General features: G+C 64.5%; 59 protein-coding genes (2 of these 59 only partly in view). 22 read left to right on the top strand and 37 right to left on the bottom strand.

What is annotated here, in order from left to right; translation table 11 throughout:
- Positions 1-368, top strand: the final stretch of a protein-coding gene (locus tag EN861_RS10275) for a LuxR C-terminal-related transcriptional regulator (RefSeq protein WP_127280016.1). Its footprint begins 445 nt before the window's first position; the window shows 368 of its 813 coding nt (coding positions 446-813); the start codon falls outside the window, past its left edge; its stop codon occupies positions 366-368.
- Positions 369-382: 14 nt separating this feature from the next.
- Here EN861_RS10275 and EN861_RS10280 read toward each other — a convergent pair whose 3' ends face one another.
- From EN861_RS10280 to EN861_RS10300, 5 genes are all read right to left on the bottom strand, one after another.
- Entirely contained in the window at positions 383-2,455 is a 2,073-nt protein-coding gene (locus EN861_RS10280; RefSeq protein ID WP_135863382.1) for a 3-hydroxyacyl-CoA dehydrogenase NAD-binding domain-containing protein, read from the bottom strand.
- A gap of 128 nt (positions 2,456-2,583) precedes the next feature.
- Positions 2,584-3,531, bottom strand: coding sequence for an ABC transporter permease (locus tag EN861_RS10285; RefSeq protein WP_135863386.1), 948 nt, complete (start codon positions 3,529-3,531; stop codon positions 2,584-2,586).
- A gap of 3 nt (positions 3,532-3,534) precedes the next feature.
- On the bottom strand, positions 3,535-4,515 hold the full coding sequence (locus EN861_RS10290; RefSeq protein ID WP_127872856.1) for an ABC transporter permease: 981 nt from the start codon (positions 4,513-4,515) through the stop codon (positions 3,535-3,537).
- A gap of 1 nt (position 4,516) precedes the next feature.
- Entirely contained in the window at positions 4,517-6,037 is a 1,521-nt protein-coding gene (locus EN861_RS10295; protein WP_245512015.1) for a sugar ABC transporter ATP-binding protein, read from the bottom strand.
- A gap of 49 nt (positions 6,038-6,086) precedes the next feature.
- The gene (locus EN861_RS10300) at positions 6,087-7,100 is read right to left on the bottom strand and encodes an ABC transporter substrate-binding protein (RefSeq protein ID WP_127280402.1); all 1,014 of its coding nucleotides are present in this window, start codon (positions 7,098-7,100) and stop codon (positions 6,087-6,089) included.
- Between the two features lie 210 nt (positions 7,101-7,310).
- Between EN861_RS10300 and EN861_RS10305 the strand changes: the two genes are divergently transcribed.
- The 8 genes from EN861_RS10305 (at position 7,311) to EN861_RS10340 (ending at position 16,514) form a co-directional block, all read left to right on the top strand.
- Positions 7,311-9,731 carry a glucan 1,4-alpha-glucosidase gene (locus tag EN861_RS10305; protein ID WP_135863388.1) on the top strand — a complete coding sequence of 807 codons (2,421 nt, stop codon included), beginning with the start codon at positions 7,311-7,313 and terminating at the stop codon, positions 9,729-9,731.
- A gap of 49 nt (positions 9,732-9,780) precedes the next feature.
- Positions 9,781-10,797, top strand: coding sequence for a phosphogluconate dehydrogenase (NAD(+)-dependent, decarboxylating) (gene gnd / locus EN861_RS10310; protein WP_127277935.1), 1,017 nt, complete (start codon positions 9,781-9,783; stop codon positions 10,795-10,797).
- Between the two features lie 22 nt (positions 10,798-10,819).
- Positions 10,820-12,196 carry a glucose-6-phosphate dehydrogenase gene (gene zwf / locus EN861_RS10315; protein ID WP_127872854.1) on the top strand — a complete coding sequence of 459 codons (1,377 nt, stop codon included), beginning with the start codon at positions 10,820-10,822 and terminating at the stop codon, positions 12,194-12,196.
- 14 nt (positions 12,197-12,210) lie between these two features.
- Entirely contained in the window at positions 12,211-12,915 is a 705-nt protein-coding gene (locus EN861_RS10320) for an ROK family protein (RefSeq protein ID WP_135863539.1), read from the top strand.
- A gap of 206 nt (positions 12,916-13,121) precedes the next feature.
- On the top strand, positions 13,122-13,586 hold the full coding sequence (locus tag EN861_RS10325) for a MucR family transcriptional regulator (RefSeq protein ID WP_127277932.1): 465 nt from the start codon (positions 13,122-13,124) through the stop codon (positions 13,584-13,586).
- A 126-nt stretch (positions 13,587-13,712) separates the two neighbouring features.
- Positions 13,713-14,813: an aminotransferase class I/II-fold pyridoxal phosphate-dependent enzyme gene (locus tag EN861_RS10330; RefSeq protein WP_127277931.1), complete on the top strand. Its 1,101-nt coding sequence runs from the start codon at positions 13,713-13,715 to the stop codon at positions 14,811-14,813.
- Between the two features lie 159 nt (positions 14,814-14,972).
- The gene (locus EN861_RS10335) at positions 14,973-16,211 is read left to right on the top strand and encodes an MFS transporter (RefSeq protein WP_127277930.1); all 1,239 of its coding nucleotides are present in this window, start codon (positions 14,973-14,975) and stop codon (positions 16,209-16,211) included.
- 72 nt (positions 16,212-16,283) lie between these two features.
- Complete coding sequence (locus EN861_RS10340) at positions 16,284-16,514, top strand: hypothetical protein (RefSeq protein ID WP_127277929.1); 231 nt, start codon at positions 16,284-16,286, stop codon at positions 16,512-16,514.
- A 53-nt stretch (positions 16,515-16,567) separates the two neighbouring features.
- Here the strand turns inward: EN861_RS10340 and EN861_RS10345 are convergent, their stop codons facing one another.
- The 6 genes from EN861_RS10345 to hemC form a co-directional block, all read right to left on the bottom strand.
- Complete coding sequence (locus EN861_RS10345) at positions 16,568-17,284, bottom strand: glutamine amidotransferase (RefSeq protein WP_127277928.1); 717 nt, start codon at positions 17,282-17,284, stop codon at positions 16,568-16,570.
- Positions 17,285-17,302: 18 nt separating this feature from the next.
- The gene (locus EN861_RS10350; RefSeq protein WP_127277927.1) at positions 17,303-17,782 is read right to left on the bottom strand and encodes a TerB family tellurite resistance protein; all 480 of its coding nucleotides are present in this window, start codon (positions 17,780-17,782) and stop codon (positions 17,303-17,305) included.
- 53 nt (positions 17,783-17,835) lie between these two features.
- Positions 17,836-19,431, bottom strand: a complete 1,596-nt coding sequence (locus EN861_RS10355) for a heme biosynthesis protein HemY (protein WP_127277926.1) — start codon at positions 19,429-19,431, stop codon at positions 17,836-17,838.
- Positions 19,432-19,441: 10 nt separating this feature from the next.
- A complete protein-coding gene (locus EN861_RS10360; protein ID WP_135863390.1) occupies positions 19,442-20,920 on the bottom strand; it encodes a COG4223 family protein in 1,479 nt (492 codons plus the stop codon).
- 111 nt (positions 20,921-21,031) lie between these two features.
- Entirely contained in the window at positions 21,032-21,748 is a 717-nt protein-coding gene (locus EN861_RS10365) for a uroporphyrinogen-III synthase (protein WP_127280871.1), read from the bottom strand.
- 2 nt (positions 21,749-21,750) lie between these two features.
- The gene (hemC, locus tag EN861_RS10370; RefSeq protein ID WP_127280870.1) at positions 21,751-22,689 is read right to left on the bottom strand and encodes a hydroxymethylbilane synthase; all 939 of its coding nucleotides are present in this window, start codon (positions 22,687-22,689) and stop codon (positions 21,751-21,753) included.
- A 103-nt stretch (positions 22,690-22,792) separates the two neighbouring features.
- Between hemC and tsaD the strand changes: the two genes are divergently transcribed.
- From tsaD to EN861_RS10405, 7 genes are read left to right on the top strand one after another with little or no spacing between them, the layout of a single operon-like run.
- The gene (gene tsaD, locus EN861_RS10375) at positions 22,793-23,878 is read left to right on the top strand and encodes a tRNA (adenosine(37)-N6)-threonylcarbamoyltransferase complex transferase subunit TsaD (protein ID WP_189343598.1); all 1,086 of its coding nucleotides are present in this window, start codon (positions 22,793-22,795) and stop codon (positions 23,876-23,878) included.
- The gene (locus EN861_RS10380; RefSeq protein ID WP_127278252.1) at positions 23,875-24,897 is read left to right on the top strand and encodes an NAD(P)H-dependent glycerol-3-phosphate dehydrogenase; all 1,023 of its coding nucleotides are present in this window, start codon (positions 23,875-23,877) and stop codon (positions 24,895-24,897) included. The genes tsaD and EN861_RS10380 overlap by 4 nt, the downstream gene beginning before the upstream one ends.
- Positions 24,898-24,916: 19 nt before the next feature.
- Positions 24,917-25,213 (top strand): YciI-like protein, encoded by a 297-nt coding sequence (locus tag EN861_RS10385; protein WP_127278253.1) that lies wholly within the window; start codon positions 24,917-24,919, stop codon positions 25,211-25,213.
- 17 nt (positions 25,214-25,230) lie between these two features.
- Positions 25,231-25,656: an EVE domain-containing protein gene (locus tag EN861_RS10390; protein WP_127278254.1), complete on the top strand. Its 426-nt coding sequence runs from the start codon at positions 25,231-25,233 to the stop codon at positions 25,654-25,656.
- A complete protein-coding gene (locus EN861_RS10395) occupies positions 25,653-26,336 on the top strand; it encodes a methyltransferase (RefSeq protein WP_127278255.1) in 684 nt (227 codons plus the stop codon). Before EN861_RS10390 ends, EN861_RS10395 begins: the two co-directional genes overlap by 4 nt.
- A gap of 23 nt (positions 26,337-26,359) precedes the next feature.
- A complete protein-coding gene (locus tag EN861_RS10400) occupies positions 26,360-26,776 on the top strand; it encodes a DUF1761 domain-containing protein (protein ID WP_135863392.1) in 417 nt (138 codons plus the stop codon).
- Between the two features lie 17 nt (positions 26,777-26,793).
- The gene (locus tag EN861_RS10405) at positions 26,794-27,537 is read left to right on the top strand and encodes a glycosyltransferase family 25 protein (protein WP_127278257.1); all 744 of its coding nucleotides are present in this window, start codon (positions 26,794-26,796) and stop codon (positions 27,535-27,537) included.
- A 25-nt stretch (positions 27,538-27,562) separates the two neighbouring features.
- On the opposite strand, the gene gcvA is transcribed toward EN861_RS10405, so the two are convergent.
- A complete protein-coding gene (gene gcvA, locus EN861_RS10410) occupies positions 27,563-28,495 on the bottom strand; it encodes a transcriptional regulator GcvA (protein ID WP_135863394.1) in 933 nt (310 codons plus the stop codon).
- A 165-nt stretch (positions 28,496-28,660) separates the two neighbouring features.
- On the opposite strand from gcvA, the gene EN861_RS10415 reads away from it, so the two are divergent.
- Positions 28,661-28,903, top strand: coding sequence for a hypothetical protein (locus EN861_RS10415; RefSeq protein ID WP_127278259.1), 243 nt, complete (start codon positions 28,661-28,663; stop codon positions 28,901-28,903).
- A gap of 131 nt (positions 28,904-29,034) precedes the next feature.
- Here the strand turns inward: EN861_RS10415 and EN861_RS10420 are convergent, their stop codons facing one another.
- A complete protein-coding gene (locus tag EN861_RS10420) occupies positions 29,035-29,571 on the bottom strand; it encodes a L,D-transpeptidase (protein WP_167531445.1) in 537 nt (178 codons plus the stop codon).
- A gap of 144 nt (positions 29,572-29,715) precedes the next feature.
- Here EN861_RS10420 and EN861_RS10425 point away from each other — a divergent pair, with 144 nt between their 5' ends.
- Both EN861_RS10425 and EN861_RS10430 read left to right on the top strand, forming a co-directional pair.
- Complete coding sequence (locus tag EN861_RS10425) at positions 29,716-30,399, top strand: response regulator transcription factor (protein WP_027145512.1); 684 nt, start codon at positions 29,716-29,718, stop codon at positions 30,397-30,399.
- A gap of 122 nt (positions 30,400-30,521) precedes the next feature.
- Positions 30,522-30,977: a cyclic nucleotide-binding domain-containing protein gene (locus EN861_RS10430; RefSeq protein WP_135863396.1), complete on the top strand. Its 456-nt coding sequence runs from the start codon at positions 30,522-30,524 to the stop codon at positions 30,975-30,977.
- Positions 30,978-31,026: 49 nt separating this feature from the next.
- On the opposite strand, the gene EN861_RS10435 is transcribed toward EN861_RS10430, so the two are convergent.
- The 7 genes from EN861_RS10435 to tesB all read right to left on the bottom strand — a co-directional run bounded on the left by EN861_RS10435 (position 31,027) and on the right by tesB (position 39,206).
- On the bottom strand, positions 31,027-31,833 hold the full coding sequence (locus EN861_RS10435; RefSeq protein WP_127278262.1) for an exodeoxyribonuclease III: 807 nt from the start codon (positions 31,831-31,833) through the stop codon (positions 31,027-31,029).
- Between the two features lie 73 nt (positions 31,834-31,906).
- Positions 31,907-32,587 (bottom strand): outer membrane lipoprotein carrier protein LolA, encoded by a 681-nt coding sequence (locus tag EN861_RS10440; protein WP_127278263.1) that lies wholly within the window; start codon positions 32,585-32,587, stop codon positions 31,907-31,909.
- A 134-nt stretch (positions 32,588-32,721) separates the two neighbouring features.
- Positions 32,722-35,379, bottom strand: a complete 2,658-nt coding sequence (locus EN861_RS10445; RefSeq protein ID WP_127872839.1) for a DNA translocase FtsK — start codon at positions 35,377-35,379, stop codon at positions 32,722-32,724.
- 205 nt (positions 35,380-35,584) lie between these two features.
- On the bottom strand, positions 35,585-35,863 hold the full coding sequence (locus EN861_RS10450) for a hypothetical protein (RefSeq protein WP_135863399.1): 279 nt from the start codon (positions 35,861-35,863) through the stop codon (positions 35,585-35,587).
- A 454-nt stretch (positions 35,864-36,317) separates the two neighbouring features.
- Positions 36,318-37,673, bottom strand: coding sequence for an ammonium transporter (locus tag EN861_RS10455; RefSeq protein WP_127280024.1), 1,356 nt, complete (start codon positions 37,671-37,673; stop codon positions 36,318-36,320).
- Between the two features lie 31 nt (positions 37,674-37,704).
- Positions 37,705-38,043, bottom strand: a complete 339-nt coding sequence (locus tag EN861_RS10460) for a P-II family nitrogen regulator (protein ID WP_127280023.1) — start codon at positions 38,041-38,043, stop codon at positions 37,705-37,707.
- A 302-nt stretch (positions 38,044-38,345) separates the two neighbouring features.
- Positions 38,346-39,206, bottom strand: a complete 861-nt coding sequence (gene tesB, locus EN861_RS10465) for an acyl-CoA thioesterase II (protein WP_023771879.1) — start codon at positions 39,204-39,206, stop codon at positions 38,346-38,348.
- Between the two features lie 116 nt (positions 39,207-39,322).
- On the opposite strand from tesB, the gene EN861_RS10470 reads away from it, so the two are divergent.
- The gene (locus tag EN861_RS10470) at positions 39,323-40,582 is read left to right on the top strand and encodes a ubiquinone biosynthesis hydroxylase (protein WP_127872838.1); all 1,260 of its coding nucleotides are present in this window, start codon (positions 39,323-39,325) and stop codon (positions 40,580-40,582) included.
- Between the two features lie 60 nt (positions 40,583-40,642).
- On the opposite strand, the gene EN861_RS10475 is transcribed toward EN861_RS10470, so the two are convergent.
- From EN861_RS10475 to EN861_RS10485, 3 genes are all read right to left on the bottom strand, one after another.
- The gene (locus EN861_RS10475; protein WP_135863401.1) at positions 40,643-41,173 is read right to left on the bottom strand and encodes a hypothetical protein; all 531 of its coding nucleotides are present in this window, start codon (positions 41,171-41,173) and stop codon (positions 40,643-40,645) included.
- Between the two features lie 153 nt (positions 41,174-41,326).
- On the bottom strand, positions 41,327-41,683 hold the full coding sequence (locus EN861_RS10480) for a YciI family protein (RefSeq protein ID WP_127276761.1): 357 nt from the start codon (positions 41,681-41,683) through the stop codon (positions 41,327-41,329).
- A complete protein-coding gene (locus tag EN861_RS10485; protein ID WP_127872836.1) occupies positions 41,680-41,907 on the bottom strand; it encodes a hypothetical protein in 228 nt (75 codons plus the stop codon). The genes EN861_RS10480 and EN861_RS10485 overlap by 4 nt, the downstream gene beginning before the upstream one ends.
- Positions 41,908-42,123: 216 nt before the next feature.
- On the opposite strand from EN861_RS10485, the gene EN861_RS10490 reads away from it, so the two are divergent.
- Positions 42,124-42,549, top strand: coding sequence for an OsmC family protein (locus EN861_RS10490; protein ID WP_135863403.1), 426 nt, complete (start codon positions 42,124-42,126; stop codon positions 42,547-42,549).
- A gap of 67 nt (positions 42,550-42,616) precedes the next feature.
- Here EN861_RS10490 and EN861_RS10495 read toward each other — a convergent pair whose 3' ends face one another.
- The 7 genes from EN861_RS10495 to EN861_RS10530 form a co-directional block, all read right to left on the bottom strand.
- Entirely contained in the window at positions 42,617-43,243 is a 627-nt protein-coding gene (locus tag EN861_RS10495) for a DUF480 domain-containing protein (RefSeq protein ID WP_127276769.1), read from the bottom strand.
- Positions 43,244-43,471: 228 nt separating this feature from the next.
- Positions 43,472-44,251 carry a succinate dehydrogenase iron-sulfur subunit gene (locus EN861_RS10505; protein ID WP_127276771.1) on the bottom strand — a complete coding sequence of 260 codons (780 nt, stop codon included), beginning with the start codon at positions 44,249-44,251 and terminating at the stop codon, positions 43,472-43,474.
- On the bottom strand, positions 44,251-44,685 hold the full coding sequence (locus EN861_RS10510; protein ID WP_135863405.1) for a DUF3052 domain-containing protein: 435 nt from the start codon (positions 44,683-44,685) through the stop codon (positions 44,251-44,253). The genes EN861_RS10505 and EN861_RS10510 overlap by 1 nt, the downstream gene beginning before the upstream one ends.
- Positions 44,686-44,687: 2 nt before the next feature.
- Positions 44,688-46,523, bottom strand: coding sequence for a succinate dehydrogenase flavoprotein subunit (gene sdhA, locus EN861_RS10515; RefSeq protein ID WP_135863409.1), 1,836 nt, complete (start codon positions 46,521-46,523; stop codon positions 44,688-44,690).
- Between the two features lie 4 nt (positions 46,524-46,527).
- Positions 46,528-46,923, bottom strand: a complete 396-nt coding sequence (gene sdhD / locus EN861_RS10520) for a succinate dehydrogenase, hydrophobic membrane anchor protein (protein WP_135863411.1) — start codon at positions 46,921-46,923, stop codon at positions 46,528-46,530.
- 2 nt (positions 46,924-46,925) lie between these two features.
- Entirely contained in the window at positions 46,926-47,339 is a 414-nt protein-coding gene (gene sdhC, locus EN861_RS10525; RefSeq protein WP_127276780.1) for a succinate dehydrogenase, cytochrome b556 subunit, read from the bottom strand.
- A gap of 256 nt (positions 47,340-47,595) precedes the next feature.
- Positions 47,596-48,021 carry a hypothetical protein gene (locus EN861_RS10530; RefSeq protein ID WP_135863414.1) on the bottom strand — a complete coding sequence of 142 codons (426 nt, stop codon included), beginning with the start codon at positions 48,019-48,021 and terminating at the stop codon, positions 47,596-47,598.
- Between the two features lie 271 nt (positions 48,022-48,292).
- Here EN861_RS10530 and EN861_RS10535 point away from each other — a divergent pair, with 271 nt between their 5' ends.
- Positions 48,293-48,655 (top strand): hypothetical protein, encoded by a 363-nt coding sequence (locus EN861_RS10535; protein ID WP_127872906.1) that lies wholly within the window; start codon positions 48,293-48,295, stop codon positions 48,653-48,655.
- Here the strand turns inward: EN861_RS10535 and EN861_RS10540 are convergent.
- The 7 genes from EN861_RS10540 to EN861_RS10570 form a co-directional block, all read right to left on the bottom strand.
- Entirely contained in the window at positions 48,639-49,856 is a 1,218-nt protein-coding gene (locus EN861_RS10540) for a GGDEF domain-containing protein (RefSeq protein WP_135863416.1), read from the bottom strand. The genes EN861_RS10535 and EN861_RS10540 overlap by 17 nt on opposite strands.
- Positions 49,857-49,931: 75 nt before the next feature.
- Positions 49,932-51,128, bottom strand: a complete 1,197-nt coding sequence (locus EN861_RS10545; RefSeq protein WP_127276786.1) for a GGDEF domain-containing protein — start codon at positions 51,126-51,128, stop codon at positions 49,932-49,934.
- A 157-nt stretch (positions 51,129-51,285) separates the two neighbouring features.
- Complete coding sequence (gene leuC / locus EN861_RS10550; protein ID WP_135863418.1) at positions 51,286-52,695, bottom strand: 3-isopropylmalate dehydratase large subunit; 1,410 nt, start codon at positions 52,693-52,695, stop codon at positions 51,286-51,288.
- 69 nt (positions 52,696-52,764) lie between these two features.
- Complete coding sequence (locus tag EN861_RS35385) at positions 52,765-53,037, bottom strand: hypothetical protein (RefSeq protein ID WP_189343600.1); 273 nt, start codon at positions 53,035-53,037, stop codon at positions 52,765-52,767.
- 59 nt (positions 53,038-53,096) lie between these two features.
- The gene (locus tag EN861_RS10560) at positions 53,097-53,732 is read right to left on the bottom strand and encodes a class I SAM-dependent methyltransferase (RefSeq protein WP_135863420.1); all 636 of its coding nucleotides are present in this window, start codon (positions 53,730-53,732) and stop codon (positions 53,097-53,099) included.
- Positions 53,733-53,787: 55 nt separating this feature from the next.
- Complete coding sequence (locus EN861_RS10565) at positions 53,788-54,597, bottom strand: amino acid ABC transporter permease (protein WP_135863422.1); 810 nt, start codon at positions 54,595-54,597, stop codon at positions 53,788-53,790.
- Between the two features lie 75 nt (positions 54,598-54,672).
- A protein-coding gene (locus EN861_RS10570; RefSeq protein ID WP_135863424.1) for a transporter substrate-binding domain-containing protein crosses the window boundary here: on the bottom strand, positions 54,673-55,186 show its 3' portion. Its footprint extends 284 nt past the window's final position; only the last 514 of its 798 coding nucleotides appear in the window; its start codon lies beyond the right edge, outside the window; it ends in the stop codon at positions 54,673-54,675.

Below are 55,186 nucleotides of genomic sequence, written 5' to 3' on the forward strand. Positions count from 1 at the left end.
CGTTCGGCACCGCCGATGCCAGGCTGCTGCGCGACATGGCGCCCGCGGTGATCAGCTTCATCAGATCGCGCTGGCCTGCCCTCCCCGCCGACGAACCGGCCGTGACGAAGCAGGACGAGGAAATAGCCGCGGTCAACGAATTCGACCGCGCCCATATCTGGAAAAGCCTGTCACTGACGCCGCGCGAAAAGCACGTCGTCGACCTGGTGCTGCAGGGGCATTCGACGGAATCGATCGCCAGGGCCATGCGCATCGTGCCGGGAACCGTGAAGGTCCATCGCCGCAACATCTACCGCAAGCTCAAGATCAAGTCGCAGGCCGGCCTTTTCGCCCGCTTCGTCGAGATCATCGACGCGCGGATCCGATGATTCCGCTACCCGGATCAGGCTGTTGAGCCGGCTTCCCAAGAGCCGCTCTCAGCCATCCGCTTGAGCAAGGACGCCGGCTTGAAAACATCCTTGCCGGTCAGCTCCAGCCAATATTCGAGCCGCTCGATGATCTTGCCCGCGCCTACGAGACCGGCCCAGAACATCGGGCCGCCCTTGCCGATGGGAAAGCCGTAGCCATTGACCCAGACGACATCGATGTCGGAGGCGCGGGCTGCAATCCCTTCCTCCAGAATTTTCGCGCCCTCGTTGATCAGGGGATAGAGCGTGCGTTCGATGATCTCGTCTGCGGCTATCGTGCGCGGCGCGATGCCCTTTTCGGCGGCCTTGTCGCGGATCAGCGCCTCGACCTCGGGATCGGGTATCGGCGTGCGCGAACCGTTCTCGTAGAGATAGAAGCCACGGCCGGTTTTCTGGCCGAAACGGCCCTGCTCGCACAGCGTGTCGGCGATGACGGCCGTCAGCCCACGCGCCTTGCGGTTGCGCCAGCCGATGTCGAGGCCGGCCAGGTCGCCCATCTGGAACGGCCCCATCGGCCAGCCGAAATCGGTGAACGCCTTGTCGATCTGGCTGGGTGTCGCGCCCTCCAGCAGCAGCGCTTCCGATTCCGAGCCACGCGCGGCCAGCATGCGGTTGCCGACGAAGCCGTGGCAGACGCCGACGACGACTGCCACCTTGCCGATCCTGCGTGCCAGGTCGACGACGGTCGCCAGCGCATCCGGTGCCGTCTTTTCGGCGCGCACGATCTCCAGCAGCTTCATGACGTTGGCCGGCGAGAAGAAATGCAGGCCGAGCACGTCCTGTGGTCGCGAGATCGAGGCGGCGATCTCGTCGATGTCGAGATAGGACGTGTTGGTGGCAAGGATGGCGCCTGGTTTCGCCACCGCGTCGAGCTTGCCGAAGATTTCCTTCTTGACCGCCATGTCCTCGAACGCCGCCTCGATGATCAGATCGCAATCGCCGAGATCGGCATGGTCGATCGAGCCTTTGAATTGACCGAGCCGCTGCTGCCTGGCGTCTTCGCTCAAGGAGCCGCGTGTGACCGAGACGGCATAATTCTTCTCGATCGTCGCCAGCCCTCGCTGCAGCGCTTCCTGACTGGTTTCCAGCAAGGTGACGGGATGGCCGCCATTGGCGAAAGCCATGGCGATGCCGCCGCCCATCGTGCCGGCGCCGATGACGCCGACGCGGCTGATCCTGCGCTTGACGACATCCTTGCCGGGGAGCTTGGCCGCCTCGCGCTCGGCGAAGAACAGATGCCGTTGCGCGCGCGACTGGTCGCTGGCGACGAGTTTCACGAACAGCGCCCGCTCGACCGCCAGCGCCTCGTCGAAGGGCAGCGTGACGGCATTGCGCACCGCCTGCGCACAGGCAACAGGCGCCTCGAGCCCGCGCGCCTTCCTGGCAAGATCCGCCGCCTCGGCATCGAAGGCGGCAAGGTCGGTTTCCCCCAGACTTTCATCGCGTTCGCGCACCGGCGTGAACGGACCACCCTTGCGGGCGATCTCGCGGGCGAAATTCACGGCATGCGTGGTCAGATCACCCTCGAAAACGGCATCGACCAGACCGGTGCCATGCGCCTCTTGCGCGCCAATCGGGGTGCCGGAAACGATCATCCTCATCGCCTTTAAAGCGCCCACGAGACGCGGTAGCCGCACCGTGCCGCCGCCGCCGGGCAACAAGCCGAGCTTCACCTCGGGAAGGCCGAGCTTCGCGCCTTGATCGGCAACACGGAAATGACAGCCGAGCGCCAGTTCCAGCCCGCCGCCGAGCGCGGTGCCGTGAATGGCGGCGACCGTCGGCTTGGCGATGGCTTCAAGTGTCGCCACGATGGCGCGCAGGTCTGGCTGCTGCACCGGCTTGCCGAATTCGGTGATGTCGGCGCCGGCGACGAAGGTCCGGCCGGCGCAAGCAATGACGATTGCCGCGACCGATGCGTCATCGCGCAGGGCGACCAGGGCCTGCATCAGCGGCTCGCGGACGTGAAAACTCAGTGCGTTGACCGGCGGATTGTCGATGGTGACGATGGCCACGCCACCCTCGTTCGCGACGCTGACAGAATTGGACAAGCGGAGGCCTCCCGGGACCGACTGAGATCGCGGACCGGTTTACTAGGCCACGCCGCGAATGGGAACCGGATGTTGAACTGGTCCAATGATTGGCCCGACAGGCCGCGGTCGCGCCGTCGACGTTGCAGTCAGCGCACCGCCTTCTCGCCACCCGCCGCCGTGATCACCCCTACGATGATCAGCCCGGTAAGCAGAAGCCGCACGCCGGCGCTGACGCCGAATGTGTTGAGCATGGTGAGCAGCAGCACCAGGAACAGCGCCGCGCCCCAGACGCCGGGCACATTGGCTTTGCCGCCGGCCACCGACGTGCCGCCGATGACGACGACCGCGATCGAAGCCAGCAGATATTCATTGCCGATATCGACATTGGCGCCGCGGAAATAGCCGGCGAGCAGCGCGCCGTCGATGCCGCCGAGCGCCCCCGACAGCGTGTAGGTGAGGAAGCGGATGCGGCCGACATTGACGCCGGCGAGCCAGGCGGCGCGGATGTTCTGGCCGATCGCCAGCACCGAGCGGCCATAGATCATGCGCTGCAAGGCGATGGCCGCGCCGATGGTGAACAGCACGGTGAGCATCGCCAGCACCGGAATGCCCAGCACCTGCCAGTTGGTGAAATCGGCGAAGCCCGGCGGCGGCTTGATCTGCAGCCCGCGCCCGTAGCTGATGTCGACCGACTGGATGATGAAGCTCGCCGACAACGTGGCGATGATCGGCGGAATGCGCAGCGCCCAGATCAGCAGGTAGTTGATGGCGCCGATGGCGGCACCACAGGCGAGCGCCGCCAGCAATCCAACCACGATCATGGCATCGCTGCCGCCCATCACCTTCATGGCAACCGCGCTTGCCAGGCCGATATTGGCCGGCAGCGACAGGTCGACATTGCCGGGCCCGAGCGTGATGACGAACATCTGGCCGACGCCGACGATGACCGTGAACACGGCAAGCGAGAGCGCCGCCGTGACCATGCCGCCGGCGCCATAGCCGCCGGTGAAGGCGATCGTCGCCAGCCACACCAGCAGCGCACCGGCAAACGACCAGATCCAGGGTTTTGTGAGCAGCGTTTTCAGCGAAGCCATCGCTCACCTTTCCCTGCGGCTGATCAGCACCCGCGCCGCCAGCACGATGATCAGGATGGCGCCGTTGGCGGCCACCTGCCAGTCGGGCGGAATGTGCATGAAGGTGAGCAGCGGCGAGGCGGCCAGCGCCAGCGTCAGCGCGCCGATGACGGCGCCGATCGGCGAGACCCGGCCGCCGACGAACTCGCCGCCGCCGAGGATGACGCCGGCGATGGCCAGCAGCGTGTAGCCATTGCCGATATTGGCATCCGCCGAGGTGGTGATGCCGATCAGCGCCATGCCCGACAGCACGCCGAACAGGCCGGCCAGCGCAAACAGCACGATCTTGGTCTTGAGCAGCGACCAGCCGGCGCGCCGCAGTGCTGCCGGATTGCCGCCGGAGCCGCGCAGGATCACGCCGTAGGAGGTGCGCATCAGGCCGAAATGCACCACCGCCGCGATCAGCAGCGCGGCGATGATCGGGAACGGAATGAAGAGCGGCTTGAACGACATGATCGCCAGCAGCCAGTCCGGCGCCTTACCGCCGGGCTTTGGCAGGACGAGGATGGCCAGGCCCTGCCAGACGAAACTCATGCCCAGCGTCACCACGATGGAAGGCAGGTTGCGCAGATGGATCAGCGCGCCGAGCAGCGCATAGATGCCGATCGACCCGGCGAGGATGAGGACGCCGATGAGCGGCGCGTCCTTCAGCCATGTCGCCGTGACGCAGCCGACAAAACCGACAAAGGTGCCGATCGACAGATCAAGCTCGTTGCCGGCTATGACGAACATCTGCGCGATCGTCGCCAGCGCGATCGGGATAGCCAGGTTCAGCATCAGGCTGAAGCCGAAATAGCTGATGGCGCGCGGGTTGAGCCAGGCGATTGCGGCCAGCACCAAGGCCAGCGACAGCGCTGGCAGCAGGGCGCGCAACAGCCGCGCCCGCGCCGCCGCATTGCGCGCCGCCGATCCCTTGAAGCCATTGTCGATTGGCGTCGCCGTCATCTCAGGCCGCGTCGCCGAAGGAGGACTGGATGATCTTCTCCTCGGTCAGCTCGTCGCGCGTCAAATTGGCGACGATGCGGCCGTTCTTGAAGACATAGATGTGATCGCAATTGTCGAGCTCTTCGGTTTCGGTCGTGTACCAGAGGAAGGTGCGTCCGCGGCCAGCCTCCTCGCGCACGAGGTCGTAGACCTCCAGCTTGGTGCCGATGTCGACGCCGCGCATCGGATCGTCCATCAGCACGATTTCGGCATCGGAGCCCAGTGCGCGGGCAAACAGGGCCTTCTGCTGGTTGCCGCCCGACAGTGAAAAGATGTTGTTGTCCATGTCGGGCGTGCGGATGCCGATCTTCTTCTTCCAGGCATCGGCGAGTTCCGCCTCGCGTCGCGGCGAGATCAGCAAGCCGTTGCGCAGACGCGCCAGCGAGCGGATGCCGATATTCTGCGCAATCGACCATTGCGGGAAAATGCCGTCCGACTGGCGGTCGCCCGCCACCAGCGCCACCGGCGCCGTGACCTCGATGCCGGCTTTGGCGCGTGCGGTGGCACCAAAGATCCGCAGCAGCAAGTCGGTCTGTCCGTGACCGGCCAGCCCGGCAAGGCCGATGATCTCGCCGGCACGGGCGACAAGCTCCTTGCCGTCAGTCTGCCCGGCGGGCCGCGCCCGGACGCGCAGCGGGCTGGCGCCTGGCTTTGCGGCAGCGGCCTGCGCGGCGGTCTTCTGGCGCGCCTCAGCCCCGCCCATCACCGTCACCAGCCGGTCGCGGTCGAAGGCGCCAGCCGCGTCCGACGCCACCATCTTGCCGTCGCGCATCACCACGATCCGGTCGGCGTTGCGCAACACCTCGCCCAGCACGTGCGAGATCAGGATGCAGCTTTTCCCGCCAGCGACGAAGCGGCGCACGAAAGCCAGCAGCTGGCCTGCCGTGTGCGCGTCGAGCGAGGAGGTCGGCTCGTCGAGGATGACCAGGTCGAGCCGGTCCTGCGTCACCGTGAAGGCGCGCGCCACCTCGACCATCTGCCGCCGGCCGATCGACAGATCGCCGACAATGTCCCAGGCCGAGATGCCATGGTCCGGGAATATCTCGTCTAGCTTGGCGGCGATCAGCTCGGCCGCCTTGCGCCGCCAGCCGAAGCCGGACAGCGAGGCATGGTTGATGCGGGTGTTTTCGGCGACGCTGAGATTGGGACACAGCGACAGCTCCTGGAACACGCAGCGTATGCCGAGCTGCTGCGCCCGCGAAACCGAGTAGTTCTCCTCGATGACGCCATGCACGCCGATGGTGCCGCTGTCGGGCGTCAAGGTGCCGGCCACCATATGCATCAGCGTCGATTTGCCGGCGCCATTATGGCCGACGAGGCCGACGCATTCGCCGGGTCCGACATGGAAATCCACCCCGCCCAGCGCTCTGACGGCGCCGAAATGCTTTTCGGCACCGTCAAGTCTGACGACGTCAAGAGTGGCGGCGCCGAACTGTTTTTCGGCGCCGCCCAGCCTGATGATGCCCGTGTTGCCTGCAGCCATGCTCAACGATATCCGTTCAGTGATGCGCTAGGCAACGCGGATGCGGCTTTCACTTGATGTTGGCTTTGATGGCCGCGATGGCATCTTCCTGGGTGTATTCGTGAGTGGCGACGCCACCCTCCTTGATCTTAGGCAGGGCCGCCTCGAAATCGTCCTGGGTGAAGGCGAGATACGGCACCAGCAAATCGTGCGGAATGTCCTTGCGGCCATCGAGCACCTGCTGCGCCACCCAGAAGGCGAGCGTCGACACGCCGGGCGCGATCGACGCCGACCAGGTCTTGTAGCCGTCCTTCTCCTTCTGTTCCTTCCACCACTTCAGCTCGTCCTGCCGGTTGCCCATGATGATGGTCGGGCGCGGCTTGTTGGCGGCGGCGAAGGCTTGCGCGGCGCCATAACCGTCGCCGCCCTGGTCGACGATGCCGACGATGTCGGGCAGCGACGGCAGGATGGTCGCGACCGCCTTCTGCGCCGTGGTCTGGTCCCAGTCGCCGGTCACCGAACCGACGATCTTGAATTCGGGATGGGCAGCGACCCCTTCCAGGATACCGGCATGGATGGCGTCGTCGATCGAGGTGCCGGCCAGCCCGCGGATTTCAAGCAGATTGCCGCCCTTGGGCTGGAACTTCGCCATCTGCTCGACTTCCTGCTTGCCCATGTCCTTGAAGTCGACGACGACGCGGTAGGCACATGGCTCGGTCACCGTGCCGTCGAAGGAAACGACGGTGATGCCGGCGTCGCAGGCCTGCTTGATGGCGCCGTTGAGCGCGTCCGGCGAAGCGGCGTTGATGACGATGGCGTCATAGCCCTGCAGGATCAGGTTCTGCACCTGGGCGGCCTGCGTCGGCACCTCCTTGTCGGCGGTGGTGAAGACATCGGCCGCGCCGACGATCTTGTCGTCGACCGCCTTCTTCGTGACGATGCCATAGCTGTCGAGCATGGCCTGGCGCCACGAATTGCCGGCGTAATTGTTGGAGAACGCGATCTTCTTGCCGCTGGTGTCGGCGAAAGCCGTACCGGCTGCGAGCACCGCCGCAAGCGTGCCGAGAACCAATAATTTCTTCATAGGATACTCCTCCCGAGAGTTGTTGATCAGTTGGCTGTCGATGAATTTTCGCGATTGCGATCCTGTTTTTTATCTATTGTCAGACAAAAGTGCAGAAGGCCGCCGAGCTGTCAACTGCAATCCGATGCGCGCCGGCGATCAACTTGCAGTGCGCTGATTGAAATGGTTTCGGTTGATGGCTAGGCATGCGGGCCAGGAGACCGAACAAGCATGGCAGTGACGCCGATTGTGCCGACGGGCGCACCGGGAATTCCCGCGCGCTGGACCTCTAGCGCCAAGAGCGGCGTCGGCGTGGCGCTTTCGCCGTCCAGTCGCGTCTGGTTCACCATCAGCCACGGCATCCTGAACGAAGTGTATTATCCGCGCGTCGACAGCGCCTGCACGCGCGACCTCGGCCTGATCGTCACCGGCAAGGATGGATATTTCTCCGAGGAGAAGCGCGATGCCGCGCACGGCATCGAGCCGTTCGGAGATGGCGTGCCCGCCTACAGGCTGGTCAACACGGCTGATGACGGCGCCTACCGGATCGAGAAGCGCATCGTGGCCGATCCGGCTCGTCCGACGTTGCTGCAGGAGATCACCTTCAGCCCGCTCAAGGGCTCCGCGGCCGACTACCGCGTCTACGCGCTTCTGGCGCCGCATCTGGTCAATGCCGGCATGGGCAACACCGCCTGGGTCGGCGAGCACCGGGGAAAGCCTGTCCTGTTTGCCTCGGGGCGCGGCACCTGCCTGGCGCTGGCCTCGTCGCTGCCCTGGCGGGACTGTTCGACCGGCTATGTCGGCTTCTCCGACGGCTGGCAGCAATTGAACCACACCGGCAAGCTTGATCCGGCTTGCCGGCGCGCCGAGGACGGCAATGTCGCGCTGACCGGCGAGATCGGCTTCACCGCCACGAAGACAAAAGCCGTGCTGGCGCTGGGTTTTGGCGCGACACCGGACGAGGCCGCCGAAAACGCCTTCGCCAGCCTGAAGCGTGGTTTTGAGCCGGCAGCGAGATCCTATGTCGAAAGATGGCACGAATGGCAGGCGGGGCTGCTGCCGCTGGACCGGACGCCCGGAGTGCCCGGGGTGAACAGCTACCGCGTCTCCACCGCGGTGCTGGCAACCCACCGGTCATTGGCCAAGCCGGGCGCGGCGGTGGCCAGCCTATCGATCCCGTGGGGATTCAACAAAGGCGATGATGATCTCGGCGGCTACCATCTGGTCTGGCCGCGCGACCTGGTCGAAACGGCGGGCGGCTTCCTCGCCGCCGGCGATGCCGCCTCGGCCCTTCGGATCCTGGAATACCTCCGCTCCATCCAGCAGCCTGACGGCCATTGGCCGCAGAATGCCTGGCTCGACGGATCGGCCTATTGGCCGGGCATCCAGATGGACGAATGCGCCTTTCCCTTGCTGCTGGCAGACGCCCTGCATCGCGCCGGCCATTTGCCGCAGGCGCGACTGAAGGCCTTCCTGCCCATGATCGAGCGCGGCGCTTCCTATGTCGTGCGCAACGGCCCTGTCACCGGCGAGGACCGCTGGGAAGAAGACGCCGGCTATAGCCCGTTCACCCTGGCCGTCGAGATCGCTGCACTGCTCGCCGGCGCGGACCTGCTCGACGCCTGCGGCCGGACGGCGGAGGCGGCCTATCTGCGCGAGACCGCGGACTGCTGGAACGATCAGGTCGAGCGCTGGACCTATGTCACCGGTACCGCCACCTGCAAGGTGGCCGGCGTCGCCGGCTACTACGTCCGCATCGCGCCGCCCGACAGCGCCGATGCCGGCTCGCCGAAGGACGGCTATGTGCCCATCAAGAACCGCCCGCCCGGCGACACGGAACGACCGGCCGAAGAAATCGTCAGCCCCGACGCCCTGGCGCTGGTGCGCTTTGGCCTGAGAGCCGCCGACGATCCGCGCATCGTCGATACAGTGAAGGTGATCGATGCGCAGTTGCGCTGCGAGCTGCCGCAAGGGCCGCTCTGGTACCGCTATAACAGTGACGGCTATGGCGAACACGAGGATGGCGCGCCCTTCGACGGCACCGGCCAGGGCCGGCCGTGGCCGTTGCTCGCCGGCGAACGGGCGCATTATGAGCTGGCGGCCGGCCGCAAGGACGAGGCGGCCAGCCTGCTCGATGCGCTGGAACGGTCGGCCGGACCCGGCGGCCTGCTGCCCGAACAGGTCTGGGATGGCGCCGATATTCCGGAGCGCGAGCTGCTGCATGGCAAACCATCGGGCAGCGCCATGCCGCTGGTCTGGGCGCACTCCGAGCATATCAAGCTGCTGCGTTCGCTGCGCGACGGCGCCGTCTTCGACATGCCGCCGCAAGGCGTGAAGCGCTACATCGAGAACAAGACCATATCGCCGTTCAGGCCATGGCGCTTCAACAACAAGATCCGCACGCTGCCGGCCGGCAAGGCGCTGCGTATTGAATTGATGGCAGCAGCCACTGTCCACTGGAGCACCGACGATTGGGCAACCGCGCATGACAGCCAGACGGTGGAAAACGCGTTCGGCATCCACCTTGTCGATCTGCCCACGGCCGGCCTCCCCGAGGGAAACACGCTCGTCTTCACTTTTTTCTGGCCCGGCACCGGCGATTGGGAGAATGTCGACTTCTCTGTCATATCTGGCGGGCAGGATAGCCAGTAGACCCTTCTCCAGGGATACCCGAGACTCTTCAGCAAACAGGGACGAAACCATGCAGATCGGAATGATGGGACTGGGCCGGATGGGCGCCAACATGGTGCGGCGTCTGATGCGCGACGACCACGAATGCGTCGTCTACGACATCAACCCGGCCAGCGTCGCGGCGCTGGTGAGCGACGGCGCGTCTGGAGCGGCCTCGATGGCGGAATTCGTCGGCAAGCTCACCAAGCCGCGCTGCGTGTGGCTGATGCTGCCGGCGGCGATCACCGGCAAGATCATCGACCAGGTCTCGGCGCTGATGGAGCCTGGCGACATCGTCATCGACGGCGGCAATTCCTATTATCACGACGCCGTCGACCAGGCCGCGAAACTCGCCACCAAGGGCATCCACCTTGTCGATGTCGGCACCAGCGGCGGTGTCTGGGGGCTGGAGCGTGGCTACTGCCTGATGATCGGCGGCCCCGACGTGGCGGTGCAGCATCTCGATTCGGTCTTTGCCACGCTGGCGCCTGGCGCCGATGCCGGCGCACCCACCCCGGACAAGACCGTCGGCACCGCACCCTTCGGTTACTTGCATTGCGGACCGAGTGGCGCCGGCCACTTCGTCAAGATGGTGCACAACGGCATCGAATATGGCGTCATGGCCGCCTATGCCGAAGGCATGAACATCCTGAAGTCGGCCAATGCGGGCAAGCGGCAACGAACGGCGGACGCCGAGACCAGCCCGTTGGAAAACCCGCAATACTACCAGTTCGACATCGATCTTCCGCAGGTGGCCGAGGTGTGGCGGCATGGCAGCGTCATCGGCTCCTGGCTGCTCGATCTCACCGCCGGCGCGTTGAAGAGCGATCCGGGCCTGGCGCAATTCGGCGGCCGGGTTTCGGATTCCGGCGAGGGCCGCTGGACGCTGAAGGCGGCGATCGACACCGGCGTGCCGGCGCCGGTCCTGTCCTCGGCCCTGTTCGACCGCTTCTCCTCGCAAGGCGAATCCGAATTCGCCGACAAGCTGTTGTCCGCCATGCGCTACGCCTTCGGCGGCCACATCGAAAAGCCGAAGGGCGGCAAGTGACGGCGACAGGGGAGACGCAGGCATGAGCCAGGAACGGTCCGACACGCTGGTGCTCTTCGGAGCGACCGGCGACCTCGCCCACAAGAAGATATTTCCAGCCCTCTACCAGATGGTCGCCAAGGGCACGCTCACCGAACCGGTGATCGGCGTCGCCTTCGACGCCTGGGATTTGAAGCAATTGCAGGACCGTGCCCGCGACGGCATCGTCAACGCGCTCGGCACGATCGACGAGAAGGTGTTCGCCAAGCTGGCGTCGCTGCTGCGCTATGTCAGCGGCGACTACCGCGATCCGGCCACTTTCGAGAAGCTGAAGACCGCACTCGGCAGCGCCCAGCGGCCGCTGCACTACATGGCGGTGCCGCCGACCATGTTCGAGACTGTCGTGCAAGGCCTGGAGCAATCCGGCACCGCGCACGGCGCCCGGCTGATGGTCGAAAAGCCCTTCGGCCACGATCTGCAGTCGGCCCGCTGGCTGAACCGTGTGCTGCATTTGGTGTTCGACGAACAGTCGATCTTCCGCATCGACCACTATCTCGGCAAGGAAGCGATCCAGAACCTGCTCTATTTCCGCTTCGCCAACGCTTTGCTCGAGCCGATCTGGAACCGCAATTACGTCGAGAGCGTCCAGATCACCATGGCCGAGGATTTCGGCGTCGAAGGGCGGGGGCGGTTCTACGACGATGTCGGCGCTATCCGCGACGTCATCGAGAACCATCTGCTCAACATCCTGCTGCTCTTGGCCATGGAGCCGCCGGTCGGCCGCTCGGCGGATGACTTGATCGACGAGAAGGTGCAGGTGCTGCGCGCCATCCGCACCCTGACCAAGAGCGATGTCGTGCGCGGCCAGTTCACCGGCTATCTCGCCGAGCCCGGCGTCGCGCCGAACTCGCCGGTCGAGACCTTCGCGGCGGTGCGTTTTTTCGTCGACACCTGGCGCTGGCAGGACGTGCCGTTCTTCATCCGCGCCGGCAAGAACATGCCCGTGCATGTCACCGAGGTGGTGGTGCGGCTGAAGCGGCCGCCGCTCGACGTCTTCGACCCGATCAAGCCCGCCGACCAGAATTATGTCCGTTTCCGCATCGACCCGCAGGTGATGATCGCCATCGGCGCCCAGCGCAAGGCGCCCGGCGACGACATGATCGGCGAGCAGGTGGAACTGACCGCGCTCGACGACTCGAAGGGCGACATGCCGCCCTATGAACGGCTGATCGGCGACGCCATGAACGGCAATGGCCAGCTCTTCACCCGTCAGGACGCGGCGGAACTGGCCTGGCGCATCGTCGGCCCGGTGCTCGGCGACACCACGCCGCCACATCTTTACGAGCCGAAGACATGGGGACCGGAGGACGCCATGGCCGGCTTCGGGCCGCCCAATGGCTGGATCGATCCGGTGGCATGAACGGAGGGGACAAGATGGCCAAGGCGGTGAAGCAGGTTGCGTCGGACACCGGGCAGGTTGTCCTTTCGGTCGACATTGGCGGCTCGCGCGTCAAGATCCTGACCAGCGACGGCGGCACCGAGCGCCGGACGGATTCCGGACCGGACCTGACGCCGCGGCAAATGATCGACAAGGTGAAAAAGCTCGCCGAGGGCCTGTCCTATGACGTTATCTCCATGGGCTATCCAGGCCCGGTGCGCCACAACAAGCCGATGCTTGACCCCATGAATCTCGGCAAGGGCTGGGCCGGCTTCGATTTCGCCGCGGAGTTCGGCAAGCCAGTCAAGGTCGTCAATGATGCGCTGATGCAGGCCATCGGCAGCTATGAGGGCGGGCGCATGCTGTTCCTCGGTCTCGGAACCGGCCTCGGCGCGGCGATGGTCTTCGACAATGTCGGTCAGCCGATGGAACTCGCCCATCTTCCCTACCGAAAAGGCCGGAGTTTCGAGGATTATGTCGGCGAACGCGGCCTGGAAAAACGCGGCAAGAAGAAGTGGCGCGGCTATGTCTTCGACGTCGTCAACCGGCTACGAGCCGCCCTGCAGCCAGACTATGTCGTCATCGGCGGCGGCAATGTCGACAAGCTCTACGAATTGCCCGCCCACTCCAGACGCGGTGACAACACACGCGCCTTCGAAGGCGGATTTCGTCTATGGCGCGACAAGGCGCTGATCGTCTGAGAGTATTACAGTTTAGTATAGTCGTTCAAAATGACGTGTGATGCCGCGCCGATAGATTGCATTGTGCAGATTTGCCGACTAGGAAGTCAGCCCCACTACATCGCGTCGCGCGCGACGCACAATGACGACGCACTTTAATTTTGCGCATCATCCTTTTTGAAAACGGCCCCATTTTCGAGGTCATGCGCCATGGATGGAGAAATAGATTGACCGACGAAGACAGCCACGCCAGCAAGACCCTCGACCTTCTCGAACTGACCGCCCATATCGTATCGGCTTATGTCGAGAAGAATCGCCTGCCTGCGTCCGGCCTTCCCGAGCTGATCGCCAGCGTCAGCGCCTCGATCAGCGGGCTCGGTCAGCCGGTCGCTCCGGTGGCGGCACCGCTGGTCCCGGCCGTCAACCCGAAGAAGTCGGTGACGCCGGATTTCATCATCTGCCTCGAGGACGGCAAGAAATTCAAATCGCTGAAGCGTCACCTCGGCGTGCATTTCGGCCTGACGCCGGATGCCTACCGCGCCAAATGGGGCTTGCCGTCTGACTATCCGATGGTTGCTCCCAACTATGCGGCTTCGCGCTCCGAACTGGCGAAGTCGATCGGCCTCGGCCGCAAGGCCGTCGCCCCGGCGCCCGTCAAGGGCAAAGGCCGGAAGGCCAAGGTTTCGGCCTGAGCAATTCAGTCCTGAGCCAATATTTAGGACGACTGGAACGGAAGCCTGCCGGCGAAAATCGCCTTGGCAGGCTTCATGTTTTTGTGGCTTGGATGAACCGGACAGGTGCTTTGAGGGGGAACTGCCATGAACTACACCAGGATGGTGATCGAGAAAGAAGCACCGGAGGAATACGGCTACGATCGTATCCGCTACAATCTTTCCGAAAGTTCGATCGCCGACCAGAAGCTCTCCGACATCGGCCTGTCGCTGCCCGACCTGACGCTTTTCTATGGCGAGCATCGTGGCGACAAGGACTTGCGCGCCCTGGTCGCGGCGCAGGATGCCGGCATCTCGCCCGATGATGTGCTGGTCACCGCCGGCGCCGCCGGCGCGCTGTTCATCATCTCGACATCGCTTCTGTCGGCCAGCGATCATCTCGTCGTCATCAGGCCCAACTACGCCACCAACATCGAAACGCCGCGGGCGATCGGCTGCGCCATCAGCTTCGTCGACCTCGCCTTCGACGAAGGCTTCGCCATTGATGTCGAGCGCGTCAGGGCGGCGATGCGGCCGAACACCAGGCTGATCAGCGTCACTTGCCCGCACAACCCGACCGGCACCATGATGAGCCGTGCCGAATTGGACGCACTGGTCGCGCTCGCCGAAGCCAGCGTCTGCCATCTGCTGGTCGATGAGACCTATCGCGACCTCTCCTATGGACGGCGCCTGCCCTCGGCGGCCTCGCTGAGCAACAAGGCGATCAGCGTCTCGTCACTGTCGAAAGCCTTCGGCATTCCCGGCATCCGCATCGGCTGGCTGGTCACCAGGGATGCTGCCCTCCAGGAAAAATTCCTCGCCGCCAAGGAGCAGATCGGCATCTGCGGCAGCGTCATCGACGAAGGCATCGCGCGCGGCATGCTGGCGCGCCGGGACGCGTTTCTGGGAAAGCTGCTGCCCGAAATGGCCAGGCGCCGCGATATCGTCCAGGCATGGATCGACCGCGAACCTTTAGTCGACTGGGTGCGCCCCGAGGGCGGAGTGGTCGGCTTCCCGCGCCTCAATGTCGAGCCCGGCTTCGACCTCGACCGGTTCTATGTCAGGCTGCTGGAAGACCACGGCACCTATGTCGGACCCGGCCATTGGTTCGAGATGGAAAAGCGCTTCTTCCGCGTCGGCTTCGGCTGGCCGACGGAGGCCGAGTTGAAAGGCGGATTGGACGCGATTTCGGCCGCGCTGCGGCAGTAACTTCCGCGTGGGCTGGACGGTGCGGACCGAAAGTCCCTTGATCCAGGTCTGAATTTGAAGCATATCCGCCCCGAACTTTTATCCAGTTCCATTGGTCGAACAGCGCCCATCCGGGAAGTGCCCCGCGAGCCGATGCCCACCGCAACGGGGCCTCTTTCCATGATACCAGAACAAACTTTGCCGGAGCAGCGTTACGCCGCGTTCCGGCACAAAGCCTTCCTCAGCTATTGGACGGCGCGCTTTCTCACCACCTTCGCGACCATGATCGTTTCCGTCGCCGTCGGCTGGCAGGTCTATGACCTGACGCGCGATCCGTTCGACCTCGGCATTGTCGGCATCGTCCAGTTCCTGCCATCGCTGCTTCTGGTGCTGGTGACAGGTGTCGTCGCCGACCGCTTCGGCCGCCGGCTGATCATGACCCTGGCGACATTGGTCGAAGGCGCCTGCGCGCTGGCTCTGCTGTTTCTGACCCTGCGCGGCCTTACGACCCCGCTGCCGATCTTCGCCGTACTGGTCATGTTCGGCATTGCCCGAGCCTTCTATGGGCCGGCTTCGTCCTCGCTGTTCGCCAATCTTGTGCCGCAGCGGGATTTCGCCAACGCCATCGCCTGGAACTCCTCCGCCTGGCAGACGGCGACGATTGTCGGCCCTGTCGCAGGCGGCTTGCTCTATGGCGTGTCGGCGGAGGTGACCTATGCCACGGCGGCAGTCCTGATGCTCGCTGCCGCGTTGCTCATCTTCACCATCCCCAAGCCCGCGCAACAGACGGCCACGGACAAGCCGACAATGGAGACGCTGTTTGCCGGCTTCCGCTACATCTGGAGCGAGAAGATCGTGCTCGGCGCCATCTCGCTCGACCTCTTTGCCGTGCTTCTGTCCGGCGCCTCGGCACTGCTGCCGGTCTATGCCCGCGATATTCTGCAACTCGGCCCCTGGGGCCTCGGCCTGCTGCGCTCGGCGCCGGGCATCGGTGCCATTTGCGTCGCCATCTGGCTTGCCGGCCATCCGATCCGCGATCATGCCGGCAAGATCATGCTGAGCTTCGTCGCGGCGTTCGGCGCCTGCACAGTGCTGTTCGGCCTGTCGACCCTTACCTGGCTGTCGATAGCGGCACTTGCCCTGCTCGGCGCCACCGACATGTTCAGCGTTTACATCAGGGAAACGCTGATCCAGCTGTGGACGCCCGACGCGGTGCGCGGCCGCGTCAACGCCGTCAACCAGGTCTTCGTCGGCGCCTCCAACGAGGTCGGCGAATTCCGCGCCGGCACCATGGCGGCACTGATCGGCACGGTTCCGGCGGTGGTCATCGGCGGCGTCGGCGCCGTCGCGGTTGCCGGCCTGTGGGCCTATCTGTTCCCCGCGCTGCGCAAGGTCAGGCACCTCAAGGGACGAAACTGAAGGCTTCATCGGTATCGGCGGGGCCGCGAATCTGTGCTAAGCCGCCGCCCAATCAACGAAAGGACGACACCTGTGAGCGAACCGACCGTGGCCGAGGCGACCGAAAATATCTATGCGTCGCTCCGGGCGGACAATGCCGACATCGACGCGCATATCGCGACGCTTAAGGCGGCGCTGACACGCGAGGGGATAAAACAGGCGGTCTTCGATCCTGCCAAATTGGCGCAGAACAACCGCTCGGGCCGCAAGTTGATGCAGGCTTACTTTCGGCAGCGCGGCGTGAGCGTGAGGTTTTCGGAGTAGTTTCCACACTCCGAAAAGCGATGGTCGGCCACATTGGCGGCCACTGGTCTGCCCTAACGCGCGGCCGGCCCGCCAAAAATCATCCGCAAGAACTCGTCGAGCCAGCGCTTTAGGTGCATGTCCCAGATCAGCCGGCCGCCGAGATGGTCGCGGCCGGGCTGGGCGCCGGGTAGCTCGAAACGATGGGCGCCGCGCACCACCCAGCGCTGCATCATCACCCTGGTGAGTTCGCCATGGAACTGGATGCCCCAGGCATTGTCGCGATAGCGGAAGGCCTGGTTGGGATAGGTCTCGTTCGTGGCCAGCAGCGTCGCGTCGCTCGGCAGCGAAAAGCCCTCGCGGTGGAACTGGTAGACCATTTCGGGCCAGTGCATCAGCTTCCTGCCGGCCTCGGTCCCCTTCAGCGGATACCAGCCGATCTCCACCAGCCCTTCGCCGTGGCCCTCGACCTTGCCGCCGAGATGATTGGCCAGCATCTGCGCGCCCAGGCAGATGCCGAGCAACGGCCGGTTTTCCCTGAGCGGGACTTCCAGCCAGTTGGTTTCGCGGCGGACGAACTCGTCCTCGTCATTGGCGCTCATTGGCCCGCCGAACACCACCGCGCCGGCATGGCCATCCAGCGTTTCCGGCAAGGCGTCACCGAGCGGCGGGCGGCGAATGTCGAGATCGAAGCCTTCTTCCAGGAGCATGTGGCCGACGCGTCCGGGGCTCGAATTCTCCTGATGCAGCACGATCAGGATCTTTGGCTTCGGGCTCGTTGCGCGCTGCATCGTTGGGCGAAATCCCGTCTATTCGTCGCTTGACGTCCCGCGCGCGCCTGGCGCATGCGCCGCGGCCTGGCGGCGCGCCTCGACCCGGTCGTGGCGCTCGACGCCGATCAGCTCGGCAACGCGCCACACCGTATTGTCCTCGAGCTCATGCAGCTCGCCATCGGCATAGACGATCTCCCACATCAGGCCGATGAAGGCCTTGCGCCCCTCCGCGTCGAGATGGCGCTTGAGCACGCTGGTGAAGGCATAGAGGTCGATCGCTTCATTGTCGGCGCGCTCGCCGGCGGCGACGAGCGCTTCGAGTTCGGCACCACTGATCGAATAGCTCTGCGCCAGCACCGCCTTGAAGCGCTCCCACTCGACATCCTGGCGCACGCCATCGGCATTCATCACATGGTAGAGCAGCGCCGAAGCCGCGACGCGCGGATCGTCCGCGCTGGTGTGGCTGGCCGAGCCGGCCGGTAAATCCCTGAGAAACGACAGAACGCGCTCGAACATCAATTCATTCCCAAACGGCCCGATGGCCAGGTCAAATCACCCGATGGCCAAAATCAAAACAGCCGGAACCGGCGTGGCGACTTTTCCGCCTCGTCGTCCGGATCGACGCCTGGATCGTCCGGCAGGCGCGCCAGTTCTTCCGCCGGCTCGACGGCCTCGGCATCGGCCGGCACCGCGGCAAAGGCGGCGGCCGTGACCGGGGTGACATGATCCTCGCGGCTTTCGGCGTCCTTGCCCGTTGCCTCGTTGCCCGGGGCGGCATGATCGATCACCTCGACCGGCTTTTCAGGCCTGCCCGTCGCCTCGATGGCTACCACCGGGGCATCCGGTTCAACATCGCGACTGTCGATCAGTTGGCCAAGGCGTTCCATCGGCGCGCGCCATTCGAAGGCGTCGAGCCGCCCGGTGACCGGCGAGACCGGCGCCCAGCGCTCGGAGACGATGCCGTCGGCGACCCAGGCCGGATCGCGCGGCGCCCGAACCGCCTTGGAGAGCAGCTGCCGTACTTTGCCCTGGTCGCCGGTCTCGGCCTCCTCAATGTCGGCCAGGAGCAGATAGGCGCCCTCGCGGCGGTCCATGCGGATCGCGGCTTCGGCCTCGCGGCGGGCGGTCGACAAATCCTGCGCGTCGAGCGCCGCACGCGCCACCGTCATCGACGATTCGGTGTGGTTCTTCTTCATCTCCTGCAGCTTCTTTGCCCGGTTGAGCCGATCAAGCACGGCGTCGCCAGGCCTAGCATGGGTGTAAAGCTCGGCAATTTCGGGATGCGGCTCGGCCTTCCATGCGGTCTCGAGGATCTTCGAGCCCTTGCGCACGTCGTTCTGTTTGAACAGCGCGGCGGCGGCGGCAACGGCGGCAGGCGCGAAGTCGGGGGCGAGTCTGTTGGCCTCGATCGCCGCTGTCCTGGCAGCCGCGGGATCGCTGTCGGCGAGCGATTGCGCCTTGGCGGTCAACAGCACGGCGCGGCGGCGGTTGGCAGCGTCGCGCTCGATCTGCCGCGTCGACTTCTGCGCCTCGACCAGTTTCAGCGCACCGTCCCAATCGCCGCGCGCGGTCAGCTCCTCCAGCGTCGATTCGGCCGCCCATGCCAGTTGCGGCGCCACCGCGGCGGCGCGGCCGGCATAGTGCCGGGCGGCGTTGCGGTCGCCCAGGCGCTCGGCTTCCAGATAAAGCCCGCGCAGGCCAAGCAGCCGCATTTCCGGATCGTCGAGCATGCTCTCGAATTTTTGCCGCGCACCTTCATGGTCGCCTTCGAGCAGCGATGCCTGCGCTTCGAGCAGATGGATCAACGGCTCCTGGTCGGAGCGGATCAGCTTGGCGGCTTCCTTGGTCTTCTTGCGGGCCAGCGCCCCATCGCCGGCGCCGGCGGCGATCATGCCGGTCGACAGCGCCTGATAGCCACGGTCGCGGCGGCGCACGCGAAAATAGCGCGAAATTGTGTAGGGGCTGTTCCACAGCGACTTGATCAGCCACCAGACGATCATCACCGCCGCGACGACGGCGACGACGGCCACCGCCGCCACCATCAGGCTGACCTGGTACTGATAGCCGTTGAAGGTGACGACCATGTCGCCCGGCCGGTCGGCCAGCCAGGCAAAGCCCAGCCCGAGCGCGAAGACGACGATGAGGAAAGCGAGCAGGCGGATCATCGTGTTGCCCTCATGCCTTCATCGCGCCGGAGATCAGCGCGTCGACCTGGGTTTCGACCTCGATGCGCGCCTTCAGTTTGCCGGCAAAGTCGGCGCCCGCGGCCTTCGCGGCTTCCGGCAGCGTGTCATATTCGCTGAGCGCCTTGGCGTAGTCACCCTGAGTGACCGCAACCTCCATGCGCGCCACGGTTTCCGGCGCACCTTTACCTTCGACGGCCCCGATCGGCCGGATCTTGACCAGTGACTCGGCGCTCGACATCAAATTCTGCAGGAAGCCGGCATTCTGGTCGACCGGCGTGGCGGCGGCGACCATGGCATTGGCGGCGACGTCCATCTGCGAGGCGATCTCGGTGCGGGTCGGAACGCCCTTTTCGGCATAGGCACGCAAGGTCGCAAGCTGCGGCGCATCAGGCGAGATCGCGGCCAGCGTATCGAGTTCGGCCGAAAACGGCGCGCCACGGTCGAGCGCGGCCTTGAGCGCGGAAGCCGCGATGGCGATCGCGATCTTCGGCTGCGACGCCTGTGCGTCGACCTTCCCGGAAAGCTGCGACACCGATTGCTCGAGCGCGGCAAGCCGGCCTTCCTGCGCCTTCGCCGCCTCGCCCGTCGACTTCACCAGCGCATCGAGACCGGCCATTTTTTCGTTGAGTGGGCCGAGATCGACGGGCGCCGCGCTGCCGGCCTTGCCGAGAGCGGCGACGGCCGTTTCGATCTGCTTGACCTTGTCGCCAAGTGCGGCGAGCCCGGCATTGTCGCCGGCGCCGCCCTTTTCGACCGCCGATTTCAGCGCCGCGACATCGCTCTTGACCTGGTCGAGCGCCGACGACAGGCCGTCGACCTTGGCCGATGCACCATTGTTGTTGCCGGCTTCCCTCATGTCTGCGATTTCGCTCTTCAACGAGGCGATCTCGCCATTGACGCCGTCGAGCGAGGCACCGGGAGCGGAACCCGGCGCGCCGAGCAGGCCGGCAAATTGCAGGCCACCGGCGCCGACCAGCGCGATGACACCGCCGATGATGCCGGCGGCGATGCCGTTGAGGCCGCCCCGCTTCGGCCGCGCTGCCATCGGCTCGCTCCTTGAGTCGGTTTTTCCGGCAGCCGCTTTGGCCTCGCCGGTCTTTGTGCTTGCGTCCTCGAAGCTGTAGTCGAACGCCCTGGACTGGTTGGGAGGTGTATCCGAACCGGGATAAGGCATTTCCGGCTCGGCGGCTTCGGCCTCGGCATGCGGCGGCGCCTCTGTGCCGGACCGCCCGGCGGCGTCGTCGCCATGCTCCCAGGGTTCGAGATCCGCCTGATCGGCATGCACCGGCTCTTCCGGGAGCTCTGGTCGCGAGGCGTTCGCGGATTCCTCGGCCCTCGCCTCGTCGGTCTGGACGGTAACCTTGGCGGCATCCTCGTCGACGATGCGTGAGACAGCGCCCGGATCGAGGTCGATGGTCACCGGCTCGCGGCGGCTTTTCGAGTGTCGCATCTTCGGCGTCTTGACCATGCATGGGCTCCGCAAAATTCGCTTCGTCTCAACGCGCGGCGGCGCGTGATGGTTCTAAAAAGGGTCTAGCACATCACCAAGCGGTGAAAAGGGGCGGTGTGATGACGCGGGTCAGGGCCGTGCCCGCAAAAGTGCCAGCAGCGCCTCCTCGTCGGGCCGTGCGGCGACACGGATTGCTTTGCCGGCGCTGTCGCCGAAGGCGGCGGCGATGCGCGCGGAAAGGACAAAAAAACGCGTCTTTTCAAAGGCTTTTTGCAGGGCGGGTCGTCTGGCCAGGACCTGCATCGCGGCAGCGGCGTTGGCCGAATAGAGCAGCACCACATCGACCGCTTGGCCTGATAGCAGCGGCAGGGTCGCTTCGTCCGAATAGCTCACCGCAAGCGTGTCATAAGTCTCTACGGCATGGACCTGGACATACGCTGCTTCCAGCTTCTGTTCGAAGGCAGCAAACCGCACGCGCCCACAGAGATAGACGATCGTTTTGCCGGAAAAGGCGGTCGCCATGCCGTCGGCCAGCGCCTCGGCATCGCCAGGCCCCTCGCTGACCGACAGAAAACCGGCTTTGCGCGCGGCCTCGGCGGTCCTCTTGCCGACAGCATGACAAGGCAGCCTGGAAAGCGCCGCTACCAGATCTCCAGGGGCATGGCGCACGGCATTGGCGCTGGTGATGGCGACGGCTGCGACATCGTCCGGAACCGCCTTGGCATCGACCGGCAGTGCCGTCGTCTCCGTCAATGGCAGGAGAAGAGGCTCAAAACCCATTTCTTTCAGCTTTCGCGCCGTGAGCGATGCACCGGGCTCCGGTCTGGTGACCAGGATGCGAGGCATTTTCAGAGCCAGCCGTCGAAGAACTTTTCGCCGGCCCTGGCGCGAACCGCCCGCGCGGCGTCAGCCCCTATTTCAGCCGCGTCCGTGGCCTCGCCTTCCAACCGGACGTCATGCCACTCCGTGCCGTCGGGCGAGATGATCAGCCCGGCAAAGGACAGTTTCCCCCCCGACACCGTCGCATGGCCGGCGATCGGTGTGCGGCACGAGCCGTCGAGCGCGGCGAGAAACGCGCGTTCGCAGGCCAAGGCCTGGCCCGTCGGCACGTGATGGATCGCCGCAAGCATTGTCTCGATATCACGGTCGCCGACGCGCGTTTCGATGCCGATCGCGCCTTGTCCCGGCGCCGGCGGAAAATCCTCCAGCGGCATCAGGTCGGTAATCACGCCTTCGAGCCCGAGCCGCTTCAGCCCGGCATAGGCGAGAATGGTGCCCTCGGCGATGCCTTCATCCAGCTTGCGCAGCCTCGTCTGCACATTGCCGCGGAACATCACCACCTCGAAATCCGGCCGCATCCGGCGGATCAGCGCCTGGCGACGGAGCGATGACGATCCGACCTTGGCGCCATGCGGCAGATCGGCGATCCGCCTGACCGCCTTGCCTATGAAAGCGTCGCGCGCGTCCTCGCGCGGCAGGAAAGTGGAAAGCTCCAATCCGCCCGGAAGCACCGTCGGCATGTCCTTCGACGAATGCACGGCGATGTCGATACGCCCGTCGAGCAGCGCTTCCTCGATTTCCTTGGTGAACAGGCCTTTGCCGCCGGCCTCCGACAGTGGCCGGTCCTGAATACGGTCGCCGCTGGTCGAGATGGGCACCACTTCAAACGCCTGCTCGGGAAGGCCATGCGCTTTCATCAGCCGCACACGCGTCTCATGCGCCTGGGCAAGCGCCAGCGGGCTGCCGCGCGTTCCGATTTTGCAGGTTCCGATTTTCAAAGTTTGCATGGCGCGCGGTCCGTGATAACCCCCGAGCGAAATCGAGGTCTTGCCGGCCTTTTCCTAATGGGGAATAGCCTCATAAACAATCTCTTGGGATAGCGACGAATTGATCCGCGTTCTGGGTATTGAGACGAGTTGCGACGAGACCGCCGCCAGCGTCGTGGCGCTGGAGGGCGATGCCGCGCCGAAAATCCTGTCCAATGTCGTGCTCTCCCAGATCGAGGAACATGCCGCCTTCGGCGGTGTCGTGCCCGAGATCGCCGCGCGCGCGCATGTCGAGGCGCTGGACGGCATCGTCGAGGCGGCGCTCGCCGATTCGGGCGTGGCGCTGGCCGATATCGACGCGATCGCCGCAACCGCCGGTCCAGGCCTCGTCGGCGGGCTGATCGTCGGCCTGATGACGGCCAAGGCGATCGCCGCCGCGGCGAACAAGCCGCTGATCGCCGTCAACCACCTCGAAGGCCACGCCTTGACGGCGCGGCTGACCGACGGGCTCGAATTCCCCTACCTGCTGCTGCTGGTCTCCGGCGGCCACACGCAGATCCTCGCCGTGCGCGGCGTCGGCGAGTATCAGCGCTGGGCCACCACCATCGACGACGCGCTCGGCGAAGCCTTCGACAAGACCGCCAAGATGCTCGGCCTGCCCTATCCCGGCGGTCCGAATGTCGAGAAGGCGGCGCTATCGGGCAACCCGTCGCGCTTTGCCTTCCCGCGGCCGATGAAGGGCTCGGCGCAGCCCGATTTTTCCTTTTCCGGCTTAAAGACCGCCGTGCGCCAGGCGGCAACCGCGATCGAGCCCCTGAGCGACCAGGATGTCGCCGACATCTGCGCGTCGTTCCAGGCGGCGGTCGCCGATGCATTGGCCGACCGCGTTTCTCGCGCCCTGGCACGCTTTCGCGAGACATTCCCTGGCACGAAAAGCCCGTCGCTGGTCGTCGCCGGCGGCGTCGCCGCCAACCGCGCCATCAAGGCGACGCTGGAACGGCTCTGCGCCGAGGCCGGCTTCACCTTCGTCGCGCCGCCGCTGAAATTGTGCACCGACAATGCCGCGATGATTGCCTGGGCCGGCATCGAGCGGCTGCGCGCAGGCATGGCGCAGGAGAACGGCTTCGATTTCGTGCCGCGCTCGCGCTGGCCCCTGGACAGCGTCTCGACGCCAATGGTCGGCTCCGGTCGGCGCGGAGCCAAGGCATGACAGATCGGGCCACGAAGAGCGCGGGCCGGGGCAAAAGTGGCTGGCGTGTCGCCGTGCTCGGCGGCGGCGCCTGGGGCACGGCGCTGGCGCTGGCCATGCTGCGCGCCGGCCATGCCGTGCGGCTGTTCGCGCGTGACCCTGAAACCGTGGCCTCGATCGGTCGAGGCGAGAACCCACGCTACCTGCCCGGCATCGCCATCGCGCCAGGCATCGAGGCAACGAGTGACATCGAGGCGGCGCTCACTGGCGCCGATTGCGTGCTGGCGGTGACGCCGGCGCAGGCGTTGCGCGCGACTCTGGCGGCCGCGAAGGATCATATGCCGGCCGGCATTCCGCTCGTGCTCTGCGCCAAGGGCATCGAGCGCGACACCGGCGCCTTGCTGTCGGCAATCGCCCTGGAAATCCTGCCGCGAAACCCGGTCGCCGCCTTGTCCGGGCCGAGCTTCGCCAGCGATGTCGCCCGCGGCCTGCCGACGGCGGTCGTGGTGGCCGCCGGCGACGAGGCGCTCGCCGCCGACCTTGCCGCCCGTTTCTCGGCTGAAAACCTGCGCTGCTATTCGAGCGACGACCTGATCGGCGTCGAGATCGGCGGCGCCTTGAAGAACGTCTTCGCCATCGCCGCCGGCGCCGTCACCGGGGCCGGGCTCGGCGCCAGCGCCCAGGCCGCCATGGTCACGCGCGGCTTCGTCGAGCTGCGCCGCATCGGTGCCGCCTTCGGCGCCAGGCCCGAGACCCTGATGGGGCTTTCCGGCCTCGGCGACCTGCTGCTCACCTGCTCGTCCACCCAATCGCGCAATTTCGCTTATGGGCTGGCGCTCGGGCAAGGCAAGGCGCTTTCCGGGCTGCCGCTGGCCGAGGGCGTGCCGACGGCGGCCATCGCCGCCCGCATCGCCGCCGAGCGCAACATCGATGCGCCGATCATCGCCGCCGTGGCCGCCATACTGGACGGCACCATCACCGTCCGGCAGGCCGTGACGGCCTTGATGACCCGGCCGCTGAAGACCGAGACCAACGATTGACGACCATCAGGAGAAAGACATGCTGTTTGCACTGATTTGCAAGGACAAGCCCGGAAGCCTGCAGGTGCGCGTTGATACGCGGCCCGCGCATGTCGCCTTTCTCGAGGCGCTGAATGGCGAGAAGAAGCTGGCCTTCGCCGGCCCGTTCCTCGATGCTGATGGCAAGCCGAACGGCACGCTCGCCGTGATCGAAGCGCCCGATATGGCCGGAGCGCAGGCGCTGTCGGCCGCCGACCCCTATGCCAAGGCGGGGCTGTTCGAGAGCGTCGAAATCCGCCCGTGGAACTGGGTCTTCAACAAGCCGGCGGCCGGCTAACCGGCAGGAGAACGAAAATGAACTACTGGCTGTTCAAATCCGAACCCTCGGTTTTCTCCTTCGAGGCGTTGAAGGCCAAGGGCAAGGCCGGCACCCAATGGGACGGCGTGCGCAACTACGCCGCCCGCAACAACATGAAGGCCATGCAGATCGGCGATCTCGGCTTCTTCTACCATTCCAACGAGGGGCTGAACGTGGTCGGCATCGCCGAGGTCTGCGCGCTGGCCCATCCCGACACCACATCGGATGATCCGCGCTGGGAGTGTGTCGACATCCGCGCCGTCAGGGACGTGCCGAACCCGCCGACGCTGGAAGACGTCAAGGCCAATCCAAAACTGGCCGAGATGGCGCTGGTGCGGCTCGGACGGCTTTCCGTGCAGCCGGTGACCCCGGCCGAATGGAAGGAAGTCTGCCGCATGGGCGGCCTGACGCCTGCGCCGTGACGGCGCTCACCTCCGACAGCGCCAGGCAGTTCATTCTCGACAACACGGCGCTGATGGCGCCGCCGCATGTACCGGAGATTCTTCTCCACCTCGCCGACGAAGCGCACGATCTTTGGCAGCGGACCGAGGACGAACTGGTCGAGATCGGCCTGCCGCCGCCCTTCTGGGCTTTTGCCTGGGCCGGCGGCCAGGGCCTCGCCCGCTATGTCATCGACCATCCCGCCATGGTGCGAGGCAAGCGCGTGCTCGACTTCGCCTCGGGTTCCGGCCTCGTCGCCATCGCCGCCGCGAAGGCCGGTGCGGCGGCCGTGACCGCCGCCGACATCGACCCGTTCTGCGCCACCGCGGTTCGTCTCAACAGCGAGGCCAATGGTGTTCCGATCGAATTCCTCGGCGCGGACTGTATCGGCACCGATGCGGGCTGGGACGTGGTCCTGGCTGGCGACGTCTTCTACGACAAACCCTTCGCCGATCGGCTGATGCCGTGGTTTTCGGCGCTCAAACGGCGTGGCGCCGACATCCTGGTCGGCGATCCCGGCCGGTCCTATCTGCCGCGGTCGGGGCTGGCGCCGCTTGGCGTCTATCAGGTGCCGGTGACACGGGCGCTCGAGGATGCCGAGGTCAAACGTACGACCGTGTGGCGACTGCTTGACGCCATCGCCGAACAGGCGTTTCCATAAACCGCATCTGGAGGGGGAAGCTCATGGATTTTTCAGCAGTGAACTGGATGGCGGTGGTCGCCGCCGCCGTCGTCGCATGGCTGTTCGGCGCCGCCTGGTACATGGCGTTGAGCAAGCCCTGGCTGAAGGCCGCCAAGCTCGATCCGGCGACGATGAAGAAATCGCCGCTGCCCTTCGTCATCTCCTTCATCGCGGAACTGATTATGGCGCTGGTCATGGCCCTGGTCGTCGGCGCGATTACGGGTGGTGAGCCGACCTGGCTGGCGGGGCTGATCTTCGGCTTCGTGCTTTGGCTGGGTTTCGTCGCCACGACGCTGTCGGTCAACCATCGCTACGAGAATTTCGGCTGGGACCTGACCCTCATCGATGGTGGCCATTGGCTCGGCGTGCTGCTGATCATCGGTGTGGTGATCGGCTGGTTCGGCGCCGTCGCGGCCTGAATGGAGCGCTAGTTTTGATGGCGGACGAAACCGGCTTTCCGCGCGACCTGGTGTTCAGCCGGATCTGTCATGTCAAGAATGGCTATGACGACCGGCGCCGGCATATCGTGCGCGAGTTCGAGCGGCGCGGCGTGCCGGTCACCTTCTACACCGACTGGGACCAGCCTGACATCACGCCCGATATCCGGGCCGAACTGGTCGCTCCAGACTTTACACACCCGGCGGCTGTCTCGCTGGCGCTGAAGCATGTCGGCATCTGGCGTGATTTCCTCGAAACCGACCAGCCCTATTGCCTGGTGTTCGAGGATGACGTCTTCCTCGCTCGCGACTTTGTCGCCAAGTTCCGGCAGGGGCTCGCCGAACTCGGCGATCCCAACCGCAAGGCCGTCATCTATCTCGGCAATGGAAGCAACTACTACACGCCGAGCTGGAAATTGCGCAAAGGCCAGAAGCTTTACCCGGCGCTCCATGCCCGCTGCGCCGATTCCTACCTGATCACCCGGCCGGTCGCCGAAGCCCGTTGCAACTGGATTGCGCAAAACAAGATATACACGGCCATCGACCACCAGATCGAACAGATGGACGAGAAGCTCGGTGTTGAAATGCTGTGGTTCGAGCGGCCGATCGTCGAGCAGGGCAGCGAGAACGGCGCTTTCCAAACGTCCGTCGCCGGCAAGAGACAGCCGCTTCTCTACAAGAAGCTGAAATGGAACGTGAAAAAGTACCGGCGCATGATCTTCGGCCACAACGCCCGGTCCTAAGGAAGGCCGAACCTCGCGAAGCCGCCTACAGCTTGTCCGCGCTGCGCGTCCTCGCCACCTCCTCCAGAATCCATTCGCGGAAGGCGACGATACGGGGATCCTCGGCTGTCGCCTGCGGATAGACAAGGAAATAGGCGAATTCCGGCGCAACCCTGATGCTGAGCTCGAAGGGCCGCACCAGCCGGCCCTCGGACAGGTCGTTTGCCACCATGGCGAAATCGGCGAGCGCGACGGCATTGCCGTCGAGCGCCGCCTGGACAGCATCCGTGGACGTGCCGAAGACGACGGTGCGGCTGTCGTCGAAATCGTTGATGCCGGCCGCCGCCATCCACATGCGCCAGTTCGGCCATGTCACGCCCTGGCGTGCCCATTCGATATGGGCAAGCGTGTGGTTGAACAGGTCGCGCGGCTCGCGCAGGGGCGGCCCGGACGCCAGGAGGCCCGGACTGCACACGGGAATGATGATGTTGTCGAACAGGCGATGCGCGCAGAGCCCCGGATATTTGCCGGCGCCGAAGCGGATGCCGACATCGACGTCGTCGAGATCAAAATCGCGCAAGCCATAGGCGATGTCGAACCTGAGTTCGATGCCCGGCCGCAGTTTGCGGAAATTTTCGACGCGCCGCATCAGCCATTTCGCCGCGAACTGGGCATCCAGCGTCACTTTCAGGAATTCGGTGCCGCGCGCCATCTTGCGCGCCCGCATCACCGCCCGGCCAAGCAGGTCGAGCGTGTCGGTCGCTGCCTCGTACAGCACCGCGCCCGCTTCCGTCAGTCGGATGGTGCGGCTGGTGCGGGTGAACAGCACGATGCCGAGCTGATCCTCGATTTCCTTGATCTGGTGGCTGACGGCGGCGGGCGTCAGGCCGAGCTCGTCGGCGGCGCGGGTGAAATTGAGGTGCCGGGCCGCCGCCTCCAGCGTTCTCAGCGCCCGCGTTCCCGGCAACAGGGCCGCCATCAGCGCCCGGCCCGATCGAAGCGATCCATGAAGCCTCAATCCTCAAATAAAACTTGATGATGAGAAAAGAACTACTCGTTTCTCGTTTGTTTTTCAATCCGGCATGATTGCAGCATCAAAACACCATCAAACCGGATTTGATGTCTGGAGTATAGGAATCCCATCATGTCTCACATCGTTCTTCACCCTGCATACATCGCCCGGCCAAGCTGGCTGTCGGCTGCCCGTGATTGGCTGCGGCAGGCCAGGGTCGCGATCAATCTTGCCCACCAGGACGTCGAGGACCTGTCCGACCGCCAGTTGCGCGATATCGGCGCCGCCCGCAAGGACATCGCGAAGGCCATGGACCGTGAGACCGGCCGGCTGGGCCTTCTCGACATCGGCTGGCAGCGGAATAGGAAGAGGTAGGGAGTAGGGAGTAGGGAGTTGGGAGTAGGGAGTAGGGAGTAGGGAGTAGGGCAGATGATGCGGCCTGGGCGTGCCTGCTCCTACTGAAGACTTTCCCTATTCCCTATTCCCTATTCCCTATTCCCTATTCCTCACCTCACCACCCTCACCACCGTCCGGTCCGACAGCAGCGGCAAAAGCCGCGCCATCGTGCGCGCGGTCACCGCCACGCAACCTTCCGTCGGCGTAAAGCCGGGGCGTGCCAGGTGGAAGAAGATGGCGCTGCCGCGCCCGCGGCGGCGCGGCGCGATATTCCAGTCGAGCACCAGGCAGGCGTCATAGAGCCGGTCGTCGCGCCGCATGCGTTCGTGGCTGGCGCCATAGGGAATCCTGACCGGCCTGTTATAGTTGCGGTCGTCTGGTACCTCGCACCAGCCGAGATCCGGCCCGATCGGCGCCATAGCCAGCCGCGTCTTGCGGCCGGCGGCAAACTGATCCCCCCGAAAATAGCCCGCCAGGATGCGCATCGAAGCGAGCGGCGTGGCGCCGTCGCCTTCCCGCTTGCCGGACGAGATGCCGCCGCGCCCGAGCGCGCACGCAAACACCGTTTTGCCGGCCTGCAGCAGGCCTTGGCTTGGGTGGCCGGGCCTCGCCCGCACGGTCAGTACGGGCAGCCCTTTTGCCAAAATTGCGCCGGCTGCATTGCGATCGCGTTTTTTCTTGTATGATCGTGCCACGGAACAAATCACTGTGATCGGCTATTGTGCCGGCCAGCTTCCGCATAAATACGCAGCGGTCAACTGAATTCACTTTTCAAAACAACGGATTGATCCATGACCTCACGTACCATCCTGATCGTCGACGACGATGACGACCTGCGCGGCACATTGGTCGAGCAACTGTCCCTCTACGAGGAATTCGACGTGCTGCAGGAATCCACTGCGGCAAAAGGCGTCACCGCTGCGCGCGGCGGGCTCATCGATCTGCTCATCATGGATGTCGGCTTGCCCGACATGGATGGCAGGGAAGCGGTGAAGATCCTGCGCAAGGGCGGCTACAAGGCGCCCATCATCATGCTGACCGGCCACGACACCGATTCGGACACGATTCTGGGCCTCGAGGCCGGCGCCAACGACTATGTGACCAAGCCGTTCCGCTTCGCGGTGCTGCTTGCCCGTATCCGGGCGCAGTTGCGCCAGCACGAGCAGAGCGAGGACGCGACCTTCTCGGTCGGCCCCTACACCTTCAAGCCCAGCCAGAAACTGCTCATTGACCCGCGCGGCGGCAAGGTGCGGCTGACGGAAAAGGAGGCCTCGATCATCAAATATCTCTATCGCGCCGACCAGAAGGTGGTAACGCGTGACGTGCTGCTGGAGGAAGTGTGGGGATACAATTCCGGCGTCACCACGCACACGCTGGAAACCCATGTCTACCGTCTGCGCCAGAAGATCGAGCGTGATCCTTCCAATGCCGAAATTCTTGTGACAGAAAGCGGCGGCTACAAGCTGGTTCCTTAAACATTTCACTATCCAATGAGCGGTCTGGACGGGGCCGTTTTCGGGTACGATCCTGTTGGAGGGGGATTCAGGAAGCGTACCGCAGAGGAGGGATTGGACTGACCGTTCGGGGACACAGCTAGATGGCGCTGGATGACGACATCCGCATCCTGTCCGCCGTGAGGCTTTTCGAGGGCTTCACGCAGGAACAGCTGCGCCTGCTCGCCTTCGGTGCCGAGACCACTTTGGTGCAGGCGGACCACAAGCTTTATCGCGAGGACGACGTGGCCGACTCGGCCTATGTCGTGGTCAGCGGGCTCATCGTGCTCTATCGCGAGCAAGATGGCGAGCGCATCCCGATTGGAAAAGTCGGCCCCGGCACGATGCTCAGCGAACTGGCGCTGATCGCCGACACCAACCGGCTGACCAGCGCCTCGGCCGAAATCAACTCGGAAGTGATAAGGCTGAGCCGCAAGATGTTCCGGCGCATCCTCGAGGAGTATCCGGAATTGGCGGTGAAACTGCACCAGCGCATCTCCGAGGAATTCCACGACATGATCCGCCGCATCGAGGAACTGGCCCCGCGCTTTTCGGGTTGAGGCACAACCAGCGGAACCACACTACATTCGTCGCGAAACCTACGTGGCACTAATCCAGATCAAACCTGGCGATGACCGGCACATGGTCCGAAGGCCGGTCCCAGCCACGTGCCTGCCGGAGGATCTCATAGCCGGCAAAATCAGGCACCAGGTTTGGCGACGACCAGACATGGTCGAGCCGTCGGCCGCGATTGGACGCCTCCCAATCCTGCGCACGATAGCTCCACCAGGTGTAGAGCTTCTGTTCCGAAGGCACGTTGAGCCGCATCAGGTCGACCCAGCCGCCGGCGAGCCGCATCGCCTCGAAGTTTTCGGTCTCGACCGGCGTGTGGCTGACCACGTTGAGCAATTGCTTGTGCGACCAGACATCATGCTCCAGCGGCGCGATATTGAGGTCTCCGACCAGCACCGAGGCCGACACCTCGTCATGCTCGGCCCGGATGGCATTCATCTCGGCGACGAAATCGAGCTTGTGCCTGAACTTCCTGTTGATCTCGGGATCCGGTTCGTCGCCGCCCGCGGGAACGTAGAAATTGTGCAGCAGGATTGTCTTGCCGCCGGCCCGCACCGTCACCGACAGATGCCGGCTGTCCTCGATATCGCAGAAGCGGCGCCTTTCGACGACCTCGATCGGCCGCCGCGCCACCGTCGCCACGCCGTGATAGCCCTTCTGGCCATGGAAGGCGATGTAGGGATAGCCGACCTTGCGAAAGGCTTTTTCGGGAAAGAGCTCGTCCGGGACCTTGGTTTCCTGCAGGCAAAGCACATCGGGCGCATACTCATCGAGCAGGCGTTCGATGATCGGCATGCGCAGGCGCACGGAGTTGATGTTCCAGGTCGCGATCGAAAAGGGCATGCGGAGGAGTCCGGCGAGAGATCGCCGAACTACTGCCAGCCGCACGCCGGAAAGACAAGCGAGGCGACGAAACCTACCTGGTTTTCGTGTTCAGCTCGCGATTGGCCGTATAGTCGATGGCGAAGGTGTCCGGCGCGAAACTGACGCCTTCCTTGGTGTTGAAGATCATCACCGTCGTGTCCTTGCCCTGCGCGTCGGTAATCGTCCACTGCCGCAGGTCGTAGGTTTTCGGGTCGAACATCATGGTGATTCGCGCATTGCCGAAAACCGACCTGTCGGAGAGTTGGATGGTGGTGAGGTCGTCCTCTTCCTTGACGCTCTTGACGCGGTCGCCGGAGAGGTCGATGCGGTCGTCGAGCAGCAGCTTCAGCGGCGTCTTTGATAGCGGATAAAGGTCCGACGTGTTCAGTTTCTTGTTGAGGATGGCAACTGATCTGCCGTCGGAAATCACCCGGAAATTCGAAGCTCCGTCATAATTGAAGCGGATCTTGCCCGGCCGTTCCAGGAAGAATTTGCCGCCGGTCTGCTCGCCTTTGGGGCCGAACTGGACGAATTCGCCGCTCATCGATTTGACCGCTGAGAAATGGTCGGCGATCTTTTGCGCCGCCGGAGGCGCGGCCGCCTGCGCCGAGGCCAGCAGCTCGAATCCGGGCACCACGTTGAGGGCGGCGGCACCGGCGAACACAAGACCGAGGCCAAGCAACTGGCGGCGTGTCGGGGCAAGATCGCTGAGCGCTGAAAGATCGTTTTTCATATCGGTCACTCTCGTTTGATTCCTGATTTGGTCGCTGTCGTGAACCCCCAGTTGGGCTGAAGTTTGGCGAGGCGATCGCTGCTCAATCGCTTGAACGCGCCAGCAGGTTCAAAGTTGCCGCGAACTCCCACCAGCTAGAATTTGTCGTCTTCGGTCGGCACCAGGATTTCGCGTTTTCCGGCATGGTTGGCCGGGCCGACAATGCCTTCCTTTTCCATCTTCTCGATGATCGAGGCGGCCCTGTTATAGCCGATGCCCAGACGCCGCTGGATGTAGCTGGTCGAGGCCTTGCCGTCTCGCAGCACCACCGAGACCGCTTGATCGTAGGGATCGTCGGAATCCTCGAAATTGCCACCGCTTCCGCCACCGGAACCGCCCTTTCCGGACGGCTCGTCGTCGTCCTCGCCGTCATCCTCGGTGATGGCGTCGAGATATTCCGGCACGCCCTGCAGCTTCAGGTGCCCGACGATCTTCTCGACCTCGTCATCGGAGACGAACGGCCCGTGCACGCGCTGGATGCGGCCGCCACCGGCCATGTAGAGCATGTCGCCCATGCCGAGCAGCTGCTCGGCGCCCTGCTCGCCCAAAATGGTGCGGCTGTCGATCTTCGACGTCACCTGGAAGGAGATGCGGGTCGGGAAATTGGCCTTGATGGTGCCGGTGATGACATCGACCGAGGGACGTTGCGTCGCCATGATGACATGGATGCCGGCGGCGCGCGCCATCTGCGCCAGGCGCTGGACGGCGCCTTCGATGTCCTTGCCGGCGACCATCATCAGGTCGGCCATTTCGTCGATGATGACAACGATATAGGGCATCGGCTCGAGATCGAGATTCTCGGTCTCGTAGATCGCCTCGCCGGTCTGGCGGTCGAAGCCGGTCTGTACCGTGCGCGAGATCTTTTCGCCCTTCTTCTCGGCCTGTTGGACGCGGGCGTTGAAACCGTCGATGTTGCGCACGCCGACCTTGGACATCTTGCGGTAGCGGTCCTCCATCTCGCGCACGGTCCATTTCAGCGCCACCACGGCCTTCTTCGGATCGGTCACGACCGGCGTCAAAAGATGCGGAATGCCGTCATAGACGGAGAGTTCGAGCATCTTCGGATCGATCATGATCAGCCGGCATTCCTGCGGCGTGAGCCGGTAGAGCAGCGACAGGATCATCGTGTTGATGGCGACCGACTTGCCCGAACCGGTGGTGCCGGCGACCAGCACGTGCGGCATCTTGGCGATGTCGACGATGACGGCCTCGCCGTTGATGGTCTTGCCCAGCGCCAGCGCCAGCTTGGCCTTGGTGGTCTCGAAATCGCGGCTGGCCATGATCTCCCTGAGATAAACCGTCTCGCGCTTGGCGTTTGGCAGTTCGATGCCGATGGCGTTGCGGCCGGGTACCACGGCGACGCGGCACGCAATCGCGCTCATCGAGCGGGCGATGTCGTCGGAAAGGCCGATGACGCGCGACGACTTGATGCCCGGTGCGGGTTCGAGCTCATAAAGGGTGACGACCGGACCCGGGCGAACGGCGATGATCTCGCCCTTGACGCCGAAATCCTCCAGCACGCCTTCGAGCAGGCGCGCGTTCTGTTCCAGCGCGTCCTTGGAAAGACTTGGGTCGCGCGCGACGTTCTTGGGTTCGGACAGGAAATGCAGCGACGGCATTTCGAACGTGTCCGAACCGATCAGCGAGGTCTGCGCCTCGCGCTGGACGCGGGCGCCAGGCACGGGTCGCGCCGCCGGCGCCTCGACCCGGGTGGCGGCATCGGAACGGAATTGCTGGACCTTGGCAGTGGGGGCACGCCGCTGGGCGACGGGCTCGTCGTCGAAATCCATGTCCTCGTCGTCGCGGCCGAAGACATCGTCGTCGGCCGGATCGACGGAGACGCCGCGGTCGTTCACCATGGCGGCGAAGAATTCCGGTTCGACACGGGCGCGGCCGTCCTGGCTCATGCGGGATTCGGCGAACTCGGCCGACTCGACCCGTTCGGCGGCACGTCGCCAAGCACTGGCGCGTGGCTCCATCTCCGGCTCGAACTCATCGCGCTCCTGCCTGCGGCGCACCGCGCGGCGATGCATCCACGCGCGCAACGACAGCCACCAATGGGTGATGGCGCCGAGCGCCAATATGCCCTCGTCACCCTCGTCCTCGTCATTGTCGAAGAGAAGCTCGTCCTCGCGCGGGTCCGCCGCGGCCGGTTCTTCCATCACGGCGAAGCCGTTCTTGCGCCCGATCAGCGCCGCGCCATAGGCGAACAGCCAGAGCGCCGGTGCAGCCAGCAATATGGCGAGCACGCTGGCGACCAGTCCGGTCGGATAGCCGCCGATGAGGACGCCGGGAATCTTGAGCACCATGTCGCCGAAGACGCCGCCGAGGCCGGTAGGCAGCGGCCAGGTCTTGGGCGGAACCACGCAGCCCGCGATCGCGGCGGCGAGCAGCGCAAAACCGAACCAGAACAGCCCGCGCTTGGGCAGCCGGTCGACGCCGCGCGCCGAAAACAGCAGATAGCCCCAGACGACGGCCGGAACCAGCGCGGCAACCGCGGCAAGGCCGAAGAACTGCATCGCAAGGTCGGAGAAGACCGCGCCGGCATAGCCCATGGCGTTGGTGACGGTGTTGGCGGTGGCGTGCGAGAAGCTCGGGTCGGCGACGTTCCAGGTCGCGAGGCTTGCGACGGCGAAGGCGGTGAACGCGAACAGGCCGGCGCCGACCAGCCGGCCGACCTGGCGCCGCGCGAATGCCTGGATGCCGCCCCCGGTATCGGTCAGCGCGAGCGGTGCTGAAGCCCCTGAACGCATGCTCTTCCCCGTCTTGATTGCCTGGCCCGAGCGCATGACGCACTCCGGCAGATTCGGATGCCAGACTAGGCGTGGGAAGGTTAAGGGCGCATTAACTATAAGGCTGCGGCGATCGTCCTTTCGACATCGACACCTCCAGCGCTCGCGTCACATGAAAATGGCGGGCGCTTCGGCCCGCCATCCATTGGTCGGGTCGGCCGTGCGTTTACTTGTTGGCGCCGCCGAGCATCTTCACATTGGCGCAGAACTCGGCGTGCGGCTTGCTCATCGCCGCGTCCTGGCATTCCTTCATCATGGCGTCCTGCTTCTCCTTCGGCATGGCTATGAAAGCTGCCTTGAATTCCTCCATCGGCTTCATGGTTTTCATGCTGGAATCGGTGAAGAACGGCGCCATGTTGTCCGGCTCGTCCAGTGCGCCGGCAAATGCAAAGCCGCTGACCATGGAAAGCGCGAGTGCCCCGAGGCAGATATCCTTGAGGTTCATGAGCAAATTCCTTCCCTATGTTTCGAAACACGAGCGTCAGAACGACGGGCGCCTCCACAGTTCGGAGACAGGGCGGTCGATGTTTCCTCGAAAATCTCCTTCACGCGAACGTGATTGCGCGAAGTTGATCTCCACCAGAAAGAAGAATTGCCAAAAAAGAGGCCCGGAGCGATCCGGGCCTCAAGGCGTGAGTCCCTTTCGAGGACGTCACGACGGGATGCTTTTCAAAGCAATTCCAGGAAAAGTGCTTTTGCGGTTTTCCGTCCGGAATTGCGTAAAAACAAAGAACTCGTGCAATTCCAGGAAAAGTGCTTTCGCGGTTTTCCGTCCGGAATTGCGTAAAAACAAAGAACTCCAGCAATTCCAGGAAAAGTGCCTTTGCGATTTTCCGGAAGTGCCTGGAGGTACGGGGCCGGCGGGAGGAGGGTTCCGCCGGCCCCGTGGCAAGGATGCCTTACGGCACCACTTCGCCATGCTGGGAAATGTCGAGGCCTTCGACCTCTTCCTGGGTCGTGGGACGCAGGCCGACCAGCGCCTTGACGACGTAGAGGATGACGAAGGTGGCAACCGCCGTCCAAATAATGGTGACGGCGACACCGTAGATCTGCTTGCCGAGCGAAGCGCCCGACGAGAGGCTGTTGATCGCCGGGTCGGCGAGCACGCCGGTCAGCAAGGCGCCGATCACGCCGCCGACGCCATGCACGCCGAAGGCATCGAGCGAGTCGTCATAGCCGAACATGTGCTTCACCTTGACCGCCGAGAGGTAGCAGACGACGCCGGCGACGATGCCGACGATGAAGGCGCCGGTCGGATTGACGAAACCGGAAGCCGGCGTCACCGCGACGAGGCCGGCCACGGCGCCCGAGATGATGCCGAGCACGGAAGGCTTCTTGGCGATGATCCATTCGGCGAACATCCAGGCCAGAGCCGCGGCGGCTGTGGCGACCTGGGTGTTGAGCATGGCGGCACCGGCAAGGCCGTCGGCCGCCAGTTCCGAACCGGCGTTGAAGCCGAACCAGCCGACCCACAGCAGCGATGCGCCGATGACCGAATAGACAAGGTTGTGCGGTGCCATGTTGGTGGTGCCATAGCCTTCGCGCTTGCCGAGCACCAGCGCGCAGACGAGGCCCGCTACACCGGCATTGATGTGGACGACCGTGCCGCCGGCGAAGTCGAGAACGCCAGCCGTACCGAGGAAGCCGCCACCCCAGACCCAATGCGCGATCGGCACGTAGACGACCAGCAGCCACAGCGCCATGAAGATCAGCAGTGCCGAGAACTTGAAGCGTTCGGCGAAGGCGCCGGCAATCAGCGCCGGCGTGATGATGGCGAAGGTCATCTGGAACATCGAGAAGACGAATTCAGGGATGTTGGCCACACCCGGCAGCCACAGGCTCGCGGTGGTGATGCCGTGGTGGAAGAATTTCGAGGTGCCGCCGAGATAGGCATTCATGCCGCCGCCGTCGGAGAAGGCCAGCGAATAGCCGAACATGAACCACAGCACCGTCACCAGGCAGGTGATGGCGAAGCTCTGCATGATGGTGGCAAGCACGTTCTTCTTGCGCACCATGCCGCCGTAGAACAGCGCCAGGCCCGGGATGGTCATCATCAGCACCAGCGCCGTCGAGGTCAGCATCCAGGCGGTGTTGCCGGTATCGAGCACCGGGGTCGGAGCGGCAGCCGGCGCGGCAGCCGCCGCAGCGGGTGCGGCTTCCTGCGCGAAGGCGGCGACGCTGCCCAACGCTGCGAGAGCGAGCGAGCCCAGCAGGGCCGCCCGTCCCGTCGTCTTCAAGGTGGAAGGAATATTCATTGAACTCTCCATTGGAATACGTGTTCGCCGCTCAGAGTGCGTCGGTGTCTGTTTCGCCGGTGCGGATGCGCACGGCCTGGTCGATGCCGAAAACGAAGATCTTGCCGTCGCCGATCTGACCGGTCTTGGCTGCGGCGGTGATGGCTTCGACGGCCTTGTCGACCATGTCGGCCGCGACCGCGACTTCGATCTTGATCTTCGGCAGGAAGGAGACCGCGTATTCCGCCCCGCGATAGATTTCCGTATGTCCCTTCTGACGCCCGTAGCCTTTGACTTCGGTGACGGTCAGGCCCTGGATGCCGACGGCGGTGAGCGCCTCGCGCACCTCGTCCAGCTTGAACGGCTTGATGATTGCCATCACGATTTTCATAAGGTTTCACCCTTTGCTGTTGCGGTCCCCCGCGTTTGCACACCTTCACCGATCCCGAGGAGCCGGAGAGTGCCCCCAAGGATTCAAGCTCCGTGCCAAGTGCCGAAGCAGGGTATTAACCTGTTGTAAACAAAGGGAATGGAGTGGCCGGAACCGGCAGGTGCTGGCGCCTGCGGTGCATCATATGCTCAAAAATTATGCAATTTTTCGAAATTGCCTATTTTGCCGGCTTTGGGAGTGACCCCGAAAAGGCGAGGCTGGGTTTCGGAAAAGATCATGCTCAAACAAGACCCGCAAAGTGCTCAACGCTTGAGCCGGATCAGGCCTTCCTGTGCCATCGAGGCAATCAGCGTGCCGTCACGGGCATAGAGCGTGCCGCGGCTGAAACCGCGCGATCCCGAGCTCGAGGGACTGTCCTGTGCATAGAGCAGCCAGCCATCGAGCGAATGCGGCCGGTGGAACCACATCGAATGGTCGAGGCTGGCGGCCTGGATGTCGGGATCGAACAGGCCGCGCCCATGCGCGAAGGTCGAGGTGTCGAGCAGCGTCATGTCGGAGAGATAGGCGAGCAGCACCGACTGCAGCGCGCGGTCGTCGGGGACCGGACCGGCAAGGCGGATCCAGACATTCTGCCGGGGCGGCAGCTTGTCGCGGCTTTCATAGTGCTGGAGATTGACGGGTCTCAGTTCCAGCGGCCGCTCGCGCGCCCAGAAACGGCGCACCGCTTCCGGCACCCGGTCGGCAGTTTCGAGCAGCTGGCGCTGCGTCTTCAGCCCTTCCGGCGGCGGCACGTCGTCGGGCAGCGCGAACTGATGCTCGAGCCCTTTCTCGTCGACCTGGAACGAAGCCTCCAGCGAAAAGATCGCCTGTCCGTGCTGGATCGCCAGCACGCGCCGCGTGGTGAAGGAACCGCCGTCGCGGATGCGGTCGACCTCGTAGATGATCGGCACCTTGATGTCGCCCGGGCGCATGAAATAGCCGTGCAGCGAATGCACGAAACGGTCCGGCTCCACCGTGCGCTGCGCCGCCACCAGCGCCTGGGCGATGGTCTGGCCGCCGAACACGCGCTGCCACTCCACCTGGGGGCTGCGACCACGATACAGATTGTGTTCCAGCCTCTCGAGGTCGAGAATGCGCAGAAGCTCGTCGATCGCCGCCGTCATGTTTTGTGACCTCGCCGCAAAATTGCTATGGCGGTTTCCGACAGGAAGAACGAGCCGTCAAGGGCGCGAGCCCCCGGGCGGCGCGCAAAGGGTCGCCGAGAGAAGGAGCCAGGACAATGGAAGGCAAGGCCGACGCCAAGACCAGATCCGGGCTCGATGTTCTCGTCGCCGGTGCCGGCTATGTCGGCCTGGCCGCCGCCGTCTCGCTGAAGCAGGCACGGCCGGGCCTCGCCGTGGCGCTGGTCGATGCGGCGCCCGCCGGATCCTGGCAAAGGGATGGCCGCGCCTCGGCCATCGCCGCGGCCGCGTGCCGCATGCTCGACCAGCTCGGCGTCTGGGCCGAAATCGCGCCGAGGGCGCAAGCGATCACCGAGATGATCATCACCGATTCACGCAGCGCCGATCCGGTGCGCCCGGTTTTCCTGACCTTCGGCGGCGAGGTGGCGCCGGGCGAACCCTTCGCGCACATGGTCGCCAACCGGGCGTTGAACGGCGCCTTGCGGGCCAAAGCCGAAAAGCTCGGCATCGACATCATCGAAGGCGTGGCGGTGCAAGGTTTTGAGACCAATGGCGCCGGCATCACGGTGCACCTGGCCGACGGCGCCACGTTGACGGCGCGGCTGCTGGTTGCCGCCGACGGTGTCAATTCGAAACTGCGCGACATGGCCGGCATCAAGACGGTCAAGTGGGAATACGGCCAGTCCGGCATCGTCTGCACCGTCGCTCACGAGCGGCCGCACAATGGTCGCGCCGAAGAGCATTTCCTGCCCGCCGGCCCCTTCGCCACGCTGCCGCTGAAACCCGACGAGGACGGCACCAACCGTTCATCGATCGTCTGGGTCGAACGGACTGAAGACGCCAAAATGCTCGTGGAAGGCGACGATCTCGTCTTCGAGCATGAACTCGAACAGCGCTTCGGCCTCAAGCTGGGAGAAATCCGCGTCGCCGACAAGCCGCGCGCCTGGCCGCTCGGCCTCACCATCGCGCGCGCCTTCGTCGCGCCGCGCATCGCACTTGCCGGCGACGCCGCGCACGGCATCCATCCGATCGCCGGCCAAGGCCTCAATCTCGGCTTCAAGGATGTAGCCGCACTTGCCGAGGTGATCGTCGAGGCCGACCGGCTCGGCCAGGACATCGGCGCGCTCGACGTGCTGGAGCGCTACCAGCAATGGCGCCGTTTCGACACGGTGCAGATGGGCATCACGACGGATGTGCTGAACCGGTTGTTTTCCAACGACATCACCCCGCTGCGCACCGTCCGCGACATCGGCCTCGGCCTCGTCGAACGCATGCCACGGCTGAAGGAGTTCTTCATCCGCCAGGCATCGGGCCTTTCCGCCGGCACGCCAAGGCTGCTGAAGGGCGAGGCGATCTGAACCTGCCCAGCTTCGTCATCAATCACCAAGGTCTGCGAACTGCCGATGGACCCAAGGGTCCTAGTTCACTTCAAAACCGAGCTTCTGGCGCAGTCGCAGCATGCGCTGGTCCGGTATCTTCAGGCTCCGCTCTCCGCCCTGAGCAACCCGGTTCAGCATCTGCAGCAGATCGTCCCGTTCGCTCGGGTCGAGGCGCTCGCGCAAGAAGGGTGCTAGCTTGTCGATGACAATGGTGGTGTCGTCTATTTGCGAGGCAGCCCACTTGGCATAGACAACCGCCTCGTCGGTCTTCTTCTGGCCGGCCGCGATCTGCGAAATCACCTCGCGAATGACGGCCTCGCGCTGCGGCAGAACCGGGCCATCTTCCGAAACTATCGCGGTGATCAGCGTCGCGGCGGCCACAACCGGATCGTCGATCGCCGTCAGCGGCGAGAGCGCGGCCTGCTTGCGCAGTTTCTTGCGCCTGATGTTGCCTTGCACGCGCCCGACGACGTCGGCGACCTCGCGCGCGGCGTCGTTCATCGCCTTCATCCGGTACCACCAGAACGCCGCCGCGCCGAGCACGCCAAGGACAGCAATCAGGAAAGGCATGTCCAAATCCCCCGAAAATCCCGGCGACGATAGGAGAACTGTCGCGTTGCTTCAACACGCAAGAGTTGCCTCTAACGAAGAAAAAACAATTCGTGGCTGGTGAAGCTTAGGCGGGTAAACAAGCCGGTTCGCGCCATCGAAGCCGGGGGCCGCCTATGACCCCGGTATGTCGTAGACGGCCCGAACCTCGATCGTGCCGATTTCGGCCAGCGGAATGCCGGCGGCAATGTCCAGCGCCTCGTCGAGATTTTCGGCCTCGACCATGACGAAGCCAAGCAACTGCTCCTTGGTTTCGGCGAAGGGCCCATCGATGATCAACCGCTTGCCCGTGCGACGGCGCACGGTCTTGGCTGTCGTCACCGATTGCAGTGCCTGCGCGACGATCAGCTTGCCTTGTTGATCCAATGACCTGTCGTAGGCCAGCGAGTCGGCGTCGAGTTTGGCCGACCTTTCGGCGGTAAGTGCATAAAGATCTTTTTCCTCACCATAGACCAGACAGACATATTTCATTTCAAGCTCCCTTCCTGCGCCAAACCATAGGATGCGGCGACAACCATGTCAGCCTTGCGGTCGACCGCCGCCGCATGATCGAGAAGGCATGCCGCGACCACAATGATGGCAACAGCGGCCAGCAGCCTGCCGAAGCCGGACGCCGGCGGGTCCAGCCAGAAGTCTTCCTCTCGCTCAGGCCCGCGGCCCGGCCTCTTCCACAGCGCGAAAAACAGATTGTCCATGTGAACCTCCATCCGGCCACAATTCCCGTGGCCGCCCGCAGGACGGTCGGCCCGGATGGAAGCCGACATTTTTGCATGCATATTTTTTCCCGGAAGAAGGGGGCCGTCATCGCGCCGTGGTGCAAACAGCGCAGTGGTCTTCGCGCACGCCCGCGCTATAGTTGGCCTGACGCTGGCTCACCCACGACAAAGTTCACGACAACCCAGGAGGACTCCATGGACCGCACCGCAAACGCCGTCTGGAAAGGCAATCTGAAAGAAGGCAAGGGCACGCTCGACACGCAGAGCGGAACCCTGAAGGGTACGCCCTATTCGTTCAAGGCGCGCTTCGAGGACGAAAGCGGCAAATCCGGCACCAATCCGGAAGAGTTGATCGCCGCCGCCCATGCCGGCTGCTACGCCATGCAGCTCTCGCATTTCCTGGCCGAGAACGGCACGCCGGCGGAAGAACTCGACGCCAAGGCCGTGGTGACGCTGGTTCCCGGCACCGGCATCACCGGCAGCGCGATCACGCTGGTCGGCAAGGTGCCCGGCATCGATGCGGCGAAGTTCAAGGAACTGGCCGAGAAGGCCAAGGCCGAATGCCCGGTCTCCAAGGCGCTCGGCGCGATCAAGGTTTCGCTCGACGCCAGGCTGGGCTGAGATTGCGGCATCCCGTGTGAAATCCGGCGCGCATGGTCGCGCCGGGCACGTTAATCAGAGAAGAGGGCTAAGCGCCCAGCGCATCAAGCCGCGCGCGTAGTGCCGCGACTTCCTGCTCCAGCGCCTCCAACCGCGCTTCCAGGTCGGAGGCAGGCATCGCCGTCACACTCCGTTGCGCCGATAGCGCTGCGACGTCCACCGGGCCGGCGAGCAGATGCACATAGCGGTCCTCGCGCTGGCCCGGCCCGCGCGGAATTTCCTGCACCAACGGCGGCCGGCGGCCGATCAGCATGTCGAGTTCTCCGCGCAGATCCTCGATCGACGAAAACCGTGCCATGCGCTCGGCTCGCGCCAGCAGTTCATGCGCCGTCTGCGGTCCGCGCAGCAAGAGCAGGCCAAGCAAGGCGGTCTGCGGCGTGGTCAGTGAAAAGCGCTGCGCCATCTGGTGCTCGTAGCGCTCGACGCGCGAGCCGAACATCTGCCGCACCAGCCCTTTCTGCTCAAGCAGCTTCAGCGCCCGGTGCACCTCTGTCTGTTCCAGCGCCATGACAGGCTCACGCGCCGTCTTCTGGTTGGCTGCGGCAAGTGCCGCATTGAGCGTCAGCGGATAGACGTCCGGCGTCAGCTCCTTCTTCTCGATCAGGCAGCCAAGCACGCGCGCTTCGACGGGAGAGAGGATGGGAAGGTCAGTCATTGGGCTGCTATCCTTTCTGACGCTCGCGGGACAGCGCCCCTCTCTGTCCTGCCGGACATCTCCCCCCATGGGGGGATCGGCAGCTTCGCCGACGGCGCCCGATCTTTCAACCTTGAGATTGGCCAAAGCCAGGATGACGGCCAATCTCCCCATCCGTGGGGGAGATGTCCGGCAGGACAAAGGGGGGCGCGAAGGATCGCTGCGTTGGAGATTGCCGCAAGCGAAGGCCTAAACCCGTCTCTCCACCATCATCTTCTTGATCTCGGCGATCGCCTTGGCGGGGTTCAGCCCCTTCGGGCAGGTCTGCGCGCAGTTCATGATGGTGTGGCAGCGGTAGAGCCGGAACGGGTCTTCGAGATTGTCGAGCCGTTCGCCCTTGGCCTCGTCGCGGCTGTCGATCAGCCAGCGATAGGCCTGCAGCAGCGTCGCCGGGCCGAGATAGCGGTCGCCGTTCCACCAGTAGCTCGGGCAGGACGTCGAGCAGCAGGCACACAGGATGCACTCGTAAAGCCCGTCGAGCTTCTCGCGGTCCTCATGGCTCTGCAGCCATTCCTTGGCTGGCGTCGGCGACACCGTCTTCAGCCACGGCTCGATCGAGGCGTGCTGGGCATAGAAATTGGTGAGGTCCGGCACCAGGTCCTTGACCACCTGCATATGCGGCAGCGGGTAGACCTTGACGGCGCCGGAAATGTCGTCACAGCCCTTGGTGCAGGCGAGCGTGTTCGAGCCGTCGATGTTCATGGCGCAGGAGCCGCAAATGCCTTCGCGGCAGGAGCGGCGCAAGGCCAGCGTCGGGTCGATCTTGTTCTTGATGTAGAGCAGCGCGTCGAGCACCATCGGCCCGCAATCGTCCATGTCGACGAAATAGGTGTCCATGCGCGGGTTCTCGTCATCATCCGGCGACCAGCGGTAGATGCGGTATTCGCGCAGGTTGGTCGCGCCTTCCGGCTTCGGCCAGGTCTTGCCCTGCTGGACCTTGGAATTCTTGGGAAGCGTGAGTTCGACCATTACCTCAGGTCCTTTCGGATGACGAGCTTCAGCCCGGACCAGATTTCATTCACGGCGGCGACCTTGACGTCGACAAGGTCGAGCTTGAGCGCTTCAGCGCGGACAACGCCCTCGGTGACGTCGGTGACCACCTTCGAGGCTTTCTTTGGCCAGGACACCCAGACCATGCCATCGCGCTTGATCGCCGCTTCGACGGTGCCGAGGCGATCCTCGATCTCGGCGCGCTGTCTGGTGAAGGCGTGGACGGCATCGTATTTCAGGGTTGCGCCCGAAATGTCGGACCATTCGGCCAGCCGGTCGACCTCGGCGAAATCAACGGCCCCTGTGAGGCTCTCGAGTTCCCTCGGCAGCGCGATGAAGGCGGCAATCATGCCGTCCTTCAGGCCGAGCTTGGCCGGAAGGGGCGTACCGGAATATCCCGCCGCCGTAGCCATTGTCAGTACACTCGCGCCTTCGGCGCGATCTTGGCGAGACTGATGCCGCCGTCCTTTTCGGCCACCAGCGGCTCGGTGTGCACCGGCCGGTAGGTCAGCGTGACATTGCCGTCCTCGCTCAGATGGGCAAGCGTGTGCTTGCGCCAGTTGGCATCGTCACGGGCGGAAAAATCTTCCCGCGCATGCGCGCCGCGGCTCTCCTTGCGCGCTTCGGCGCCATAGACGGTGGTGATGGCGTTGGCCATCAGGTTTTCCAGCTCCAGCGTCTCGACCAGGTCCGAATTCCAGATCATCGAGCGGTCGGTGACCTTGATGTCCTTGAGCTCGCCCCAGATCTCGGAAACGCGCTTGCAGCCTTTTTCGAGCGATTCCTGCGTGCGGAACACCGCAGCGTCCTCCTGCATGGCGCGCTGCATCTTCTCGCGCAGCACCGCCGTCGGCGTTGAGCCGTTGGCATGACGCAGCCTGTCGAAGCGGTCCATGATCTTCTCGACCGAAGCCGCGTTGGGCGAAGGGATGGGCGAATTGCGGTCGATCACCTCGCCGGCGCGGATGGCCGCGGCACGGCCGAAGACGACCAGATCGATCAGCGAATTCGAGCCCAGCCGGTTGGCGCCGTGCACGGATGCGCAGGCGGCCTCTCCGACCGCCATCAGGCCGGGCGAGACCCGGTCTGGATTTTCGGCAGTCGGGTTGAGCACCTCGCCCCAGTAATTGGTCGGCACGCCGCCCATATTGTAATGCACCGTCGGCAGCACCGGGATCGGCTCCTTGGTCAGGTCGACGCCGGCGAAGATCTTGGCCGATTCCGAGATGCCCGGCAGCCGCTCATGCAGCACGGCCGGGTCGAGATGGTCGAGGTGCAGGAAGATGTGATCCTTCTTCGGCCCGACGCCGCGGCCTTCGCGGATCTCCATCGTCATGCAGCGTGAGACCACGTCGCGCGAGGCAAGGTCCTTGGCCGACGGCGCATAGCGCTCCATGAAGCGCTCACCCTCGGAATTGACGAGATAACCGCCCTCGCCGCGCGCGCCTTCGGTGATCAGGCAGCCGGCGCCGTAGATGCCGGTCGGATGGAACTGCACGAACTCCATGTCCTGCAGCGCAAGCCCCGCGCGCGCCGCCATGCCGCCGCCGTCGCCGGTGCAGGTATGCGCCGAAGTGGCGGAGAAATAGGCGCGGCCATAGCCGCCGGTCGCCAGCACCACCATCTTGGCGGAGAACCGGTGGATGGTGCCGTCGTCGAGGTTCCAGGCCACCACGCCGGTGCAGGTGCCGTCCGGCTCCGTGATCAGGTCGAGCGCGAAATATTCGATGAAGAACTGCGCGTTGTTCTTCAGCGACTGGCCGTAGAGCGTGTGCAGCATGGCATGACCGGTACGGTCGGCGGCCGCGCAGGTGCGCTGCACCGGCGGGCCTTCGCCGAAATTCATCATCATGCCGCCGAAGGGCCGCTGGTAGATCTTGCCCTCTTCCGTGCGCGAGAACGGCACGCCGTAGTGCTCGAGCTCGTAGACTGCCGCAGGTGCCTCGCGCACCATGTATTCCTGCGCGTCGATGTCGCCCAGCCAGTCCGACCCCTTGACGGTGTCGAAGAGGTGCCACTGCCAGTTGTCCGGACCCATATTGGCGAGCGAGGCGGCGATGCCGCCTTGCGCGGCGACCGTATGCGAGCGCGTCGGGAACACTTTGGTGATGCAGGCCGTGCGCAGGCCCTGTTCGGCCATGCCGAGCGTGGCGCGCAGGCCGGCACCCCCGGCGCCGACGATGACCACGTCGAACTTGTGGTCGACAAAGGTGTAGCCTGCCGTGTTGGCTGATTTCGTGTCCTGGGCCAAGACTTCAGCCTCCGAATGCCAGTTTGAGCAGGGCGAAGAGCGAAGCGACGCCGACCGCTATCGAAAAGAAGGCGTTGAGTGCGATCAGCGCGAGCTTCATGCCCTCGCCATGCAGATAGTCCTCGATGATCACCTGCATGCCGAGCCGCATATGATAGAGCCCGGAGATGAGCATCAGCGCCAGCACCAGGGCCACGAAGGGATTGGCGAGCGTCGCGCGCACTTCCGCGTAGCCATGACCATTGAGCGCGATGAGGAAGCCGACGAAGAACAGCGTCAGCGGGATGTTGGCGATGGCCGTCAGCCGCTGGCGCCAGAAATGCCCGGTGCCTTCGCGGGCCGAGCCCAGGCCGCGGACCTTGCCCAGCGGCGTACGCATGTCGGTCTTTCCGGTGCTCATGGTCAGGCCCCCCGCGCCATATAGCCGGCGATCCAGATCAGGAGTGTGAGCAGGACCGAGCCGGCAAGCGTCGCCCAGGCGATCTTCGAGGCCGTGTGTTTTTCCAGGCCGGCGCCGGTGTCCCAGACCAGATGGCGGACACCACCCAGCATGTGATGCATCAGCGCCCAGGTGTAGCCGAACAGGATGAGCCGGCCGAGCCAGGTGCCGAAAGCCCAGTTCACCCAGTCGAACGTGGCTTGCGAACTCGCCGCCGCCATCAGCCAGACGGCGACCAGCAGCGTGCCGAAATAGAGCGCGCCACCCGTGATGCGATGGATGATCGACATCGTCATGGTGATCGGCGGCCGGTAGACCGTCAGGTGCGGCGAAAGCGGCCTTTCGCGTCTGGCTTGGGTGGCTGGTGATTTGCTCATGGCTGCCCCAGTTCGGCGTCTCCCGCCTCAGGTGGAAATGCGGCATTGCCGCTTCCGGTTGCGACTTCGGACAGCCGGTTTCTAATGCTCTTTTTGCACCGCGTCAAAGCCAGAAAACCGTTTCGAAAACGTAATTTAGTCTGACTAAAAGGTCGGATGCGGCTTCAATCGATTAGCGGCCGGACACCCGAAGCCGGCTCGATATCGCTGCAGTGCAGCATGTCTGGCCCGGGGCGCTGCCGTGTCGGGATTTGCGTCAGCGGGTGCAGGTCTGCGGCGTCGACCCTCTCTTCATCACCAGCGCCTCGCGTCCGTCGATCACGATTGCGTCATGCGTCACCGCCTGGTAGCGGCTGCTCTGGTTGGCCGGCGACGCCGCGAACTCCTCGGTGGCGCCTTCCTGCCCCACCACACGCAGCGACGTGCCGAAATTCTGGATGGTGATCATGCCGCCATTGCCGCATCTATAGGTGGCCGTGCCCGTGGTGAAGCGTGGCGCCGTGAGGTCCGTGGTGATCTTGGTCGCCGGCGGCGCGGGCTGTTGCTGGGTGGGGGCGGCAGGCGCCACCACGGGTGTCACCGTGCTCGCTGCCTTGGGCGCGCCGTCTTGCGGCACACAGGCACCGGCCGCGAGAAGCAGCGGAATAACGAACGACACCCGAACCGTTCGGCCAAACATCATGTGCTGCCCCTCTCATGCCCGGGCACGCTAGCCACGCGGCGCGCCGAGATCAAGTTCACCCGGGATTCCAGCGGGCCACGCCGGCCGGCCGTGGATATCGGCGGCAACTCGAACGCGACGCCTATAAATTAACCATGTTCATTAAGAAACGGCCACGGAACCGCTCCGCCCCTTAACAAAGGTTAAGAAAGGGTTAATTTCCGATTCGGACCAGATCGGGGCGCGATCTCTCTCGCGCCGACAAAGGGAGAGCGACATGCGTTCCAAATCAGTGCGGGCCAAATCAGTACGGACAAGCCTCGCGGCCGTCACGCTGACGGCACTTGCGGTTGCGGTGGCCGCGCCGGCCGAGGCCGGCTTGCGCCACCATGACCGCGTCTACGCCGATTCGTTCGGCAATCTCGTCATCGACAGCGCCGCTGGCTACAAGCGCATCATCGTCGGCGAAGGCAAGCTGGCCAAGCAGCTGTCCGACTACACCAGCGCCGGCCAGCCCAAGGTGATCTACCAGAACGAATCCGACGACATATCGGGCGACGGCGACTGCTATCGCCCGCCGGTGTTCGTCAAGGGCCGCTCCTATATGTACGGCCTTTCCGATGGCGAGATGCCGCAGCTCAGCCCCTGCCGCTGAAACGGGCCTGGCCGATTTTTACAACGGCCAGCCCATCGGCCGGCCCGGTGGAGACACGCACGCAGTCGCGCCCGGCATTCTTTGCCAGATAGAGCGCTTCATCCGCACGCCGCATCAGGTCGGAGAAACCCTCGCCGATGTGAAGCTCGGCAATGCCGAAGCTCGACGTGCAGCGGCTGTCGGCCGGCAGCCCGCTGATGGGCAACGCGCCGAATGCGTGGCGGGTGCCTTCCGCGAACAGCCGGGCGGTTGCAAGATTGGCGCCTGACAGGATAACGGCAAACTCCTCGCCACCGATGCGGCCAACCACGTGATGGCTCTCGGCCGCTTCTCGCAGCAGGCCGGCGAAGGTCTCGATCACCCGATCGCCGGAGGCATGGCCGAAACTGTCGTTGATGGTCTTGAAATGATCGAGATCGGCAATGACCATCGCCACCGGCATGCCCGAACGCGTGGCGTCGTGCACGGCCAGCTCCGCCTGACGCGTGAAGCCGCCACGGTTGAGCAGGCCCGACAGCGTGTCCATCTCTGACTTCGATGTCACTTCGGCGAGTATGTCGCGGACCAGGATGGCCAGAATGAGCAGCGCCAGCGCCAGCCCGAAGACCGTGCCGAGCGACTGCGACACCAGCGCGTAGCTGCTTTGCAGATAGGCCTGCGGATTGGCGCCCCAGCCGCCCAGCGCATGCGCGATGAAAGGCTTTGAGGCAAACTGCAGGCCGCTGGCGGCAAGCACCGCCATCAGGATCAGATCGAGCCGGCCACGGCTTTGCCGCGACGACCAGACGATGCCAAGGCCGACGAACTGCATGACTGCGTAGGGAAGCTGGTAGGCCATCATGCGAGTGAGCGACTGGCGCGGCAGATCCTGCACGAAATAGACCGCGATGGTGGCGGCGGCCAGGAAGAACAGCATCGGCGTCCATGGCGGCGCCACGCCATATTTTCGCGCAAGCCCGCCATTGAAGGCAATGGTGGCGCCAAGGAAGACGGCGAAGGCGGCAGCCACCGGAAGCCGCGCGTCGCTGAAGGCGGGAATGCTGAATTCGATGGCAAAGTAGGCCATGCCCAGGACATAGCCTGACGCCAGCCAGCGCGCCGGGGCGCGGCCGGCATCATGGAACGAGACCGCCATGAAGGATGCCGCCAGCAGGCCGGCAACCGACAGGTTGATCAACAGGATGAAGTTGGCGCCGTTCATAGATCCTCAAACCCCCGCCGACAGCTAAACATCGACGGGCGAAAAAGACGTTAACGCGAAGCGCGGAGGTGGTGGTCAGCAGGCCTTGACCGGCTCCGGCACGAACACCGTCTCCGGTCGCTCGTAGGAAAGGCGCACGCTGTCGCGACCGTTTTTCTTGGCCTTGTAAAGCGCCTCGTCGGCCCGGCGCATCAAGGGTTCCAGCGTCTCGTCGCCGCTGCGGGCCGCCACGCCGAAGCTGGCGGTGACCTTGGTGCCGGCGGGAAGCCCGTCGACGCCGCCGGCCGAATAGACCGTGCGCACCGCTTCGGCGAACAGCCGCGCGGCGGCGAGATCGGTCAGCGGCAGGAGCACGGCGAACTCCTCCCCGCCGATACGGCCCGCGGCACCTCGTGCTCCCGTGGCCGAGCGCAGTTTGGCGGCGAAGTCCGCGATCACCCGGTCGCCGGCGGCGTGCCCGTGCACGTCGTTGAGGGCCTTGAAATGGTCGAGGTCGGCCAGCACCAGCGCCACCGGGAATTTGGCCACGGCGCAACGCTGCAGCAGCATGGCCGCGCGCTCCCCGAAACCTCGGCGGTTGAGCAGCCCCGAAAGCGGATCGGTATGGGTTTCCGTCTTGAGTGCCTTCATCACGTCGAGCGCGGCGGCGGTGAAGAGGCAAAGCGCAATCAGCAGCGACAGCAGCGCGTGCGACAACAGCGCCGTCGTCCAATAGGACGAGCCGTAGAAGCCGTCATAACTGGCGAAGGGCCCGTGCGCGATGACCACCACCAGGGTGCGCACGAAGAAGTTGACGCTGGACAGCAGCGACAACACGAACAGGATCATTTCTGTCGGGCCATTGTTGCGCACCGGGCGCAGTTCGGCGGCGACGAGCAGGCTGACGCCACCGAAACCGAAATTCATCGCCAGGATGCGCCAAGTGAGATCCGGCGTGACGAACAGGAACCACGCGAAGGCCGCAAGGCCGCCGCCCGCCAGAACGGCGATTCCCACTGCGGGCACCTTCCTGCCATAGCGGGCGATGATGGCGCCGGACAGGCAGCAGGCGGCGATGGAGAAGCAGATGTTCGACACCAGCTTGGTCAGCACCACGCCAATGGGCAAGGTGAAATACTGGAACAGGAATCCCGGCGCCGAGACGCAGTAGCTGAGCGCCAGCACCGCCAGGTAGGGACGATGGCGCTGATGGAACCACAGGACGAGGAACGCCGCGCCGAGCGCCAGCGCGATCGTCGGATTGAGCAGCGCTATCAATAGGCCGGTGTCCAAAGGACCGTGACTTCCCTTCGTTTGACGTCGGGGAAGACCATAGGGGGCAAGCCCAAACAAGCGGTTAAGCGAAGGCGCATATGCGGCCGCGTGAATGAAGAAAGGCCCCGGACAGCGACGCGGTCCGGGGCCTGGAATGCGCTCGGGATCGGACGGCCTACTTCCAGTCGCGGATGTCGACGAAGTGGCCGGCGATCGCCGCCGCCGCCGCCATCGCCGGCGACACCAGATGGGTGCGGCCCTTGAAGCCCTGCCGGCCCTCGAAATTGCGGTTCGAGGTCGAGGCGCAGCGTTCATGCGGCTTCAGCCGGTCGTCGTTCATGGCAAGGCACATCGAGCAGCCCGGCTCGCGCCAGTCGAACCCGGCGGCGCGGAAGATCTTGTCGAGACCCTCGGCTTCCGCCTGCTCCTTGACCAGGCCGGAGCCCGGCACGATCATGGCATCGACATGCGGGCTGACCGTCTTGCCTTCGACCACCTTGGCGACGGCGCGCAGATCCTCGATGCGGCCATTGGTGCAGGAGCCGATGAAGACGCGGTCGAGCGTGATGTCGGTGATTTTCGTCCCCGGCGTCAGGCCCATATAGTCGAGCGCGCGCAGCTTGGAGGTGCGCTTGTTCTCGTCTGGAATGTCTTCCGGGTTGGGCACGATGCCTTGCACGGAGACGACGTCCTCGGGCGAGGAACCCCAGGAGACGATCGGCGGCAGCTTGGCCGCGTCGAGCACGATCACCTTGTCGAAATGCGCGCCTTCGTCGGTCCGCAGCGTCTTCCAGTATTCGAGCGCCGCGTCCCAGGCAGCGCCCTTGGGCGCGCGCGGCTTGTCCTTGACATAGGCGAAGGTGGTCTCGTCCGCCGCGATCAGGCCGGCGCGCGCACCGCCCTCGATCGACATGTTGCAGATCGTCATGCGGCCTTCCATCGACAGCGCACGGATCGCCTCGCCGGCATATTCGATGACGTAGCCGGTGCCGCCAGCGGTGCCGATCTCGCCGATGATGGCGAGGATGATGTCCTTGGCGGTGACGCCTTCAGGCAGCACGCCATCGACGCGCACAAGCATGTTCTTGGCCTTGCGCTGGATCAGCGTTTGCGTCGCCAGCACATGCTCGACCTCGGACGTGCCGATGCCATGCGCCAGCGCGCCGAAAGCACCATGGGTAGAGGTGTGGCTGTCGCCGCAGACGATGGTCATGCCGGGCAGCGTAAAGCCTTGCTCGGGGCCGATGATGTGGACGATGCCCTGGCGGATATCGTTCTCCGAATAATACTCGACGCCGAAATCCCTGGCGTTCTTGGCCAGCGCCTCGACCTGGATGCGGCTTTCCTCGTTCTTGATGCCGAACTTGCGCTCGGGCGAAGTCGAGACATTGTGATCGACCACTGCCAGCGTCTTTTCCGGATGGCGGACTTTTCGGCCGCTCATGCGCAGGCCTTCGAAGGCCTGCGGGCTGGTCACTTCATGGACGAGGTGGCGGTCGATATAGAGCAGGCAGGTGCCGTCGTCCTGGCGGTCGACGACATGGTCGTCGAAAATCTTGTCGTAGAGGGTGCGCGGTGCGCTCATGTGCGTAAATCCGTCGATATGAGAATGGGAAAGAGCTGATGCCGCAAACCCGCGGCCGGCCGTCAGGGATCAGCGAAGTCGGCTGGTCAGGGCGCCGGACACGCGCGCGGAAAAGCGCGACGGCAGGCGTTTTCTGTCCTGCAGCACGAATCCCTTGTAAGCCGGATCGCTGAAAAGCTCTTCCATGGCCGGGTAGATAGCAATGTTTTGGCTTTTCGGCAATTGCGGCGTGGGTAAGCGCTTCTTCCTTCTCCCCTTGTGGGAGAAGGTGTCGCCGCAGGCGACGGATGAGGGGTGTTCCAGCGGAGTGAGACGCTGGCTTTCCCCTGGAACACCCCTCATCCGTCTCGGCGCTATCGCGCCGATCCACCTTCCCCCACAAGGGGGGAAGGGAAGTCCGCTCAAAGCACCTCGAACACAAACGTCTTCACCAGAGCCTCCGGCTCGGCAATCGCATAGCAGCGGAACCACGGGCTTGCCTCGACCGCCCGCCATTTCCCTGCCTGCTCCAATTCGTCGAAGACAGCCTGAAAACCGCCGCTCTCGAACACCTGGTCGCGCACGGTGAAGATGGCGTGGCCGCCCTTCTTCGTGATGCGCACCAGTTCGTGCAGGCTCGATGCCGGCGCATGGCTGATGGTGAACACGCCGGTCGAGAAGAAGGCTCGGAAATGCCCATCCGGCCACGGCAGCGGTCCGCCCAGCATCGCCGGCTTCAGCTCGCTGTAGGCGTTGCGGCTGCCGGCGATCTTGAGCATGTCGTTCGAGAGATCCAGCCCGGCGATGTCGCCGTAGCCGAGCGCCTTCAACGAAGGTCCCGACAGGCCGGTGCCGCAGCCGGCGTCGAGCAGCGGCCCCTCGCCCGCCGGCACGTGGCGCGCCACCCAGGCGGTGATCAGGAACGGCAGGAGATAACCGAGCGAGGCGGTCTCGCTGTCATAGGTCGCCGCCCATGCGGCATAGGCCTGCGCCAGCGTTTCGGGCGTATCGGCGGTGTAGACCGAATCCAGCGCCGCATTGGCCTTGTCGATGTTCATGGGCAAGCTCCTCCTCCGGTCAGCAGCCGAGCCTAACGCTGTCCTTGCCGAAAAACTATTCCTCCTGCTGGCGGCGCAAACGCCGCTCCAGCGCCCTGAGCGCCAGCGAAAGGCCGACGGTGAGGATGAGGTAGATATAGGCCGTTATCGAATAGGTCTCGAAGAAGCGAAAGGAACCGGCGGCATAGACCTTGCCCATCTGGGTGATGTCGGCGACGCCGAGCACGGAGACCAGCGAGGAATCCTTGACCAGGGCGACGAAATCATTGCCGAGCGGCGGCAGGATGGTGCGGATTGCCTGCGGGAACACGATCAGTCGGAAGCGTTGCGCGCGACTCAGCCCCAAAGCCTTCGCCGCCTCGATCTGGCCTTTCTCGACCGACTGGATGCCGGCCCGGAAGACCTCCGAGATGAAGGCCGAATAGCCGATGGTCAGCGCCATGATGGCGCGCCACAGCAACGACACGTCGCGCACCAGCAGTTCGCCGAGAATGCCGACATTCTGCAGCGGTGCGGTCAGCGCGTTCCAGGCCGCGACGAAGGCCGGCGCGCCGGCAAACGCGATCCAGAACAGCAGCACCAGGATCGGCACGCCACGGATGATCTCGACATAGAAGCGCGCGATCTGCCGCAGCCAGGTTGAAGCAGACAGGCCCATCAGCGCGATGCCGAGGCCAATCGCCGAGGCGAGCGCGAAGGCGACCACGGTGACGAAGACGGTGATGCCGATGCCCTTGGCGACGGTGGCGAAGACCTGGGCGTAGAGGTCGCTGGTGGCGATGAACAAGGCAGCCGCCAAGGCAAGGACGCCGGCGACGGCGAGCCACCAGGGGAATTCGGGTTTGGAGGTGGATGCGGATGGCATCAAAAGGCGCCGGAAAGGAAATCGCGCCGGGATTGCGCAATTTCCTGCAAATCCACTGCGCGCACCAAGATGGGCTCACTGCCCCATCTTGTAATCAAGGAACCACTTCTTATTCAGCGCATCCAGCGTGCCATCCGCCTTGAGCGCGGCGATCGCGGCGTTGACCGGCTTCACCAGGTCCGACCCCTTGGGGAAGATGAAGCCGAAATCCTCGGTTCCGAGCGGGCCGCCGATCAGCTTCAGCTTGCCCGCCGAAGCGTCGGCATAGCCCTTGCCGGCGGTGCCGTCGGTCAGCACGACATCGACGTCGCCGGATTTCAGCGCCTGTACCGTGGCCCCGAACGTCTCGAACAGTTTGATGCGCGGGTTCTGCTCGTTGCCGTCGAGCACGCTGTAGACGGCGGTGTAGAACGGCGTCGTGCCTGCCTGCGCGCCGATCAGTCCGTCCTTGAAGGCGCCGAAGGTCTTGGCGTCGGTGAAGCGGCTTTCATCGCCGCGCACCAGCATGAACTGTTCCGAGCGCATGTAGGGATCGGAGAAATCCACCTTCTCCTTGCGGTCGTCCTTGATGGTGATGCCGGTCATGCCG

The sequence above is a fragment of the Mesorhizobium sp. M8A.F.Ca.ET.218.01.1.1 genome, assembly GCF_004791165.1.
Classification (GTDB): domain Bacteria; phylum Pseudomonadota; class Alphaproteobacteria; order Rhizobiales; family Rhizobiaceae; genus Mesorhizobium.

Bases quoted from the DNA above. Each gene is read 5' to 3' on its own strand.
- EN861_RS10285 (WP_135863386.1), bottom strand. From the start codon at position 3,531: ATGGCTTCGCTGAAAACGCTGCTCACAAAACCCTGGATCTGGTCGTTT.
- EN861_RS10290 (WP_127872856.1), bottom strand. From the start codon at position 4,515: ATGACGGCGACGCCAATCGACAATGGCTTCAAGGGATCGGCGGCGCGC.
- EN861_RS10295 (WP_245512015.1), bottom strand. From the start codon at position 6,037: ATGGCTGCAGGCAACACGGGCATCATCAGGCTGGGCGGCGCCGAAAAA.
- EN861_RS10300 (WP_127280402.1), bottom strand. From the start codon at position 7,100: ATGAAGAAATTATTGGTTCTCGGCACGCTTGCGGCGGTGCTCGCAGCC.
- EN861_RS10305 (WP_135863388.1), top strand. From the start codon at position 7,311: ATGGCAGTGACGCCGATTGTGCCGACGGGCGCACCGGGAATTCCCGCG.
- gnd (WP_127277935.1), top strand. From the start codon at position 9,781: ATGCAGATCGGAATGATGGGACTGGGCCGGATGGGCGCCAACATGGTG.
- zwf (WP_127872854.1), top strand. From the start codon at position 10,820: ATGAGCCAGGAACGGTCCGACACGCTGGTGCTCTTCGGAGCGACCGGC.
- EN861_RS10320 (WP_135863539.1), top strand. From the start codon at position 12,211: ATGGCCAAGGCGGTGAAGCAGGTTGCGTCGGACACCGGGCAGGTTGTC.
- EN861_RS10330 (WP_127277931.1), top strand. From the start codon at position 13,713: ATGAACTACACCAGGATGGTGATCGAGAAAGAAGCACCGGAGGAATAC.
- EN861_RS10335 (WP_127277930.1), top strand. From the start codon at position 14,973: ATGATACCAGAACAAACTTTGCCGGAGCAGCGTTACGCCGCGTTCCGG.
- EN861_RS10345 (WP_127277928.1), bottom strand. From the start codon at position 17,284: ATGCAGCGCGCAACGAGCCCGAAGCCAAAGATCCTGATCGTGCTGCAT.
- EN861_RS10350 (WP_127277927.1), bottom strand. From the start codon at position 17,782: ATGTTCGAGCGCGTTCTGTCGTTTCTCAGGGATTTACCGGCCGGCTCG.
- EN861_RS10355 (WP_127277926.1), bottom strand. From the start codon at position 19,431: ATGATCCGCCTGCTCGCTTTCCTCATCGTCGTCTTCGCGCTCGGGCTG.
- EN861_RS10360 (WP_135863390.1), bottom strand. From the start codon at position 20,920: ATGGTCAAGACGCCGAAGATGCGACACTCGAAAAGCCGCCGCGAGCCG.
- EN861_RS10365 (WP_127280871.1), bottom strand. From the start codon at position 21,748: ATGCCTCGCATCCTGGTCACCAGACCGGAGCCCGGTGCATCGCTCACG.
- hemC (WP_127280870.1), bottom strand. From the start codon at position 22,689: ATGCAAACTTTGAAAATCGGAACCTGCAAAATCGGAACGCGCGGCAGC.
- EN861_RS10380 (WP_127278252.1), top strand. From the start codon at position 23,875: ATGACAGATCGGGCCACGAAGAGCGCGGGCCGGGGCAAAAGTGGCTGG.
- EN861_RS10385 (WP_127278253.1), top strand. From the start codon at position 24,917: ATGCTGTTTGCACTGATTTGCAAGGACAAGCCCGGAAGCCTGCAGGTG.
- EN861_RS10390 (WP_127278254.1), top strand. From the start codon at position 25,231: ATGAACTACTGGCTGTTCAAATCCGAACCCTCGGTTTTCTCCTTCGAG.
- EN861_RS10400 (WP_135863392.1), top strand. From the start codon at position 26,360: ATGGATTTTTCAGCAGTGAACTGGATGGCGGTGGTCGCCGCCGCCGTC.
- EN861_RS10405 (WP_127278257.1), top strand. From the start codon at position 26,794: ATGGCGGACGAAACCGGCTTTCCGCGCGACCTGGTGTTCAGCCGGATC.
- gcvA (WP_135863394.1), bottom strand. From the start codon at position 28,495: ATGGCGGCCCTGTTGCCGGGAACGCGGGCGCTGAGAACGCTGGAGGCG.
- EN861_RS10415 (WP_127278259.1), top strand. From the start codon at position 28,661: ATGTCTCACATCGTTCTTCACCCTGCATACATCGCCCGGCCAAGCTGG.
- EN861_RS10425 (WP_027145512.1), top strand. From the start codon at position 29,716: ATGACCTCACGTACCATCCTGATCGTCGACGACGATGACGACCTGCGC.
- EN861_RS10430 (WP_135863396.1), top strand. From the start codon at position 30,522: ATGGCGCTGGATGACGACATCCGCATCCTGTCCGCCGTGAGGCTTTTC.
- EN861_RS10435 (WP_127278262.1), bottom strand. From the start codon at position 31,833: ATGCCCTTTTCGATCGCGACCTGGAACATCAACTCCGTGCGCCTGCGC.
- EN861_RS10440 (WP_127278263.1), bottom strand. From the start codon at position 32,587: ATGAAAAACGATCTTTCAGCGCTCAGCGATCTTGCCCCGACACGCCGC.
- EN861_RS10445 (WP_127872839.1), bottom strand. From the start codon at position 35,379: ATGCGTTCAGGGGCTTCAGCACCGCTCGCGCTGACCGATACCGGGGGC.
- EN861_RS10450 (WP_135863399.1), bottom strand. From the start codon at position 35,863: ATGAACCTCAAGGATATCTGCCTCGGGGCACTCGCGCTTTCCATGGTC.
- EN861_RS10455 (WP_127280024.1), bottom strand. From the start codon at position 37,673: ATGAATATTCCTTCCACCTTGAAGACGACGGGACGGGCGGCCCTGCTG.
- EN861_RS10460 (WP_127280023.1), bottom strand. From the start codon at position 38,043: ATGAAAATCGTGATGGCAATCATCAAGCCGTTCAAGCTGGACGAGGTG.
- tesB (WP_023771879.1), bottom strand. From the start codon at position 39,206: ATGACGGCGGCGATCGACGAGCTTCTGCGCATTCTCGACCTCGAGAGG.
- EN861_RS10470 (WP_127872838.1), top strand. From the start codon at position 39,323: ATGGAAGGCAAGGCCGACGCCAAGACCAGATCCGGGCTCGATGTTCTC.
- EN861_RS10475 (WP_135863401.1), bottom strand. From the start codon at position 41,173: ATGCCTTTCCTGATTGCTGTCCTTGGCGTGCTCGGCGCGGCGGCGTTC.
- EN861_RS10480 (WP_127276761.1), bottom strand. From the start codon at position 41,683: ATGAAATATGTCTGTCTGGTCTATGGTGAGGAAAAAGATCTTTATGCA.
- EN861_RS10485 (WP_127872836.1), bottom strand. From the start codon at position 41,907: ATGGACAATCTGTTTTTCGCGCTGTGGAAGAGGCCGGGCCGCGGGCCT.
- EN861_RS10490 (WP_135863403.1), top strand. From the start codon at position 42,124: ATGGACCGCACCGCAAACGCCGTCTGGAAAGGCAATCTGAAAGAAGGC.
- EN861_RS10495 (WP_127276769.1), bottom strand. From the start codon at position 43,243: ATGACTGACCTTCCCATCCTCTCTCCCGTCGAAGCGCGCGTGCTTGGC.
- EN861_RS10505 (WP_127276771.1), bottom strand. From the start codon at position 44,251: ATGGTCGAACTCACGCTTCCCAAGAATTCCAAGGTCCAGCAGGGCAAG.
- EN861_RS10510 (WP_135863405.1), bottom strand. From the start codon at position 44,685: ATGGCTACGGCGGCGGGATATTCCGGTACGCCCCTTCCGGCCAAGCTC.
- sdhD (WP_135863411.1), bottom strand. From the start codon at position 46,923: ATGAGCACCGGAAAGACCGACATGCGTACGCCGCTGGGCAAGGTCCGC.
- sdhC (WP_127276780.1), bottom strand. From the start codon at position 47,339: ATGAGCAAATCACCAGCCACCCAAGCCAGACGCGAAAGGCCGCTTTCG.
- EN861_RS10530 (WP_135863414.1), bottom strand. From the start codon at position 48,021: ATGATGTTTGGCCGAACGGTTCGGGTGTCGTTCGTTATTCCGCTGCTT.
- EN861_RS10540 (WP_135863416.1), bottom strand. From the start codon at position 49,856: ATGAACGGCGCCAACTTCATCCTGTTGATCAACCTGTCGGTTGCCGGC.
- leuC (WP_135863418.1), bottom strand. From the start codon at position 52,695: ATGAGCGCACCGCGCACCCTCTACGACAAGATTTTCGACGACCATGTC.
- EN861_RS35385 (WP_189343600.1), bottom strand. From the start codon at position 53,037: ATGAGGGGTGTTCCAGGGGAAAGCCAGCGTCTCACTCCGCTGGAACAC.
- EN861_RS10560 (WP_135863420.1), bottom strand. From the start codon at position 53,732: ATGAACATCGACAAGGCCAATGCGGCGCTGGATTCGGTCTACACCGCC.
- EN861_RS10565 (WP_135863422.1), bottom strand. From the start codon at position 54,597: ATGCCATCCGCATCCACCTCCAAACCCGAATTCCCCTGGTGGCTCGCC.